The organism is Nioella nitratireducens, from assembly GCF_001879715.1.
Taxonomy (GTDB): domain Bacteria; phylum Pseudomonadota; class Alphaproteobacteria; order Rhodobacterales; family Rhodobacteraceae; genus Nioella; species Nioella nitratireducens.
Window position 1 is genome coordinate 56,948 of record NZ_MNBW01000013.1, and the last position, 54,110, is coordinate 111,057.

A 54,110-nucleotide genomic window follows, 5' to 3' on the forward strand; every position below is an offset into this window, starting at 1 on the left:
GTCCCCGGAATGAAAGGACAGACCATGGCACGCCAACGCATTTCCTCCGGCTCCGAGTTCGAGGCCAAGATCGGCTACTCCCGCGCGGTGCGCGACGGCGACTGGGTCTTCGTCGCGGGCACGACCGGGTTCGACTACGCCACGATGACCATCAGCGACGACCCCGCCGCGCAGGCCGACCAGTGCCTTGCCAATATCGACGCGGCCCTGCGGCAGGCGGGGGCCAGCATGGCCGACGTGGTGCGCATCCGCTATATCCTGCCCGACGGCGGTGATTTCGAACCCTGCTGGCCGGTGCTGGCGAAATGGCTGGGGGACGTGCGCCCCGCCGCCACCATGATCATCGCCGGGCTTATGGACCCGCGCATGAAGATCGAGATCGAGGTGACGGCGCGCATCGTCACCGCCTGACGCCGAAAATCCGGGCAGTGCACATGTGACGGGCGCATTGTGCGCGTGCGTTGCTTTCCACGCGCGTCTTGGCGCGTTATATCCTTGGCAACAGGCGCGAAACTGAGGTTCCCATGCAACGACCCGTGATCGGTATCATCGGCAATCATCACCTGATCAACGATCAGTATTCGACCCATGCGGGCGGCACGATGAATTCCGAAGCCATTGCCGAGGTGTCTGATTGCGTGCCGCTACTGATCCCGGCAGACCCGCGCTACGTTTCGACCGATGAGTTGATGGAGATTTTCGACGGCTTCCTGTTCACCGGCGGTCGCCCCAATGTCCACCCCGAAGAATACGGCGAATCCCCGACCGAGGCGCATGGTGCCTTTGACCGGTGCCGCGATGCCGTCAGCCTGCCGCTGATCCGGGCCTGCGTGGACCGGGGGCAGCCGTTTCTGGGCATTTGCCGCGGGTTCCAAGAGGTCAACGTCGCCATGGGCGGCTCGCTTTACCCGGAAATCCGCGACCTGCCGGGGCGGATGAATCACCGGATGCCGCCGGATGGCACGATCGACGAAAAATTCGCCTTGCGCCATTGCGTGACCTTCTCGGAAGGCGGGCCGTTCCATCGCCTGATGGCTGCGCGCGAGGTGATGACCAACACGCTGCACGGCCAAGGCATCAAGCAGCCGGGGCAACGGGTGGTGATCGACGGCACCGCGCCCGATGGCACGCCCGAGGCGCTTTTTATCAAGGACGCGCCGGGCTTTACCCTGTCCGTCCAGTGGCACCCGGAATACCGCGCTGCGGCCGATCCGGTCTCGCGCCCGTTGTTCGAGGCTTTCGGGCGCGCCGCCCGCGCTTGGGCCGAGGGCAGACGCGCCGTATCCGTGGATTGCGTGGCCTGAGTCACGCCAGTCGGGGCAGGGCACCCGGCCACAGCCGCCCGCGCGTCAGCAGCCACAGGCAAAAGCTCAGCTCGGCCGCCAGTGCGACGACATAGGCGGGTTGAAAGGCAATGGTCCAGTCCGGCGCGACCAGCCGCAACACGGCCCCGGTGATATAGACCGGTGCCGCCGCCGCCATCAGCCAACCCAGCCATGACGGCACGCCGTCGGCGCGCAGAACCACCAAGGCCAACAGCAGGCAGGACACGCCGAAAAAGGCGAGGCCAAGGTCATAGCCGACGGCCTGCATCGACATCTGGACAAGGGCCATGTCCTGTTGCCCCGGCCAGCCGCTGCCCGTGGTCAGGATGTGCAGCGCACTGGCCTGACCGATCAGGTTCGCGCCCAGGATGGCCGATTGCACCAGCCGAAACGCCGCCATCAACAGTGCAAGGCTGCGGCTGATCGGCAGGAACAGCAGATACAGCAACCCTGCCAGCGCGACATCGGACAGGATCATGATCAGGTCCAGCAGCATCGACCCCCGGAATGCGCCGAGGTGGTCGAGGATGGTCTCGGCCGTCGCGGCGGCATTCCCCGCAGAGATCAACGGCGCGCGCAGCACCAGGTCAGAGGTGATGCCACAGACGATGATGACAAGATAGAGCAGTCCGGCACTGCGGGCCTGCACAAGGAAAGTGGATCGGGGCATGGGGCAACTCCTTGGGTCACAGGAAGGATGCCGACGATTTACCCCGATCCGCCTTATGCGTTAATTGGCGAAGTCCGTTCACCTGTCATGCAAATATGCATGATTTGCTGGCTACTTGGCGTTCGGTCCGCGCAACTCTCGGATATGGCCGCGAATGGCGCGCCATTTCTCCGCCTCGTCCTTGTCACCGGCGCCTTCTGCGGCCAGCACTTTCTGCGCTGCCTCGGCCTCGGCGTCGTCGCCATGGGCACGATACAGCGCGTGGGCGTACTGGATTCGGTCGCTCATTCCCATCTTGGTCCTCCTCTGGTCAGATGAAAACGGGCTGCCATGATGGGGGACAGGCCCCGGTCGGGTCAAGGGCAGTGGTCAATGGCGGGCTGGGTGGCGTATCGGCGCCGGTCACTCCTCCGGCTCGATCAGGCGGATGTCGCCCGCGTCTGCAAGGTCGCGGATCGCGGTCACCACCTCGGCCATCGCCGCCTCGCCCTCGGGGCCACGAACAGTCCCGCGCGCCTCGGCATCGTCGCGCAATTGCTCGGCCATGCGTTTCGACATGTTTTCCAGCAGGAATTCCACGGCCACGGGGGCCGTTTCCATTCCGGCGGCCAGCGCGGTGGTCAGCGTGTCGGCCTCGACGGCGCGCAGTACCCGTGGCACATCGCGCGCCTCCAGCCGCTTGGGAATGTGGTCGAAGGTAAAAATCGCCTTGCGCACATCCCCCGCAAACCCGGCATCCGCCCCGTCCAGCCCCGCCAGCACCTTGTCGCGCGTCGCGGCGGCGGCGGCATTCAGGATGGCGCCCACGCGGTCGGCCGGGGCCACGGCAAAGGCCGGGGCGGGCTGCGCCTGCAACTGCTCCAGCAGCGAATGACCCACCCGCTCGATCGTCTCGGGGCCGATGCCCGAAGTCAGCGCCACCGCATGGGCCACCACATGCGCCCGATCCTCGGGCAGATCGGCCAGCAGGGCTGCGGCCTTGGCAACCGGCAGCTTCGACAGCAGGATCGCGCAGACCTCTGCACTTTCGCGGGCGAGCAGGGGTTTCAGGCGGTCCGGGTCGCTGGCCGCCACCCGGCGCCAGGGATCGGGCGGCCCCTCGGCCTCGGCCAGATCGGACAGCCGCCCGTGCGCCTCGTCCGACAGCCGGTCGCCCAGCATTTCCAGCGCGTCGGCCACCGTGCCGGGGAAGGTCAGCCCCAGTGTATCCAGCCGCTCCGCGAAATCGCGCGCCACCGTCGCCAGCGTGTCCCGGTCGATAGGCCCGAGCGAGGCCATGCGGCGCACCAGCGCCTCCTGCTGGCGCAGGCTGAGGCCGGTCAGCCGGGGCATGGCCCCTTCCGACAGCAGCAGCCGCACGATCACCGCCGCCTTTTCCGCGTTGGACAGCCGCGCCGCCCGCGCCACCGCCTGCCTTGGCTGGTCAATCAATTCCATCCGCGCGCCCCTTGCACCATTACTCACCCGGCGGGCAGGATCAGGGCACAGGGGTTAACGGGGCGTTGCACGGGCGGCGCGAAATGCCTTGGCTTTGGTGAAAATTGCAAAGGGGCGGAGGCCGACACGGCCCCCGCCATCCATCACAGGCCGGTATCTTCCGCCGCGCCGATCATCAGGTTGAGGTTCTGCACCGCCGCCCCCGACGCGCCCTTGCCAAGGTTGTCGAGCGTCGCGGTCACCGTGAAAATTCCCGCCTTTTCCATGCCATGCACCGAAATTTCCATCCGGTTCGTGCCGTTCAGCGCGCGCGGGTCCAACCGGTCCGGCGCGGCCACCACGTCGATGAAGCCGGCCTCGGCATAGAAGGCGCGGAACACCTCCTCCAGCGCGGCAATATCCGGCGCACCATGCAGCATCTCGCGGCGCAGATGCAGTTGCACGATCATGCCCTGGGCGTAATTGCCGACCGACGGCTGAAAGGCCGGCTGCCGGGACAGGCGTCCATAGTGCATGATCTCGGGCACATGCTTGTGGCCCTGGCCAAGCGCGTAGAGGAAGAAATCAGGCGCGGTGCCCGCGTCGAACTCGGCGATCAACGCCTTGCCGCCACCGGTATAGCCCGACACGCCGGTCAGCGTCAGCGCGGCGTCCCCGGCCACAACGCCCGCATCGCGCAGCGGCCGGATCAGTGCAATCGACCCGGTGGCGTAGCAGCCCACATTGGCCACATGCCGCGCGCTGGCGATGGCCGCGCGCTGGCCGGGCAGTTCCGGCATCCCGTAAACCCAGCCCGTCGCAACCCGATGCGCGGTCGAGGCGTCGATTATCCGGCAATCGCCCGCCAGCGTCACCGCCTCGATCGCCGCCGCGTCCGGCAGGCACAGGATCGCCACATCCGCCTCGGCAAAGGCGTCGGCCCGCGCGGCAGGATCTTTTCGGCGCTCATGATCCACCGACACAAGGGTAATATCCTCGCGGCCTTGCAGCCGGTCGAGAATTTGCAGACCGGTCGTGCCGGCTTCCCCGTCGATGAAGACCTTTGCGGTCATGAGCGTGTCCTCTGTGTTCTGGTTGGTGTCGCAACGCCGTGTACCCGGTTCCGGGCGCGGTCTCAACGTGAAAGGCCGGCTCAACGCGGGCGGAAAAACCGCACTGGCCCCCGGGGCGGCCCATGGCTAGTCTCTCGGCAGACAGGACAAGGGCCCCGGCATGGCGATCTACAACCTCGGCTCGATCAATATCGACCACACCTACCGCATGGCACATCTGCCCCGTCCGGGCGAAACGCTGGCCGCGCGCAGCCTTGTGACGGGGTTGGGCGGCAAGGGCGCGAACCAGTCCATCGCCATCGCGCGGGCGGGGGGGCTTGTGCATCACATCGGCGCGGTCGGCCCCGAGGGCGACTGGACCGCCGCGGCCCTGTCAAAGGCCGGGGTGCGCACCGATCACATCGCCCGCGGCGCCACCCCCACTGGTCACGCGATCATTGCCGTCGACGACGGGGCGGAAAATGCCATCATTCTCTTTCCCGGCGCCAATCGGCACATCGGCATGGCGGCGGTCGGCGCGGCCCTTGCCGGGGCAGTGCCGGGCGATTGGCTGCTTTTGCAAAACGAGACCAGTGCCGGGGTCGAGGCCGCCCGGCAAGCCAAGGCGCAAGGGCTGAAGGTCGCCTATTGCGCTGCCCCCTTCGACAGCGCGGCGGTGCGCGAGATCCTGCCCTTCACCGACCTCCTGTCGGTGAACGAGGTCGAAGAGGCCCAATTGCTGGCCGATCTGCCGACTGAGGCCCTCGCCGGCACCGCGCGCCTTGTCACCTACGGCGCAAAAGGCGCAGCGTGGCGGGCGGATGGGCAGGATGTTGCGGTGCCCGCGCTGCCGGTCACGCCGGTGGACACCACCGGGGCAGGCGACACCTTCCTTGGCTACGCGCTGGCCGGGCTGGACCAGGGCCACGACATCGCCCAAAGCCTCGCCCGCGCCGCCGCCGCCGCCGCCCTGCAAGTGACCCGCCCTGGCGCGGCCGAGGCGATCCCCGACGGGGCCGAGGTCGACGCCTTCCTCGCGGCCCGTGCCAACCGCTGACGCCCCCCGTTCAAGGTCAGGGCACGGGCGTGTCTGGCGTCAACGGTTGCCCCGCGCGGCCCGCCCTCAATGGGTGCGTTGGCCGCGAATCTCGCCCGGCGTCATCCCGGTCCAGCCGCGAAACGCGCGGTAAAAGCTGTTGGGATCACGAAACGCCAACAGGTACGAGATTTCTTCGATGCTGATATCCTGTTGCCGCAGGTAGTGCAGCGACAGCTCGGTTCGGGTGGCATTCAGGACCGATTGGAAACTCTCGCCCTCTTGCTTCAGCCGCCGATGCAGGCTGCGGGTGCTCATGCCCAGATGGCTGGCCAGCGCCCCCGATGTCGCACGGCCCGCCGGCAGCATCTCGACCAGCGCCGCCCGCACCCGCTTCGCGGTGGACCGCGTCGGACCGCTTTCAACCATCGCGCTTTGCAGATGCGGCTCGAACATCGCCCAAAGGTCGTCGTCATGGCTGATCAACGGCAAGCGCGCGACCTCGTCCGACCACAGCAAGCCGCCCTCGTTCCCATAGGTCACTTCCGTGCCCAGAAACCGCGCCAACCGGGCCGGATCGCCGGGATAGGCGGGCAGGGTAAAGCGGCGGGGAACGACCTCTTCGCCGGTCTGGTTGCGGATCAGGTTGACCAGGAAGATCAGCTCGAAGGCCAGCAGGCTGTCGGGCAGGGGCTCTGCCGGATCGACCGACCCGAACCCCAGAAGCAGCCCCGCCTCTTGCCGCGCGACCATCAGCCGGAACGGCCCTGCCAGCGGCTTGAACAGCGACAGCCGTTCCAGCCCGACCTGCACTGTCGGGCTACAGGCAAAGGCAAAGACGGCGGGCACGAATTGGCCCCGCGCGGTCGCCATGGCCAGATCGAAGGCCATTTCCGGCCTGCGCAACTCGGCCTCCGCCGCGCGCCACAGGTCAAAGACCTGCCGCGCCGTTGCTCCGCGCTGCTCGTGTTCCAGCATGTCGGGCGGCATCCCGGCCCGGCGCAGCACCCGCTGCGGGTCGATCCGCAGCGCCCGGCACAAAAGCATCATGGATTTGGCGAAAGGGTATCTGTCGGTCGGGGCCATCACCTGCGTCCTTGCCAGTTTCAAGGCGCAGCCTATCCCCGACGGCAGGGGTGGGTCACTGGCAAATCCCGCCAACTCGCTTGCAAAACCGGCCCCGAGGCCCTGGTTCGTCGTCGCGAAAAATCGCCAAAACGGTGCACAGGGGGTGTACAGGGGGTGTACGCGGGGCGACGACGGCCTGTTTCGGCCTCGAAACGCCCTAATCGGACAGCGCGCGCCAGCCAATATCGGTGCGGTTGAACCCCTCTGGCCAGTCCACCTGCTCCACCATCGCATAAGCCCGGTCGCGCGCCTCTTGCAGGCTGTCCCCGCGCGCCGTCAGGGCCAGAACCCGCCCCCCCGTGGCCAGCAATTTGCCGTCCCTCCGGGTGGTGCCCGCGTGAAAACACATCTCGTGGCTTGTCTCAGCAATAGCGCTCAACCCATTGATCTCTGTGCCTTTTTCATAGGGTCCGGGATAGCCTTTGGCCGCCATGACCACGGTCATCGCATGGTCATCGGCCCAGTTGACGGCCATCTCGGCCAGACGCCCCTCGGCGGTGGCCAGCATCAGGTCCAGCGCCTGCGCGCCTAGGCGCAGCATCAGGCATTGGCACTCGGGATCGCCAAAGCGCACGTTGTATTCAATTAGCTTCGGCTGCCCGTCCTTGATCATCAGCCCGGCAAACAGAACCCCCTGGAAAGGCGCCCCCCGTTTCGCCATTTCCGCCATCGACGGCTCGATGATTTCTTCCATTGTTTTCCGAATGATAGCATCCGTCATCACCGGCGCGGGAGAGTAGGCGCCCATGCCCCCGGTGTTGGGCCCTTCGTCGCCATCATAGGCGCGCTTGTGGTCCTGCGCGGTGCCGATGGGCAGCACGGATGTGCCGTCCGACAGCACGAAAAAGCTGGCCTCTTCACCGTCGAGGAATTCCTCGATCACCACATCCGCGCCCGCCCCGCCAAAGGCCCCGCCGAACATGTCGTCGATGGCGGCAAGCGCGGTTTCCTGGTCCATCGCCACGATCACGCCCTTGCCCGCGGCCAGCCCGTCGGCCTTGACCACGATCGGCGCGCCTCGGGCACGGATATAGTCCTTGGCCGGGCCTGCCTCGGTGAACCGGGCATAGGCCGCCGTGGGGGCGTTCGAGGCGTCGCAGATCGCCTTGGTAAAGCTTTTGGAGGCCTCCAGTTCCGCTGCCGCTTTCGACGGGCCGAAGGTCAGGATACCGGCGTCACGCAGGGCGTCAGCGACGCCTGCTGCCAGCGGCGCTTCCGGGCCGATGATAACGAAATCAATGGCTTCCTCGGCGCAGAGGTCCAGCACCGCGCCCGTGTCCTCGGCATTGATCGCCGCGCATTGCGCGATGGTTTCGATGCCGCCATTCCCCGGGGCCACGATCAGCTTGTCGCATTTGGGGTTTTGCAACACCGCCCATGCCAGCGCATGTTCGCGCCCGCCGCTGCCAAGGATCAGAATATTCACGGCCCGTGTCCCTCGTCTGGAAATCCTGAGGTCTCCTAGCGAATGCAGGCGGGGCATACAAGCAAGGCGCTTTGGGCTGGCCCCCGGAAAGGCCGGGCGCTAGGGTCTCGCGCATGAGTGATTTGCTGGACGACGACGAACCGGGCAACGCCCCGGAATTCACGGTTTCCGAACTTTCGGGGGCGGTCAAACGCTCGATCGAGGGGGCGTTTTCCCATGTCCGTGTGCGCGGTGAGATCGGGCGGTTGTCGCGGCCCCGGTCGGGGCATGTTTACCTTGACCTGAAGGATGACCGCTCGGTTCTGGCCAGTGTCATCTGGAAGGGTGTTTCGGCGCGTCTGGCGACCCAGCCCGAAGAGGGAATGGAAGTGATCGCCACAGGGCGAATGACGACCTTTCCCGGTCAGTCGAAATACCAGTTGGTGATCGAGGACATCCGCCCCGCTGGCATGGGCGCGCTGATGGCGATGCTGGAAAAGCGCAAGCAGGCCCTGACGGCAGAGGGACTGTTTTCTGAAGAGCGCAAGCAGGCGCTGCCCTTCCTGCCCGAGGTGATCGGGGTCGTGACCTCGCCTTCGGGCGCGGTGATCCGCGATATCCTGCACCGCTTGCGGGACCGGTTCCCGCGCAAGGTGCTGATCTGGCCGGTGGCGGTGCAGGGGCAGAACTGCGCACCGGAAGTGGCCCGCGCGATCCGCGGCTTCAACGCGTTGCCCGCGGGGCGGTTGCCCCGGCCCGATCTGCTGATCGTGGCGCGCGGGGGCGGATCGTTGGAAGACCTATGGGGCTTCAACGAGGAAATCGTCGTGCGGGCGGCGGCGGAAAGCGCCATCCCGCTGATTTCCGCCGTGGGGCACGAGACGGACACGACGCTGATCGACTACGCCGCAGACCGGCGCGCGCCGACCCCCACGGCTGCGGCCGAGATGGCGGTGCCGGTGCGGCTGGACCTGCTGAACTGGGTGGGCGATCAGGGCGCGCGGCTGACCTATGCGACAACGCAGGCGGTGCGGCTGCGGCGACAACGCTTGGGCGATCTGGCGCGCGGGTTGCCCCGGCCAGAAGCCTTGGTGGAAGCGGCGCGGCAGCGACTGGATTGGCTGGGGTCCGGCCTTGATCCGGCCTTGCGGGCGCTGACGCAGAAACGGCGGATGCAATACGAAACGCAGGCCGCGCGGCTGGCCCCGGCGTTGGAACGGGGGGTGTCCAAACGGCGAGTGGAGCTTGGCCGGGCCGAGGCGGGCCTGTCCCCTGCGCGGCTGTCCTACGGGTTGTGGCAACGGCGGGACGGGTTGGGAAAACTGGCCGCCAGGATGAGCCCGCAGCGGCTGGCCGATCGCACCGCCCGCGACCGGCAGCGCTTCGATGACCTGTCGGCGCGGTTTGTCCGAACCGCCGAACAGGGCGTTGCGGCGCGCAAGGACCGGTTGGAGTCGCTGGACCGGTTGCGCCAGACGCTTGGCTACACCGAAACGCTGAAACGCGGCTATGCCGTTGTGCGCACGGGCGATGGCGTTGTGACCCGCAAGGCGGATGCCGAGGGCCATGCGCGGTTGGACATCGAGTTTTCCGATGGCAAACTGGGCGTATTGGCAGAGACCGGCCCTGCGAAGGCCAAGACCCGCAGCGCAAAGGAAGCCCCCGATCAAGGCAGCCTGTTCTAGCCGCGCGGTCCTTCGGCCATCACCTTGTCGGCCCGCTTGTCCATGATCCGCCGCCATTGGCGCGGCATCAAGGCCAGCATTGCCATGATCGGCAGCGACCACGGCAGGCGCGGCGCGTCGGCGGGCATTTCCAGCGCGTCATAAGGCGTTGCCGGGTGCATGTGGTGGTCGGAATGCGAGGGTGCGTTGACCATCAGGAAGGACGTGAACCCGCGCGGCGCGTTCCAGCTATGGCGCGGACCAACGGGTTCCAACCGGCCATCGGGCAAAGGCTGGCGATACAGGCCATAGTGCTGGATGTAGTCCGACAGCAGAACTTGACCGCCCGCCAAGAGGCCAAGGCCAAGCTGGCCGGTCAGGCCACCCGCGCCGCCAAGGGTGTAGGCCAGGGCAAGGGTCAGCACGCCGCCCCCGACATACCAGAGATAGGGGTTCGGGCCTTGCAAGCGTCGCGCGCCGCGGCGGCGTTCCGCGGCCAGTCCGGCGGCAAAAGAGTGCAGCCACGCGCGTGGCAGGAAGGCCCAGAAGGACTCGGCCGGGCGCGGTGTGTTGGGGTCGCTCGGTGTGCCGACATGGACGTGATGCACCAGCCGATGGGCCGAGACATGGTGGCCGAACAGCATCGTGACATAGACCGCCGCGCCAAGGCGGCGCAGGACGCGGGGGCTGCGGTGGATCAATTCATGCGCGTTCGGGTGGCTGATCTGCCCCAGAAAGCTGGCCGTGCCGAACAAGAGCGTGACGGTTTCCCCGATGCTGCGGGTTGCATCGCCAAAGGCGCGGACAGTGAGGATCAACAGGGCCAGATGCCCGAGTGCCAGCGCAGCAGAAAGGGTATCCGCCGCAGGCTCGTGCGGGTCGCCGCCCGGCGGTGGTGCCAGCAGATGATCCAGCCCGGCGGCCAGCAAGGTCAGCCAGACCAAGGCTGCCGCCGCCCACCAACCGCCGAAGAGTGCGGCCAGCAACAGCAGGGCCAGCGGTGGCAGAGTGGCAAGGGCATAGCGCCATGTGTGCATCGGCGGGTCTCCGGCAGGATTATTGACGCGCAGAGTGCCAGAGCCATGGGGTAACGCAAGGGCGCACTTGTTCGCAGGGGCGTGTCGCGGGCAGGGTGGGGCAAAGAGGGAGACATCATGACAGCGGCGATGATAGCGGCAGGTCTCGGGGCCTGCGTGGCGGTGGTTTACCAAGGCTTTGTCCCGGCCCCGGTCGGGGCGCTTCGCTCGGGGCTGAAGACTGTGCCGGTGGCGCTCTTTGCCCTAGCCGCGTTGCTGACGGGCGCCCCTTGGCTGGCGCTTGGCCTTGCCCTCGGGGCGCTTGGGGATTTCGCCCTGTCGCGCGCGGGCGAGCGGGCCTTCCTGATTGGGCTGGTCAGCTTTGCCGCCGCGCATCTGGTCTATGCGTGGCTGTTCGCGGCCGTGCCCGATGCGTTGTCCCCGACCGCCTTGAATGCGCCGCGCTGGCTAGGGGTTGGGGCGCTGGTCGCCATGGCACTGTCCACGCCGATCTGGCTGTTGCCCTTCACCGGAGCGCTGTCGCGGGCTGTGGCGGCCTATGTGGTGATCATCACCGCCATGGGCATCGCCGCGCTCCACCTGCCGGCGGCGCAGGGGGTGGCGATCTTCGGGGCCGGGCTGTTCGTGGCTTCTGACCTTGTGCTGGCCGTCGGCCTCTTCCGGCTGGCAGACGGCAGCCGACAGGCCCGCATCGCCGCGCATCTGGTGTGGCCGCTCTACTGGCTGGGGCAGGCGGGCATTCTGATGGGGATGGTCTGGGTGGGCGGCTAGGCCCTTTTCCTTTGGTGCGGGCCGTATTAGGTGGAACCAACCACCAGTGGGAGTTGCCGCGATGTCGTTCTTCAAGAAACTCAAGGACCGCATGTTCAAGTCCTCGTCGAAGCTCGACGAAGGGTTGGATGCGATCATCGAGGACGGCGCGGTCGACTCGCCGCAAGACCCTGACCGCGGGCCAGAGGCAGACGACCGGCGACCGTCGCCCGCCCCACAGGATGCGGCCAAGCCCGACCCGATCGCGGTGCCCGAGCCACAGGCCACACCAGATGCGAAACCCGGTCTTGTCGGGCGGCTCATGGGGCGCAGCGCGGCCCCGCGCCGGGCGCTCGACGATGACATGCTGGAAGAGCTGGAAGAGCTGCTGATTACCGCCGACATGGGGGTTGAAACCGCGATGCGGGTGACGGCGAACATGGCCGAGGGGCGCTTTGGCCGGATGATGACGGCGGCTGACATCAAGGGGCTGCTCAGCCACGAAATAGCCCGGATCATGGAGCCGGTGGCCCGCCCGCTGCCGATCTATCCCAAGACACCACAGGTGGTTTTGGTCGTGGGTGTCAACGGCTCGGGCAAGACCACGACCATTGGCAAGCTCGCCAGCCAATTCAAGGCCGCTGGCAAATCGGTGGTGATCGCGGCAGGCGACACCTTCCGCGCGGCAGCGGTCGAGCAGTTGCAGATCTGGGGCGACCGGGCCGGGGTTCCGGTTCTGACCGCGCCGGAAGGGTCAGACCCCGCCGCGCTGGCCTTTGACGCAATGACCAAGGCCGAGAACGAGGGCGCCGATCTTTTGATGATCGACACGGCGGGCCGGTTGCAGAACCGCGCCGACCTTATGGAGGAACTGGCCAAGATCGTCCGCGTGATCCGCAAGAAAGACCCCGACGCGCCGCATAACACGCTGCTGGTGCTGGACGCGACCACGGGTCAGAACGCACTGTCTCAGGTCGAGACTTTCCAGAAGATGGCCGATGTCTCGGGTCTTGTGATGACGAAACTCGACGGCACCGCCAAGGGCGGCGTTCTGGTGGCTCTGGCCGACAAGTTCGGTCTACCGATCCATGCCATCGGCGTGGGCGAACAGATCGACGACCTCGCGCCCTTCGATCCAACCGATTTCGCCAATGCCCTGACAGGGGCCGAAGGGTGAGCGCTAATTTCCGTTGCCGCGCAGGTGTTCCGTTTTTCGGAGCAGCCAGAGAACGATGAGCACCATCACCGTGGCAAGGATCGCAAGCGGAAGGCGGCCCGCGCCGCAGACCATGCCGATGGCCCCGGACAACCACATGCTCGCCCCGGTGGTCAGCCCGTGCACGGTGCCGCTGCCATGGATGATCACGCCCGCCGCCAGGAACCCCAGGCCCGCCGTGACCGCGTTGATGATGCGTAAGGGATCGGCGCGCAGGCCATCGGCGGCGGCTTGCTGGGTGGCGCCTGCAATGATGTCGAAGCCCAGAAGCGTGACCAGACAAGCCGCCAGAGCCATCAGCAGGTGGGTGCGGAACCCGGCGGATTTCTGGTGCATCTCGCGTTCCCAGCCAATCGCGCCACCAAGCACCATCGCGGCGATCAGTCGAAGCGACAGCACCGAGAAGGGCAGCGCGTCAAATGGGTGCAGGAAGTCGTTGAACAGGTCGGTCGCCATGGGGGCCTCGTGCCGCTGGTCGGACCCTATCGGTAGCGCCGGGCATCTGACCTGTCGAGGGGGCAGGGCATGAGCGCGTGGCTGGTGTCCATTGCTGGAACGCCCCTTGGGGCGACACTGGCAACCGGGCTGGCGCTGCTGGCGGCGCTCTTGCACGCGATTTTCGGGGCGTTGCAGAAGGGGCGGCACGATCCGCTGCTGTCGCGCGGGATCATCGACGCAAGCTATGGTCTGTTGGCCGCACCTGTCGCCCTGTTCGTGGTGCCGTGGCCCGAGCCGCACATGTGGCCGATCTTCGGGCTGATGATGCTGATCCATATCGGCTACAAGGCGGCGCAGGTCTCCAGCTACAAGCGGGGGGCCTATACCGTGGTGTATCCGGTCATGCGCGGCACCGGGCCGCTTTTCGCGGTGGTCGGGGCCACAATCTTCTTTGGCGAGCATTTCAGCCTGCAACAGTGGATCGGGGTGGTGACGCTGCTCTCGGGGATCTACGGGCTGGCGCTGTATAACCTGCGCACCATCACCGTGGCGCGGGAAACGTTGGTGCCCGCCCTATGGCTGGCGGTGCTGACCGGGCTCTTCGTGGCGGCCTATACCACCTATGATGCCTATGGCATTCGTGCGACGGCCGATCCCTTTACCTTCCTTGCATGGTTCTTTTTCCTCGACGGAATCACCATGCCGGTCGTGGCCTATTACGCCTTTCGCCGAATGCCCGCGCCGCCCGCCTTCTGGCCGCTTGCCCTGCGCGGTATGATCGGCGCGGTTGTCGCGGTGGTCAGCTTCGGGTCTATCATGCTGGCGACCCGGCTGGACCAGGTGGGGCAGGCGGCGGTCCTGCGCGAAACCTCGACCGTGTTTTCCGCCCTTATCGGCTGGCTGATGCTGGGCGAACGGGTCGGCCCGCGCCGATTGGCCCTTATGGGGTTGATCGCGGCGGGGGCGGTGATAGTTGAGATGGGCGGTTAGGAAAGGCCCCGATTATGGACGAAGTGAAGGTCAACCCGTATCTGAAAAGCGCATTGGAACTGGGGCCACCGGTCCTGTTCTTCGTCGCCTATCTGTGGCTGAAGGACGAAACCTTTACCATTGGCGGGCATGACTATAGTGGCTTCATCGTGGTGACGGCGGGGTTCGTGCCGCTCTTGCTGGCCTCTATCGCGGCGCTGTGGAAACTGACCGGGCGGCTCAGCCGGATGCAGATATTCACCGCCGTCCTTGTCGTGGTCTTCGGCGGGCTGACCGTCTGGTTTGACGACGAACGTTTTTTCAAGATGAAGACGACGCTGGTCTATTCCTTTTTCGTGATCTTGCTGGGGATCGGCTTGTTGCGTCGGGAAAGCTGGCTTGAATTCGTGATGGGCGAGATGCTGCCCATGAAGCGCGAGGGCTGGATGATCCTGACCCGGCGGCTGGCAGCAGCCTTTGCCGTCATGGCCGCCGCGAACGAGATCGTCTGGCGCACCCAAACCACCGAGGTCTGGGTGCCGTTCGAAACCTTTGTCCTTCCCGGGTTCCTCTTCGTGGTCTTCATGGCCCAGGCCAAGCTGTTCGAGCGCTACATGATCGACCCCGGCAAGGACGAGGGCGAGACCCGCCCTTAACCCCCGAAGCCCAAGATCGGGAACCAGTCAACCGGGCGGGCCTGGCCCGAAGAATCCTGCAATCGTGGACTGTTGTGCTGTGGCTGGTCCAAGCGGGCAGGCCAGGAGGCACCCTGGTCAGTAACCGGAAATGCTAAACAAGCGGTGCCTTTGCTGCTATACTGGTTAGGTTCGAAGGATATTTGAGCGATTTCTGACGGAGAGCGGTGTCGCTCCAATGTCGCGGCTGGTCACCGTCTCCTGTATTGCTGGGGAGGAAAATCCATGAGTGCCGACGACATTGATACCCAGCCCGATCGGGCCACCTTGACCGATGATGACATTGTTTCACGAAAGATTGGGCGACGGCGGTTGCTACGCGGTCTGTCGCTGCTTGGCGCAAGTGCCCTGATCGGACGTCCTGCTTCGCTGCGGGCGCAGGTCTTTATCCCACAGACCGAATGCTATGGCGTGGAATGCGATCCCAATTACAACTCGCAAGGCACCTATGGGCCGCCTGCCGGGCATGGTGGAAATCAGGGCCTTCCGGGCCATGACACCTATGGCGGCGGCAGTCAGGCCGGGCGCTGTCTGTCCCGAACCGGGTTTTCGGATTCCGACTGGGGGCAATTCGCCGACGCCCAAGGCTGCGGGCGCTTTGGCCCGACCCAGACGGGTTACACCGATTGCGACAATGGCCCGAGTGCCGATCCCGGTGGATACGGCAATGGACAGACCCGGATGACAGGACTGACCGATTCAGACGGCGGGGCCTTCGCCGACTATGCGCAATGTGGGCGGCGCGGGTATTAGGGTTATGTGACCACTCCCCACGGTCAGCTGGATCACCGGCCGCGTTTGGGGCCCCTTGGGGCCTTTCCGGGGGCTTTCACGACCTTCCGGGCAGGGGGGCGCGTGGGTTTTTTCTTCGCCTCGGCATGGCCTTCCGGCAGGTCGATTCCCAGTTGATCGCGCAAGACCTTGGGCTTGATTTCCTCGACTGCGCCGGGTTTCAGCTCATTCAGCCGGAAGGGGCCGTAGCTGACCCGGATCAGCCGGTTCACATCCAGCCCCACTTCGCCCATGGCGCGGCGAATTTCGCGGTTCTTGCCTTCGCGCAGGCCGACGGTCAGCCACGCATTCGCACCCTGTTGGCGGTCAAGCGTCACGTCCATGGGCTGAAAACGCTCGCCTTCGATGGTGACCCCTTTGCGCAGCGGCGCCAGATCTTCGTCCTTGGGGGTGCCCTTGACCCGGACGCGGTATTTGCGCAGCCAGCCGGTCGAGGGCAATTCCAGCTTGCGCTTGACCCCGCCATCATTGGTCAGCAGCAAAAGCCCCTCGGAATTGAGGTCGAGGCGCCCGACGCTCATCACCCTCGGCATCCCCTCGGGCAGCTTGTCGAAGACCGTTTCGCGGCCCTTCTCGTCGCTGGTGGTGGTCACAAGACCGGTCGGCTTGTGGTACAGCCACAGTCGCGGGCGGTCGGGGGTGCCGACCTCCTTGCCGTCAACGGTGATGGTGTCGCTCTCGGTCACGTTCAGCGCCGGGCTGTCGATTTTCTTGCCGTTCACGGTCACGCGCCCGGCCTCGATCATGCGCTCGGCCTCGCGGCGGCTGGCGATACCCGCGCGGGACAGAACCTTGGCGATGCGGTCGCCGTCTGGGGTGTTGGTGCTCATGGGCTGGACCTAGCGGTTTGACAGCGGCTTGGAAAGCGGCAAAGGAAGGGTATGAGCGGTTTCACAAGCCATATGGCGCGTGCCATGGACCAAGCGCGGGCCGCGGCGGAGGCTGGCGAAGTGCCTGTCGGCGCGGTGGTGGTCGGCCCAGATGGAACAGTGCTGGCGAAAACCCGCAACCGGATGCGTGAACTGCGCGACCCGACGGCCCATGCCGAGATGCTGGCCATTCGCGCGGCGTGCGCGACGCTCGGCTCGGAACGGCTGACCGGCTGCGATCTTTACGTCACGCTCGAGCCGTGCCCGGCCTGCGCCGGTGCAATCAGCGCGGCGCGCATTGCCCGGCTCTACTACGGGGCGGCGGACCCCAAGTCTGGCGGCGTGGCTCAGGGGCCGCGGGTGTTCGACCACCCGCAAGCCCATCACAAGCCCGACGTCTACTGCGGCATCGGTGAACGCGAGGCGTCGGAGTTGCTGCGCGACTTTTTCGCAAAGCGCCGGGGCGAAGGGGCGCCCGATCGACCGGCCTGATCCGGCGCTGCCTTGACGCCACGCCGCCCTGACCATGTCAGATCGTGATCGCCTCCAGCACTTGTGGCTCGACCACATCGACGTCCGGCAGGGCCGCTGCCAATGTTTCCGCCGATTGTTCGAGGATCGGGAAGGTGCGGTAGTGGCAGGGGATCAGGGTCTTGAAGTTGAAGAAGGTCTTGGCCGCGTAGGCCGCGCGTTTCATGTCCATTGTGAAATGCCCCCCCGCCGACAGAATGCCGATATCGGGCGCATGCAGATCGTTGAAGATCTTCATGTCCGACATCACGTCCGTGTCGCCCGAGAAATAGATCGTGCGGCCTTCGCCCGCGATCATGAACCCGCATTCGGTGCCCCCCCATTTCGGCCCGTCCGGCATGCCGAAGCTGGACGAATGCAGCGCGTTCACCATGGTTACGGCGACATCGCCCAACTGCACCGTGCCGCCCTTGTTGAAGCCGACGGTCTCGATATGCTCGTGCTCTTGCCAGAACGACATCAGGTCGAACTGGCCCACCACCGGGATCTTCTTTTCGCGCGCAAGGTCGAGCGTGTCGGCAACATGATCGAAATGGGCGTGGGTCAACAGTATATGCGTGGCCCCGTCGATGGCCTCGGCCTTCCTGGCCTCGGGGAAGAGGGGGTTGCCGGTGAACCACGGATCGACCAGCAAGACCTGCCCTGCGATCTCGATGCGGAAACTGCCGTGGCCTAGCCAGATGATATTCATGAAACCCTCCTGTCGCTGTCTTTCGTAACAGGGTAGCGGTGGCGCGGCGCTCGTCAAACCGGATTCCGCAACGGGGCGGCGTTCCGGCGCTTGCGGCCACGCGCGTGGGGCTTTAAACCCGAGCGCGATCAAGACAGCCCAAGCCCGAAGGGACCCGGCCCCATGTCCATCGACATCGACACCGCCGCCCGCGTCGCGAAACTCGCGCGGATCAAGGTGGAAGACCAGGATCTGCCCGCGCTGGCAGGAGAATTCAACGCCATCCTCGGTTTCATCGAACAGCTTCAAGAGCTGAACGTGGATGATGTCGAGCCGATGACCTCGGTCACGCCGATGCGCCTGACACGGCGCGAGGACGCGGTCACCGATGGCAACCAACAGGGCAAGGTTCTGGCAAACGCGCCCGATGCGCGCGAGGGTTTTTTCGCGGTTCCGAAGGTGGTTGAATAATGTCTGACCTGAACAAACTGACCATTGCCGAGGCGCGCGACGCGCTGCGCAAGGGCGAGACCACCTCGGTTGCGTTGACCGAAAGCTGCCTGTCGGCGATCGACGGGGCGGATGCGCTTGGCGCCTTCGTGCACAAGACGCCCGAGATCGCGCTGGAGCGCGCCAAGGCCGCCGACGCCCGCATCAAGGCAGGCGACGCGCCTGACATGTGCGGCATCCCGGTGGGCATAAAGGATTTGTTCTGCACCGAGGGCGTGCCGTCGCAGGCCGCATCCAAAATCCTCGAAGGCTTCCTGCCGCAGTATGAATCGACTGTTTCGGGCAAGCTGAAGGATGCCGGGTCGGTCATGCTCGGCAAGCTCAACATGGACGAGTTCGCCATGGGCAGCTCGAACGAGACCAGCGTTTACGGCAACGCGGTGAACCCGTGGAAGACCGGTGACGACCTGCTGACGCCCGGCGGTTCGTCTGGCGGGTCGGCGTCTGCCGTGGCTGCCGACCTCTGCCTCGCCGCGACCGGAACCGACACCGGTGGCTCGATCCGCCAGCCTGCGGCCTTCACCGGCACCGTGGGTTTGAAACCCACCTACGGGCGCTGCTCGCGTTGGGGCATCGTGGCGTTTGCAAGCTCGCTCGATCAGGCTGGCCCGATGACCAAGACCGTGCGCGACGCGGCGATCATGGGCGCGGCGATGATGGGCCACGATCCCAAGGACAGCACTTCCGCCGACATGGCGGTGCCGGATTTCGAAGCGATGCTGACCGGTGATATCCGCGGCAAGGTGATCGGAATTCCCAAGGAATACCGGATGGAGGGTATGCCCGCCGAGATCGAAAAGCTTTGGCACGACGGCGCCGAAATGCTGCGCGATGCGGGTGCCGAGATCCGCGATATCAGTCTGCCGCACACCAAATACGCGCTGCCCGCCTATTACGTGGTGGCCCCGGCAGAGGCGTCCTCGAATCTCGCACGCTATGACGGGGTGCGTTTTGGCCATCGCGCCAAGCTGGCGCAAGGCGACGGCATTACCGAGATGTATGAAAAGACCCGCGCCGAGGGCTTCGGAGCCGAGGTGCAGCGCCGCGTGATGATCGGCACCTACGTCCTGTCGGCGGGCTTTTACGATGCCTATTACAACCGGGCCCGCAAGGTGCGTGCGTTGATCAAGAAGGATTTCGAGGATGTTTTTGCCGCTGGCGTGGACAGCATCCTGACCCCCGCCACGCCGTCGGCGGCCTTTGAACTGGGCAAGGACGTGTCGGACCCGGTCGAGATGTATCTCAACGACGTCTTTACCGTGACCGTGAACCTTGCCGGTCTGCCGGGCATTGCCGTGCCCGCCGGGCTCGATGCACAGGGCCTGCCGCTTGGGCTGCAACTGATCGGCCGTCCGTGGGAAGAGGGTGATCTGCTGAACACCGCCTACGCCATGGAACAGGCCGCCGGCTTTGTGGCGAAGCCCGCGAAATGGTGGTAGACACCGCCGAAACGCGAGAGTGAGGTTGGGCGAATGCGGACGATTGCGATGACGGGCCTTGCTGTCCTGATGCTTGGGGCCTGTGCGTCCCAGCCCGATGATTCACGCGGCGTGGGCTTTTCCGACTATTCCCAGGACCGGGCTGCGCGCGAAGCTGCCCTGCGCGGAACCGGCCAACCCCAGACGGTGCTGCCCCCGGCAGAGCGGTCGGAGGCTGAAATCTCCGCGTTGGCCGAAGGCGCGATTGCCGCGGCTGAATCAGGTCAGGCCACTGCCGCCGCCCCCCCGGTCGGCACCGCGCATGTGGCCATTTCGGATGAGCAGGATTTCGGCGCCGTATCGGAACGCGAAAGCATCGAGAGCGACGCCGAACGCCTGCGCCGGATGCAGGAACAGCGGGTCGAGGTGGCGCCGACCGCCGTGCCCGAGCGGCCCGACTCGACCGGACCGAATATCATCCAGTATGCCCTGTCCACCAGCCATCCCGTTGGCCAGCAAATGTATCGACGCATGAATTTGGCGGCGGGTGCCCGGCACGAGCGCAACTGCCTGTCCTACCGGTCGGATGACCTTGCGCAGGAGGCATTCTTGCGAATGGGCGGCCCCGGACGTGACCGGCAGGCGCTGGACCCCGATGGCGACGGTTATGCCTGCGGATGGGATCCCACCGTCTATCGTAACGCCGCAACGGCTGCTGCGCAGGGACAGTGAGCCGCTCTCCCAATTTCGGTGCGCGACGGGCCGGGCTGCGGCCCGAACTGGTGGTCTTGCACTACACCGCGATGGACAGTTGCGACGCCGCGGCCCGGGCGCTTTGCGATCCGGCGCGTGAGGTTTCGGCCCATTACCTGATTTCCGAGACGGGCGAGGTTCTGGAACTCGTCCCCGAGCCGATGCGGGCATGGCACGCGGGGGCGGGGGAGTGGGGCGGACGCGGCGACGTCAATTCCCGCTCTATCGGGATCGAACTGGCCAATACCGGGGCCACCCCGTTCGCGGCGCGCCAGATCGCGGCGCTGGAGGTCTTGCTGTCCGGCATCCTGTCCCGCTGGAAGGTTCCGGCCAAGGGCGTCATCGCGCATTCCGACATGGCTCCGGGGCGCAAGATCGACCCCGGCCCCCGCTTTGACTGGCGGCGTCTGGCACGGCAGGGGCTGGCGGTCTGGCCAGGCCCGACCGGGGGGATTGCGCCAGATGAAAGGGCCTTTCGGGCCGCCGCAGAACGCTTTGGCTACCCTCGCGAGGTGCCCTTTGAGTTGTTGCTGGCCACGGTGCGCCTGCGCTTCCGACCCCGTCACGCGGGACCACTGGATATCCGCGATATGGGGCTGATCTGCGATCTCGCCGACAGGTTCCCCGCGAACGGGGCTTGACCTTACCGATGGCCCGCCCCTACATGCCGCTCGCGCGGAGGGCCGGATGGCCGCGGGCAGGGCAACCTGTCCGAGGAAAGTCCGGACTCCCTGAAGCAACGGTGCCGGGTAACGCCCGGGCGGAGCAATCCGACGGAAAGCGCCACAGAAAACAGACCGCCCATGGACGGGTCGGGCAACCGATACCCCCCATGGGTAAGGGTGAAACGGTGGAGTAAGAGACCACCGCGCCGCTGGCAACAGGGGCGGCACGGCAAGCCCCACCGGGAGCAACGCCAAATAGGGACCTCGCGTGCGTGCCACAGGGACGCTTCAGCCCGAGAGGTCCGGGTTGGCAGCTGGAGCCAGCGGGCAACCGCTGGCCTAGAGGAATGGTCATCGAACCGGGGGAACCCGGGGAACAAAATCCGGCTTACAGGCCCTCCGCGCATATTTTCCTGACGTTTTCGGCCCCCCGGACGGTGGGCGATCTGTCATTCCCCCGTCATGGATCATCCGTTAGACAGGCGCGATGACACACGACCCGTCCTCCCATCCGCTGGCCCAGTTGATCCGCGTTTTCGGGCGCATCGGGCTGTTGTCCTTCGGTGGCCCGGCCGCGCAGATCGCGTTGATGCATCGGGAACTGGTCGAGGTGCGGCCATGGTTGAGCGAACGGCAATTCCTTGGCGCGCTGTCTTTCTCGATGCTGCTGCCCGGGCCCGAGGCGATGCAACTGGCCACCTATGCGGGCTGGCGACTGCGCGGCACGCAGGGTGGGCTGATCGCGGGCGGGTTGTTCATCCTGCCCGGTGCGGTGGTGGTGATGGCGCTTGCCGCGCTCTACGTTCGTTTCGGGCAGGTGCCGCTGGTCTCGTCGCTTTTCCTCGGAATCAAGGCCACGGTGATGGTGGTGGTCGTCGAGGCCCTGTTGCGTGTCAGTCGCAAGGCATTGAAGGGCCGGTTGCCCTATGGTCTGGCTGGGCTGGCCTTCCTCGGGTTGTTTGCCTTCAACCTGCCGTTTCCCGTGATCATCGCGGCTGCGGCTGGGGTGGGGGCACTCGCCATGGGGCGGGCGACCGAAGAAACCCCCGCAGCCCCGGTCGCTTGGCGCGGAACGCTGAGCACCGTGCTGGTCTGGGGCGGGCTGTGGTTGCTGCCCGTGCTGGCGTTATGGGTGATTGCCCCCACGGCGGTGTTGACCGAAGTGGGGTTGTTCTTTGCCAAGCTCGCGGTGGTGACCTTTGGCGGGGCCTATGCCGTGCTGGCCTACATGGTGCAGCAAGTGGTCGGCGATTTCGGCTGGCTGACCACGGGGCAGATGATGGACGCGCTCGGATTGGCCGAGACGACGCCAGGACCGCTGATCCTGGTGACAGAGTTCGTGGGCTTTCTGGCCGGGGCCGGGCAGGGGGGGCTTGGCTTTGGGGTGCTGGCGGCACTGGTCACGCTGTGGGTCACTTTCGTGCCCTGTTTCCTTTGGATTTTTGCCTTCGCGCCCTATGTCGAATGGATTACCGCGCAGCCGCGCCTGAACGGCGCGCTGTCCGGCATCACTGCCGCCGTGGTGGGGGTGATTCTGAATCTTTCGCTCTGGTTTGGGCTGCATGTCTTGTTCGGCGAGGTGGCGCAGGTCGGTGTCGGCCCCGCCGCCGTGTGGCTGCCGCAGCTTTCCAGCGTCGATCCGGGGGCGATTTTGCTGGCTTTTCTGGCTGGCGTTTTGCTGTTGGTCCGCAAATGGGACTTGCTGGCGGTGCTGCCCGTATTGGCGGCTTGTGGCGTGCTCTGGCAGCTTGGGATTGTGCCGCTTTTCGGTTGACACCCCGCCGCACCACGGTAAAAGGCACGCTCAACCAGAGACATGAGCGCAAGGGCCGACGCGGCGCGCGCGCCCCGCTTTGCAGGAGTTTAACATGGCGAAGCCGACCACCATCAAGATCCGCCTGAATTCCACGGCGGGCACCGGCCACTTCTACGTGACCAAGAAAAACGCGCGTACGATGACGGAAAAGATGACCGTGCGCAAATATGATCCCGTCGTGCGCAAGCATGTCGAGTACAAGGAAGGCAAGATCAAGTGATTTGATCGCCTTCAGGTGTCTGCCGAAAAGGGTCGCGCTGGTTTCAGACGCGGCCTTTTTCTTTGGCGGGTCGGACGATGAACTGCGCATGGAAAAAGGGCCGGGGATGACCCCGGCCCTTGACGTTTCGAAGCGGCTCAGCCCGGTCAGTTGCGATTGCCGAGGAACTGCAGCAGGAACATGAACAGGTTGATGAAGTCGAGGTAGAGGCGCAACGCGCCCATGATTGCCGACTTGCCAAGCCATTCCTCGTCCATGTGGCGGGCGTGTTCGACATACTCGTTCTTGATCGACTGGGTGTCGTAGGCGGTCAGGCCCGCGAAGATCAGGACGCCCAGAACCGAGATGACGAAGTGCAACGCCGAACTGGCAAGAAAGATGTTCACGATCGACGCGACAATGATACCGATCAGGCCCATCATCAGGAAAGTGCCGAGGCCCGAGAGGTTCTTCTTCGTGGTGTAGCCATACAGGCTGAGCCCCGCGAAGGCGATCGCGGTGATCAGGAAGGTCTGCACGATGGAGATGCCGGTGAAGACCGAGAAGATCCAGCTGATCGAGATGCCCATCACCGCCGAGAAGGCGTAGAAGAACAGTTGAGCACCGGCCGCAGAGATGCGGTTGATCATGGCGCCGAAGGCAAACACCATGAGGAGGGGCGCGAACATGACGGCCCACCCAAGGATATTGGGTTGCAGCGTCGCCGGGTCGCGGAAAATTGCCAGCATGGCGGGCGATGTGCCGATACCCCATGCAGCGCCAGCGGTTACCAGCAGGCCAACGGACATCGTCCCGTAGACCTTGTTCATGTGGGCGCGCAGGCCCTCGTCAATCTGTGCGGCACTGATGCCGCCCGCGCGTGCGCGCATCGTGTCGAATTCAGCCATCTATTCCTCCAGAAAGGCATATGTTGAGTGGTGAAACGAAAAACGCCCCACCTTCTCCCTAATATCGGGAAGGCGGGGCGCTATTTCAAGATTCGCCAGACAGGGAGAGAGCGTCTTTTTAGAGCGAAATCTTTTGCGTGATCACATCAGCCAGCGCTGCGGCACGTCCCAGACGGGACGAGAGGTCTCGCGCGCGACATCCGCCTCGGTCAGGCCAAGGTCACGGCGGGCATTGTCGTCCAGCCGGACAAGCGCGCGGCGCTGACGCCATGCTGCAAGGCCTGCCTGGATGCGGACGAGGGCGAGAGTGCCGAAGGGGGCGGAAAAGCGGGGGGAGGTGAGAACGTGGGCCATGGTGGAAGCTTTCAATTTCGTGAAGATCGGCGTGAGTTTGATTTCGATGCTTGATATATAGAGCGGGTATTTGCATTATGAAAATGAATGTTTATGAACACACACATGACAGAACGTGATGTAAGATTGGAAAGGGCCACCCCATGAGAAACCTCGACATGACTGCGCTGCGTGCCTTTGTCACCGTCTCGGATGCGGGCGGGGTCACCAAGGCCAGCGGGTTGCTGAACCTGACCCAATCCGCAGTCTCCATGCAATTGAAAAGACTGGAAGAAAGCATCGGGGTCGGGCTGTTCGACCGGACCGCCCGCAAGCTGGCCCTGACAAATGCGGGCGAGCAGATGCTCAGCTATGCCCGCAAGATGCTGACCCTCAATGACGAGGTGCTGGCCCGGCTGACGGCCACCGAATACGAGGGCGAACTGATGCTCGGTGTGCCGCATGACATCGTTTACCCGGCGATTCCGCAGGTTTTACACCGGTTCAACGCGGCCTACCCCCGGATGAAGGTGCAACTTGTCAGCTCCTACACCTCGCGCTTGCGGCGAATGCTGGAACGCGGCGAGGTGCATCTTGCCTTGACCACCGAGTCGGCACTGGACAGCGGCGGCGAGACCTTGATGGAGCGCCCCCTTGTCTGGGTCGGCGCGATCAACGGGCATGAATGGCGACAGCGGCCCCTGCGGCTGGCCTTTGAGCAATTGTGCATCTTTCGCAAGCCGGTGCAGGAAGCGTTGGATCGGGCCGGGATCACGTGGGAAATGGCGGTCGAGAGTGATTCAAGCCGCACGGTCGAGGCCTCGATCAGCGCCGATCTGGCGGTTCACGCCTGTATCGAAGGGGCAGAACCGCCCTATGTCGAGGAAATCCACCATAACGGCGCCCTGCCTACGCTGCCGACGATCAAGATCAACATGTATGGGGCGGAAACGGCCAAGAGCGAGCCGGTTCAGGCACTGGCCGAAATGGTGCGCCGGGCCTATCAGGCGATGTAAGGGGGCGGCCTGTCAGCCGCCCGCCAGTTTTTGTAGCAGAAAGATCTCGCTGTCCGGGTCGACGGGGTGGTTGCGGCTGTTGGGCACGATCTGTCCATCCACCGCGACCGAAACCCCGCGCTGGAGCGCAGGCTCCAGCCCCGGGTGCGCCGCCACCAGACTGTCAAGGACCTGGCCCACGGTCGCGCCCGGCACTTCCACCATCTCCTTGCCATCTGCCAGCGACCGAAGCCCGGACCAGAGATGCACTTCTGCCATCAGCCCTTGCCCTGGATCGCCGCCAATACGCGAGAGGGGCGCAACGGCAGGTTGCAGATCCGCTTGCCGGTCGCTTCGCGGACTGCGTTGGCGACGGCCGGAAGCGGCGGTGTGATGCCGGTTTCCCCGACGCCGCGCACGCCGTAGGGGTGGCCGGGGTTCGGAACCTCGACGATCACCGTGTCGATCATCGGCAGATCCGAGGCCACCGGCACGCGGTAATCGAGGAAGACCGGGTTTTGCAGGCGGCCATCTTCGCCGTAGATATATTCCTCGTTCAAGGCCCACCCGATGCCCTGAGCGGCACCGCCCTGGAACTGGCCCTCGACATAGGCGGGGTGGATGGCCTTGCCCGCGTCTTGCACCACGAGATAGCGCAAGATGGTCGTGCGGCCGGTTTCGGGATCGACCTCGACATCGACGACATGGGTGCCGAAGCTGCCCGAGAAGCCAGCGGGGGAATCCTCGAAATGGCCCGAGATCGGCCCGCCGGTCGAGCCCATCTCGCCCGCGATTTCAGCCAGGGACATCGGCGGAAATTCCCCGGCATTGGGGCCAGAGGGTTTGGCGCAGCCGTCTTCCCAGATCACCGCCTCGGGGTCGATGCCCCATTTGTCGGCCGCGCGTTTGCACAGCTTGCCGATACAGTCCTCGGCCGAGCGGATTGTGGCAAGCCCGCTGGCATAGGTCGCGCGGCTGCCATGGGTCGGTTCGTTCACGCCGAGCGCTCCGGTGTCCGAAATGTTGACGCGAACGTCCTCGTAAGGAATGCCGAAGGCTTCCGCCGCCATCAGCGCCATCGAGGCCCGGCTGCCGCCGATATCGGGCGTGCCGATGGAAACAGTGACCGTACCGTCCTCGGAAATCGCAACGGAGGCAGAGGTTTCACCGCCCCAGTTCATCCAATAGCCCGAGGCCACGCCCCGCCCCTGATTGGGGCCGAGCGGCGCGGAATAGTTGGGGTGGGTCTTGGCGGCCTCCAGTGTTTCCACCAGACCGATGGGCCCGAATTTCGGGCCGAAGGTGGCACGGGTGCCTTCACGCGCGGCATTTTTCAGGCGGGTGTCGATCGGGTCGAGGCCAAGCTCTCGGCACAGTTCGTCAATGGTGCTTTCAGTGGCGAAGGCCGCCATCGGAGCACCAGGCGCGCGGTAGGCGGCCTGTTTCGGACGGTTGGTGATCACGTCGTAGCCGATGTGATGCACGTTCTCGATGTCGTAATTGGCAAAGGCGAGCATGGTTGTCACATCGACCGGTGCGCCGGGGAAGGCGCCGCCCTGCATGCGGAACGTGCCGTGGGCGGCAGTGATCTTGCCATCCTTCGTCATGCCCATCTTGATGTCCATCGAGGCCGAAGCGGTCGGCCCCGTCGCCCGCAGCACTTCGTTCCGGCTCATCACCATCTTGACCGGCTTGCCGCCCGTCTTTCGGCTGAGGGCCAGCGAGAGCGGTTCTATGAACACGGTCGTCTTGCCGCCGAACCCGCCGCCTATTTCAGAGGGCGTCACGCGGATATTGGTGGTCTCGATGCCCAGAACGGCGGTGGACATGCGGCGCACGAACCAGTGGCCCTGGGTGCAGACCCACAGCTCGCCCCGGCCATCCTCGCCCATTTGGCCAAGGCAGGCATGGGGTTCGATATAGCCTTGGTGCGCGGCTTCGGTGGTGTAGCTGCGTTCGATGATCAGATCGGCTTCGGCAAAGCCCTTGTCGAGATCGCCCCGACCGGAGTCGAAATAGCGCACCACGTTGGGATGCAGGCCCTCGGGCACCGAGAAATCGGCCGCGCCTTCGCGGATGACGGGCGCGTCGTCCTTCATCGCCGCATCCACATCGGTGACGTGAGGCAGAACCTCGTAATCCACCTCGATCAGCTTGACCGCGTCGCGCGCGATCAGCGGCGAGGTGGCGGCAACAGCGGCGACGGCATGCCCATCGTAGAGCGCCTTTTCCCCGGCCATGCAGTTTTCCTGCAGGTTCCAGTCCTCGCCGTCCAATCCGTCGGGGAAGTCGGCGCGGGTCACCACGGCCTTGACACCTTTCAGGGCCAACGCCTTGGAGGCGTCGATCTTGACGATCCTCGCGTGGGCGTGCGGGCTGCGCAGCACCGCGCCATGCAGCATCCCCGGCATCGAGATATCCGCGCCGTAGCGCGCCCGGCCCGTCACCTTGTCGAGCCCATCGGGGCGGTCCGGTGTTGTGCCGATGTATTTGTAGGCGGTCTTTTGTCCGTCCAGAGCCATTACGATGCCTCCCGCATTTCGGCAGCCGCATCCATCACGGCGCGCACGATCTTGTCATAGCCGGTGCAGCGGCACAGGTTGCCGGCCAGCCAGTACCGGATTTCGGTCTCGGTTGGGTCGGGGTTCTTTTCCAACAGGTTCTTGGCCGCGACCAGAATGCCCGGTGTGCAGATCCCGCATTGCAGGGCCGCGTGTTCGATGAACTTGCGTTGCAGGGGGTGCAGCTTTTCACCCTCCGCGATGCCCTCGACAGTGCCGATCTCGGCTCCGTCCGCCTCGACCCCGAGCACGAGGCAGGAACAAACCAGCCTGCCGTCCAGAGTTACCGAACAGGCACCGCAATCGCCGGTGCCGCAGCCTTCCTTGACGCCCATGATGCCGGCGTGGTCGCGCAGACAATCAAGCAGGGTTTCACGGGTGTCGCAGAGAAATTCGACCTCGTCGCCATTCACGGTGGCGGTGATGTGTTGCTTGCTCATGCGCTTGCTCCTTTTGCCCGGTCATAGGCGATCTTGGCCGCCCGTTTTGCCAGCACACCTGCCACATGGGTACGGAATTCGATGGTGCCACGTTTGTCGTCGATGGGGCTACAGGCGGCCGAGGCCGCGTGCGCCAACCCGTCGAGCGTCGCGTCATCCAGCGTGGTGCCGATGATCGCGTCGGCGCATTCGGCAACCAGCCGGGCCGTCGGGGCGACCGCGCCAAGGGCCACGCGCGCCTGCGCGATGGTGTCGCCGTCGAGACGCAGGTTCACCGCGCAGCCGACCACCGCGATGTCCATTTCGGTGCGCGGGATGAAGCGCAGATAGGCGTCGCCTCCGTTTGCGCCGCGCGCCGGGATGGTGATGGCGGAAATCAATTCGCCCTTGGCCAGTACCGTTTTGCCAGGGCCGGTCGGAATCTCCTCGACGGGCACCTCCCGGCTGCCGTTCGGGCCTGTCACGGTGGCGGTGCAGCCCGCCGCGATCATGCCGGGCACGGAATCCGCCGCCGGAGAGCCGTTGCACAGGTTGCCTGCCAGCGTCGCGCGGCCTTGCACCTGCGTGGACCCGATCAGGTCCATGCCTTCGACCAGTCCGGGCCACTCTGCCGACAATTCGGCATGTTCTGTCATTTCGGCCCCCGAGACCGCCACGCCAAGGCGCCAGCCGCCATCGTCGGTGCGGGAAATGTCCTTCACGCCGGGGATATGCTTGATGTCGATCAGGTCGTCCGGCGTCAGGATGTCGGCCCGCAATTGCACCAGCACATCGGTGCCCCCGGCAAGGAAACGGATGGTGCCGTCAGAGGCACCTGCGATGGTCGAGGCTTGCTCGAAACTCGTGGGTCTGTGGTAGTTCATGTGATCTCCCCGAAAGGCGACGCGCCCCGATCACGGCGGGGCCACGCGTGGTTCTTCGCCGACACCCTAGCGCAGCATTCGGGAATGTCGATCCACTTTGATCAAATTTCCGAAGCGCCCCTCAGGCGCAGGCTTCGGCCTCTGCCTGGGCCATGGCTTCGACAGTGGCTTCAAACGCCAGCATGATCGACGCGTGGCGATTCTTGTAGTCCCGCGCAGGCTCCAGAACGTCATAGCCGGTGAAAGGCGCCTCGGGCGGTTCCGCGCCATCTTTCAGCATCGCGCGCAGTTGGTCCCGACCATTTTCCACCTCGGTCCGGGTGCGGCCGATGATGTTCGACGCCATGATCGCCGCCGATGCCTGCCCAAGCGCGCAGGCCTTCACATCCTGGCCGAACCGGGCAATGCGCCCGTCTTCGATGTCGACATCCACGGTGACGGTCGAGCCGCAGAGCGGCGCGCGCTTGCGCACGGTGGCCTGCGGCGCGTCGAGCCGGTCGGTCAGGGGAATATCCGCCGCCAGTGCCAGAATACGTTGTGAATAGAGCTTGATCAGGTCGCTTTCGGTGCTCATGGGCTTCCCCCTGTCGCGTGTTCCCTATAGGTAGCGGTCCGATGCCGGAATGCAAAGGGGGCCACCATGTCGTTTGACCCGAAATCCCTGACCTATAATGCCGATGGCCTGTTGCCCTGCATTGCGCAGGACGAAGCGACCGGCGAGGTTTTGATGCTGGCATGGATGACTGCCGATGCGGTGGCAAAGACGCTTGAAACCGGGCGCGTGACCTATTGGTCGCGCTCACGGTCGTGTTTTTGGGTGAAGGGCGAAAGCTCGGGGCACGTGCAGGACCTGGTGGAACTGCGTGTTGATTGCGACCGCGATTGCCTGCTGGCGCTGGTCCGGCAGACGGGCCCTGCCTGCCATACCAACCGGCGGAGTTGTTTCTATTCCGCGATCCGTGAAGGGAACGAGGTGGAGATCATGGCGCCCATGGTTTGAGACCAGTTCTTTTGGCCCGCGTTGGATGCCTCCGGCGGGAGTATTTTGGCCAAGAAGAAGGGGCAGGGCGCGCGTTAAGGTTAACGGCAGCGAGGGTGGTTTTCGTTAACCTTCGGGCAGGCCCACCATCCTGCGGATATCGGCAGGCGTGAATCCTTCGTCGCGATAGGTGCGGATCGCGCAGGCGTCGTTCCGTTTGGCCAGCCGTTTGCCGGTCTCGTCCCGGATCAGCCGGTGGTGGTGATAGACCGGCGTGGGCAGGCCCAGAAGGCGTTGCAACAGGACGTGGATCGGGGTCGCCTCGAACAGGTCTTCGCCGCGCACCACGTGGGTGATGTCTTGGGCGGCGTCGTCGATCACCACAGACAAGTGGTAGGAGGTGGCGAAATCGCGCCGGGAGAGGACGATATCGCCAATCTCGCGCTGAAAACGGCCCAGCGATGTGAAAATCTGCCCGCGATGGGTGGGGCCGGTTTCCAGGAACATCAGGCCCCAATGATCGTCTTCGTCCTCCAGAACGTGATGCTCGCAGACCATGCCCGCGTGCCCCATGTCGAGCCGCAGATGCTGGCCGGTTGGGCGCGACAGCAGGTCCGGCCCCTTCGGGGCATGCGCGCGGCATGTCCCGGGATAGACCGGTCCGTCAGGGCCTATCGCCGGGGGCGTCCCTTCTTGCGGGGCGTTCATCGCCTCGGCGATATCGCGGCGGGTGCAGGTGCAGGGGTAAAGCAGGTGACGCGCCCAGAGGGCGTCGAGCGCGGCAGCATAGACCGGCATTCGGTCGCTCTGGCGCATCACCGGGCCGTCCCAGGTGAGGCCGAGCCAGGTCAGGTCTTCGTAGATCAGGTCTTCCCATTCAGGGCGGGCGCGGGTCTGGTCGATATCCTCGATCCGCAACAGGAAGTTGCCACCCTCGGCCCGCGCCATGTCATGCGCCAGCAGCGCCGAATAGGCATGGCCCAGATGCAGCGGGCCGGTTGGGGAGGGGGCGAAGCGGGTGCGGACGATCACGGGCCTGTCAGGCAGGCGCGGGCTGCGCGTCATGGGACGACAACCAGCCCTGCCACGCCACTTTCGCGCGGTCGGTATAGCCTTTGTAGCGGGCCTTGCGGTTCTTGCGCCCGCCCTTGAGGTCGACGGGGGGGAACAGCCCGAAATTCACGTTCATCGGCTGAAAGGTCTTGGCCTCGGCCCCGCCGGTGATGTGATGGATGAGCGCGCCCATGGCGGTGTCCTGCGGAACGGGGGGCAGGGTTTGACCCATCACCTCGGCCGCGGCCAATCGGCCCGCTAATAGGCCCATGGCCGAGGACTCTACATACCCCTCGACCCCGGTGATCTGGCCGGCGAAGCGAATATGGGGCTTGGAGCGCAGGCGCATCTCGTGGTCCAGCAGCGTGGGCGAGTTGATGAAGGTGTTGCGATGGATGCCACCAAGCCGCGCGAAACGGGCATTTTCCAGCCCCGGGATCATGCGCAAGACCTCTGTCTGCGCCCCGTATTTCATCTTGGTCTGGAAGCCCACGATATTGAACAGCGTGCCAAGCTTGTTGTCGCGGCGCAGCTGCACGATGGCGTGCGCCTTGATGTCGGGCTGGTGCGGGTTGGTCAGGCCCACGGGCTTCATGGGGCCGTGGCGCAGGGTCTCGCGACCGCGTTCGGCCATGACCTCGATGGGCAGGCAGCCGTCGAAATATTTCGCGGTTTCGCCCTCGTGGAACTCGGTCTTGTCGGCGGCCAACAGCGCGTCGATGAAGGCCTCGTATGTGTCACGGTCCATCGGGCAGTTGAGATAGGCGGTGCGCTCTTCCTCTGTCTCGCCCTTGTCATAGCGCGACTGCATCCAGGCCTTGGACATGTCGATGCTGTCGGCATGGATGATGGGGGCGATGGCGTCGAAGAAGGCGAGGCTGTCCTGGCCGGCTTCCTTGGCGATCGCCTCGGCCAGCGCGCCGGAAGTCAGGGGACCGGTGGCGATGATCACCGGGCCATCATCGGGCAGGGCGGTGACCTCTTCCTCGGACACGGTCACAAGGGGGTGGTCGCGCAGCCGGTCGGTCACGGATTGGGCAAAGGGCTCTCGATCTACGGCCAATGCGCCGCCCGCAGGCAGGCGGTGGCGGTCGGCCATTTCCATGATCAGGCCACCAGCGGCGCGCATTTCCCAGTGCAGCAGGCCAACGGCGTTCTGTTCGTCGTCATCCGAGCGGAAGGAGTTGGAACAGACCATCTCGGCAAGGTTGCCGGTCTGGTGGGCGAAGGTGCCGACGGTGGGGCGCATTTCGTGGATCACCACGGGCACGCCCATGGTGATGGCTTGCCACGCCGCCTCGGACCCGGCCATGCCGCCGCCGATGATATGGATCGTTTTTGTCATGCGCGCGATGTAGGCCAGCCAAGCCGCAAAGCCAAGAGCGCGCGGTCCAACTCAGACGATATCGGCCCAACCCCGGCGGTACAGCGCAAACCGCCCGCCGCCGAGGAAGAAGAGCGGCAAAGCCAGGACCGCGCTGGCGACGACTTGCAGGCTGCCATAGGAGGTCTGCACACCGAGCGCTTCGAACCACAACAGCAAGCCGATCATCAGGACCAGCCCGAGCAAGGCCACAACGCGGCTGCGCAGACCGAACATCAGCCAGACCGCCGCGAACTGAATCAGTGCGCATAGAACGGTGACCCCCATCCACTCCACATCATGCAGACCACGTATGCCAATGCTGCGGTAGCCGTTGATCAGCCCAAGACAGTCAAGGGAGAAGACCAGAAAGGAAAGAGCCAGCAACAGCCGACAGAGGGTCTGAGAGAAGGTGCGAACCGACATGGACTTGCCTCGCTGAGTATACGTCAACCTGTCTATTTAGGTAAGTATAGCGAGGAGCGCGGCGGTTAACAGATGTAAATTCGCAAAGCCTGTTTTGCGTAAAATGGAGCATGAAAATTCATCAGGGATGCTGCCAGGACAAGAAATTTCAGCCTGCTGAAATTTTAAAACACTCCGCGATCCATTTCAGGGTCTCGTGGATATTGCAATCTGACTTTCTGGAAGAATGGTACGCGGCCCAATAGTCGATCCGAACCGGCTCCATATCCGGTTCGATGGCGCGCAAATGCGGGTTGGAGTCACCCAAGGCCACGGGAAGGGGGGCCGACATACGGGTCGCCAAGGCAAATGTCAGCAACTGGTTGAATTGGCTCGCACGCATGACGGGTGGGCGTTGGAACCTGCCTTGCGCCAGTTTCATCGGCGGGGATGAATCATATTCGGTGGTCAGCCCGACCCAATCGGTCCCGCCATCGTTCTCGATATGCCGGTAGAGTCGATAGTGAATGTGACCGACCCGGCGAGTGATCAGGCGTCCTTGCTCCGGAGGTCCGCCGCGGATCAAAATATCCAATTCATTCAAGCTTGTACCGGTTGGCCGATCATACAGGTCAATGGCAATGTTGGGATTGTTCCGGTGCGATGCGCCAAGGCAGGGGGCGAGGATTCCGGCACCGACAAAAGGCGGTGCGCCAAGTTTCAGCCGACTGGGGGACGCCGCGCTCGCTTGGCCATCCAATTTGGCCTGTTCGTAAGCAAGGCGACCTTCAAAATTTTCCGCCAATGCGACCAGCGGCTCCATAACCGGGTTGAGCTGCCAAGCCCCTGAAACCTTTATGAATAATGGAAGGCCAATTTCCTGTCCAAGTCTCTCCACCCGGCGCGACACGGTCGCGACATTCGTTCCAAGCACTTTGGCCGCAGCAACCATCGTTCCACATTTTCGGACGGCGAGAAAAAATCGGAAGTCATCCCAGTTCGGCACGATGAAAGGCTCTTTTATGTGATCTTCACCTACATGTTAACAGAGTTTAAAGGTTGCTCAAGGATATATATTCAAAATGGACAATGGATTGGGCGTACGTCGCGTAACACCGCCCAATCCGTCAATTCCGGGCTGATTCGGGCCACTGTTTCAGGCTTCTTCGGCCTTGGGTGAGCGCAGGTTCATGACCTCGTGCACTTCGTAGAGGCTGTATCGCCCCCCGCCGTAGAGGATCAGCGGGACCGCGAAGACCGACACCAGCGTGATTTTGACGGCAAGGGCGGGGTCACCATCCGGGTTCGTCATGATCGCGGGAATCACCAGTAATGCCATGGCCATCGCCGCGACCACCGAGGTGCGGATGCCGAGGATTAGCCAGAAGCTCAGAACGAAATAGAGGGCGGCCAGCGCGGCGGAATGGTATTGCAGATCCTGCATGCCGCCGACAACGCTTGGCAGGTTGCAGCCGCGCAGTTGCGGGACCAGGCCAATTGCAGCTTCGATCATCAGAGTTGCCGACAAGCAGACCCGGAAGTTCAGGCGAAGCCATTCGGTAAGGTTGTTCATCACATTGCCCCGTTAGCAAAGGTTGCTCGATGGTTATCAATCTGACCGGGAATTAAGGCAGGAGATGGCCAGCGGCGCGGAAGGTTCAGGGAGTCTTGGCGATACGTGAGACGCAATGGCGTTGGAAATGCAGCACTGTTCCCGAAATCGCAACAAACACTGTCTTTTTCGATAGGGCATGGTTTTCATAGGTTGCTCAGTCATTACCCGTAAACGACATTGTTCACGTTTCCGCCTGCCGCTCAGCTGCGCGCCGGGTTGGGGGCGGGCAGGTCGGAAAAGACGTTGTCGAGCGTGGGGACCGAAGGCGTGCGCCGGGGCCGGGAGGAGGAGAAAACCACCTGCACGTCCTCAGGGGCCGCGTCTTGCGCCTTGGCTTGGGCCGGGCGCGGGCGCTCGGGCTTGTGGTCCACCCGCACGCGGCGCGGCGTGATCTTTTGGCCAATGGTCTTGCGCATGCGGCGGTCGCGCGGGGCGTTCTCGGCATAGGTCAGCATCAGTGCGGCGATCAGGCCAAGATCCCGCCAAAAGCCCCCCAGTTCCTGCTCGACCCCCAGCTCGATCATTCGCAGGTAACTGGCGAAAAAGGTCAGCAGCCCCAGCACCAACGCCGCCGGGCGCATGTAAAGGCCGATCATCACGAGGAAGGCGAGGGCAAAGACCACCATGGCTGACAGCGGCTCGGCAACGTGGGGCGGCACCACCTGCGCCGCGAGCGGGGCAAGACTGGTTCCGGGGATCAGGTTCAACCCGACCGCAAGGAAGTAGGAAGCGATTACGATGCGCAGCAGGTTCTGCGCGGTGCTGTTCAAGGTCGCGTTACTCATGGTGTCATCAGACATGCCAAACATCCCCATCTCGGCGAACACGTGCCGATCCCAAAAAGAGCGCGCGGGGGCGTGTGCCGCCCGAGCAAGGAAATTATGGGACCGGATTGGGTCAAATTTGGTTTGGATTTGAGGTAAAAGCGGCACCAAGGCACGGCGGGGCTTGGGCAGAACTAAGGCGAAACCTTGGCGTTCGCACTCAGCGCGGCTCGATCAGATCCCATCGGTTGCCGTAGAGGTCGCGGAAGACGGCGACCGTGCCGTAAGGCTCTGACCTCGGCGCCTCCTCGAATATAACGCCCGCAGCAGCCATCCGTGCGGCGGTGGCGGCGAAGTCATCCGTGTGCAGAAAATACCCCACGCGCCCGCCCGCGTGCTGGCCAACATGCGCGGTCTGGTCCCCTTCGGCGCGGGCAATCAGGAACTGCGTCGGGCTGGCGGCGTCGGGGGCCATGCGGACCCATCGTTTGCCGCCGCCTTGGTCGGTGTCTTCCAGCAATTGCCAGCCGAGCGCATCGCGGAACCAGGCAATCGCCTCGTCATAGTCGCGCGCCAGAAAGGCGACGCGGGCGAGATCAGCCCTCGCCATTGTCCTCGTCGTCGTCCTCGCCCTGCTCGGCGATCCACGCAACCGAGACCACCTCTTCGCCCTTGGCGGTGTTGAACACCTTGACACCACCGGCCGAGCGCGAGCGGAACGAGATGCCCTCGACGGGGCAGCGGATCGACTGGCCGCGAGACGTGGCCAGCATGATCTGGTCGCTCATTTCGACCGGGAAGCACGCAACCAGATGGCCACCGCGCATGGCCCTGTCGATGGCCGCCACACCTTGGCCCCCGCGCCCGCGCACAGGGTAGTCATGGCTCGACGACAGCTTGCCAGAGCCCTTGGCGGTGATCGTCAGGATCAGGTCTTCCGCCGCCGACATCTCGGCGTAGCGGTCGGGCGACAACTGGCCTTCGGCCACGTCTTCCTCGTCCTCGACCTCTTCGTCCTCGGTCGCCCCGGCCATCAGGCGGCGCTGTTTGAGGTAAGCGGCGCGTTCTTCTGCGCTGGCCTCGAAATGGCGGATCACGGCCATCGAAACCACCGCGTCGTCACCGTTCAGGCGGATGCCCCGCACGCCGGTGGAATCGCGGCCCTTGAAGACCCGCACATCGGTGCTGCGGAAGCGGATCGCGCGGCCCGAGTCGGTGACCAGCATGACGTCGTCGTCATCGGCGCAGATGCGTGCGTTGACCAGGCTGACAGATCCGTCTTCGGGCAGTTTCATCGCGATCTTGCCGTTGCGCATCACATTGGTGAAGTCCGACAGCGCATTGCGGCGCACATCGCCCGCCGAGGTGGCGAAGACCACCTGCAATTCGTCCCAATGGTCCTCGTCCCGGTCGATGGGCATGATCGCCGCGATCGACACGCCGGTCGGGATCGGCAGGATGTTGACGATGGCCTTGCCCTTGGACGTGCGCCCGCCCTGCGGCAAACGCCAGGTCTTCAGCTTGTAGACCATCCCGTCGGTGGTGAAGAACAGCAGCGGCGTGTGGGTGTTGGCGACGAAGAGGTTGGTGACCACGTCGTCTTCCTTCAGTTCGCCCCCCGACAGCCCCTTGCCGCCACGCTTCTGGGCGCGGAAATCGGCCAGTGGCGTGCGCTTGATGTAGCCGCCCGACGTCACGGTCACGACCATGTCCTCGCGCTCGATCAGGTCTTCGTCTTCCATGTCGCCGGACCAGTCGAGAATCTGGGTGCGGCGAGGCACGGCAAACTGCTCGCGCACCTCGGCCAGTTCGGCGCTGATGATCGACAGGATGCGGTCGCGGCTGGCAAGGATGGCGAGGTAGTCCTTGATCTTCTCGGCCAGTTCCGCCAGCTCGTCGGTGACTTCCTTGACCCCGATCTGGGTCAGGCGTTGCAGGCGCAACTCAAGGATCGCGCGGGCCTGTGTTTCCGACAGGTTGTAGGTACCGTCGTCGTTGATCTTGTGGGTCGGGTCGTCGATCAGCTTGATGTAATCGGCGATCTCGGCCGCTGGCCAACGGCGGGTCATCAGGGCCTCACGCGCTTCGGCGGCATCGGCAGAACGGCGGATCGTGGCGACTACCTCGTCCACGTTCGACACGGCAACGGCCAGACCGCACAGGATATGCGACCGTTCGCGGGCCTTGCGCAGTTCGTAGGCCGTGCGCCGCGCCACCACCTCTTCGCGGAAGTCGAGGAAGGCGGTCAGGAAGCCGCGCAGCGTCAACTGTTCGGGCCGTCCGCCATTCAGCGCCAGCATGTTGCAGCCAAAACTTGTCTGCATCTGGGTAAAGCGGAAAAGCTGGTTCAGCACCACTTCCGGGGTCGCATCCCGCTTGAGTTCGATCACCACACGAACGCCGATCCGGTCAGATTCGTCCTGCACGGCGGAAATGCCTTCGAGCTTTTTCTCGCGGACCAGCTCCGCGATCTTCTCGATCATCGTGGCCTTGTTCACCTGATAGGGGATCTCGTCCAGAACGATGGCGTAGCGGTCCTTGCGAATCTCTTCGATCCGGGTCTTGGCCCGGATGACGACGCTGCCGCGCCCTTCAAGATAGGCCTTCCGCGCGCCGGAGCGGCCAAGGATGATGCCGCCGGTCGGGAAATCCGGGGCAGGGATATAGTCCATCAGCTGTTCGCTGCTGAGATCTGCATTCTCGATCAGCGCCTGGCAGGCGTCGATCACTTCGCCAAGGTTGTGGGGCGGAATATTGGTGGCCATGCCGACGGCAATCCCGCCCGCACCGTTGACCAGCATGTTGGGAAAGCGCGCCGGCAAGACCGTCGGTTCGCGGTCCTTGCCGTCGTAGTTGTCTTGAAAATCGACGGTGTCCTTGTCGATATCGGCCAGCATCGCGCTGGCAGACTTGGCCATCCGCACCTCGGTGTAGCGGAAGGCGGCGGCCTTGTCCCCGTCCATCGAGCCAAAATTGCCCTGACCGTCGAGCAGCGGCAGGGACATCGAAAAATCCTGCGCCATCCGCACCAGCGCGTCATAGATCGCGCTGTCGCCATGCGGGTGATACTTGCCCATGGCGTCGGCCACGGGACGCGAGGATTTGCGATACGGCTTGTCATGCGTGTTGCCGACCTCGTGCATCGCGTAGAGGATGCGCCGGTGTACAGGCTTCAACCCGTCGCGCAGGTCGGGGATGGCCCGCGAAATGATCACGCTCATCGCATAGTCGATGAACGAGGCTTTCATCTCGTCGGCAATCGAAATCTGCGGCCCCAGGGGACCCGGAGGGGTCGCCCCGGATTCATCCATGTTTTCAGGGGGTTCTGGAGTGTCGGTCACGCCTGATGCTCGCTTCTTGTCGCGCGTCTATATATTGTTGTAGGGCACTATAAAGGGCCGGGATATGGGGTGCAATGGCCCGTGATCAAGACCACTGGCACTCATGGGGGCAGGTTGATAACAGTTTGTTTTAATTGATTTTTAGAGAAAGCCGGGCATCATTCTTGTTGCAGCAGACAAGAAAGAGGCACGAAATGTCCGACACCCCCACCGAATTGATGCTCAAGGGCTATGGGCTGACCACGGCCGAGATGTTCTACCACATGCCCGACTATCCGCATGTGCTGAACAGCTTTATCTGGCAGGATTACGACCTCGCCCCCGATCATCCGAGGCTGTTTTCCTTTATCGAGTTCTGGCGCGATGAGATCGAAGGCCCCTTGCATTCCGTCCGCTTCACTCATCGCAAGATGATTTCACCCGGTGAATGGCGCAATGTCGTGGGAGAGTTTCCGATTCACTAGCGTCTAGGCTGCCAGGTCAATCCAGACCGGCACATGGTCCGAGGGCTTTTCACGTCCGCGAATCTCCTTGTCGATCTGGCAGTCTTGCAGCAGGTCGGCGGCCTGCGCGCTCAGCAACAGGTGGTCGATGCGGATGCCGTCATTGCGTTGCCATGCGCCGGCCTGGTAGTCCCAGAACGAATACTGCTCGGGTGTCTGCACCCGCGCGCGGAACGCTTCGGTAAAGCCGAGGTTCAGGATCCGGCGAAAGGCGGCGCGGCTTTCGGGCCGCGCCAGCGCATCGTCTTGCCACGCCTCGGGGCGGGCGGCGTCTTCATCCTGTGGGATGATGTTGTAATCGCCCGCCATGACGACCGGCATCTCGCTGGCCAAAAGCTCTTTGGCCCGCGCCTCCATCCGGGCCATCCACGCCAGCTTGTAGTCGTATTTCGGGCCTGGGCAGGGGTTGCCGTTGGGCAGGTACAGTCCGCACAGCCGCACGGCATCGTGATCGCCCACCACGGTGGCCTCGATCCAGCGGGCTTGGACATCCTCGTCATCGCCGGGCAGGCCGCGCGTCACGTCCTCCAGCGGCAGCTTGGACAGGATCGCCACTCCATTGAAGCCTTTTTGACCATGGGTTTCAACGTTGTATCCCCGGTCCTCGAACAACTCACGCGGGAAGGTCTCGTCCACCGACTTGATTTCCTGCAACAGCGCCACATCCGGCTCGGCCTCGTCCAGCCAGTCGCAAAGGGCCGCGTGGCGGGCCTTGATCCCGTTGATGTTGAAGGTGGCGATTTTCATGAGAGATCCGTTTCTGGCGCTATGGGCTGTCGGCTGAGTTTCGCCGGTTGGCTGCCGGATTCCAAGAGGGGTTGCAATTAAAGTGTTTATGAGACACTAAAAGAAGACCCAATCCTAATGCCCCGAGTCCCTTCTTGCCCCAGATACACAACAGACAAAGTGCTTTGCCCAGTCAATTCCGCCCCGCTCGCGGCGGGGGCATCCTCGCGCGTCCTCTGCGAGGCGCGCTTTGCCTTGTCCTGCCAGTGCTCATCGTGTTGTCCGGCCCTGTTGCGGCCCAAACCCCGGAAACCGAACCGGCCGCCGTCGCCGCCGTCCGCGCCGAGCTGGCGGGCCTTTCCGAGCGGATTTCGCCAAGTTTGGCCCCGGCCCGGATCAGGGTCCGCCTGTCGCATTCCTTCAGCGTTCACGACATCGCATTTTCGGAGCGCTACCTCGATAATTGGAGCACGCTGCTGCAAGACCGTTGGAGCCAGTATGACCTGTTCTATGCCACCCAGGCCGAGGTTCTGAATGACTGGTCGCTTGCTGTTGCGACCGGCGCCGTTACCCAAACCGAGGCCGAGACCGTTCTGTCACAGGCGCTGGAGCGCGTGCAGACCGTGGCGGCGGCAATGCCGGGTTGGCAGGATGACGACGTTTCCCGCCTGACCGACCGCGCCGCTTGGACGGATATGGCGCAAGAGGTCGGCTGTTGTGATGCGCTTTATTATCACGCACTCGACGAGGCCGACAGCGTTTGGGCCGCATCCGACAGCCCCGACCCCTCGGCCATCGCTGCCTTGCAGTTGGTGCCGACCCCCAACATTCCGGGTCTGCCCGACAGCCATCCGGCGGCGAGCGCCTATTCGTGGCTGGCGGCACGGGCGCAAGGGCTTGAACAGCAGGGCGACGGTGCCGCTGCAGACCGGCGCGCGCTGGTCGTCGAGGCCGAGCTGCTGGTGCGCTTGTTCGGATTGCCGGACGGGGTGACCCTGCCCGTGGGGCTTGACCGGATCGCGTCCGAGGAATGCCTGTCCGCGCAACCCGTGGCGCCGCTGCTTCGCCTGGCCGCCCTTACCGAGCAGGGGCCGCTGCGGGACCAGTTGATGACCCGTGCGCAAAACCGGCTTGAGGCGCAGGCCGCTTTTCTGGAAACGCAGTCCCACGCCAGCGTGGCAGCGGTCGCGCCGATGATTTTGGCTGAGGATATGGTTGGGCCGGGCGCGGCGGAAGGGGGCGAGAACGCGCCACCCACAGCGCCCGACATGGCGATCACGGCAGATGTGCCGCCCGCATCCCAACCGTCGGCTGTTGCGGCCGCGAATACGCCAGAGGCCCTGATCGGCCACCTCTCGTCCGGTAACCTGGACAGTGGCGCCTTGATGCGCCTTGCCGACGCCGCCGAAGCGTTCGAGGCGGGCTTTGCCCCCGGCGATACGCTTGGTCTCCTGCGCAGTCTCGGCACCTTGCCAGAGGCCCCGGCCACGAACTTTCGCACCATGCAGGCCACCGGCAACTAGGGCCGGGGGGGGCTGCGCGGCCTGTCAGTCGGCCAGTCCCTCGGCCAACCAAGCCCGCGCGCCCGCCTCGTCGTCCAGGCCGAAAGAACGGATTTCCAGATTGGGAACCAGAAAGCTCTCGACCGCGGCGAGGTTGCGCATCCAGCCGTCGCCGGTCAGCACCGCCACCCGGTCGACCTTGCGGATCATCGCCATCAACTGCACCCAGTGGCGCAGTTCGACCCCGATCGCCCCGAGCGAGGGCCATTCGACACCCTCGGCGCGCAACAACATGCCGCCATGGTTCATGTCCTTGACCACGGGCACCAGCATGTCCAGCGCCACCTCCATCGAGACGGAATCCATGGCGCCGGTGGCCTCCATCACCACAAGGTTGGGCGACTCGAGCTCGGCGGTAAAGGTGGGTTGGGTCATGGCTGCTTTCCTGTTGTTGCTATTGGCGACCCTGCGCCGGTCGCGGCGGCCTTGCCTTGATCCGGGTCAAACGCACGGTCCTTGCCGCTACATCGAAAAGGACGTGCCGCAGCCACAAGACGAGGTCGCATTGGGGTTGTCGATGGTGAACCGCGCGCCGATCAGTTCCTCGGAAAAGTCGATCACGGCCTCGGACAGGAAGGGAAGCGACACGGAATCGACGACGACCTTTTGCCCATCACGTTCCAAGACAAGGTCATCTTCGGCCGGGTCATCCAGAGTGATATCGTATTGAAACCCGGAACACCCGCCGCCCTCTACAGCGACGCGCAGCGCCTTGCCCCCGCCCGAGGCCGCGTTGATTTCGGCGATCCGGGCAAAGGCGCGGTCGGTGACTTTGGGTGGCAGGGTCAACATGGGTCGGCAGGTCCTGAAAGTGGTCTCGCGTCTTGGGCAAGATAGGCGCGTGGGGCAGGGGCCTCAAGGGGGCAGAGCATGGTCCATCCATCACAGGCGGGCGTCCCCCCTCGCCAGTGGGCGCGGCCACTGTTATAGCCTGCGGATAATTCCGGCCGTCAGAGCCGAGCGGACATCACAGCAGGAGACCGGGGCACATGATGGCAGAATATGCCTGCACAGCAGAGGGCAGCCGGGGGCGGCTGTGGCCGGAAGAAGAGAGCGCCTTTCGCGCGCCGTTTCAACGCGACCGCGATCGGATCATTCACGCCGGCGCCTTTCGCCGTCTCAAACACAAGACACAGGTGTTTGTCGAACATGAGGGCGACTATTTCCGCACCCGCTTGACCCATTCCATCGAGGTGGCACAGGTGGCGCGCACCATTGCCCGCGCCCTTGGCCTGAACGAAGACCTGACCGAAGCCGTGGCGTTGGCCCATGACCTTGGCCACACGCCTTTTGGCCACACCGGCGAGGACGCGCTGGATGCGCTGATGGCACCCTTCGGCGGGTTCGACCACAACGCACAGGCATTGCGGATCGTGACGTCGCTTGAACGCAGCTATGCCTGTTTCGACGGGCTGAACCTGACATGGGAAACGCTGGAAGGCATCGCCAAACATAACGGTCCGGTGGTGGGGGATCTGCCCTATGCCTTGGCCGATTACAACGCGCGGCACGACCTTGAATTGCACAGCCATGCCAGCGGCGAGGCGCAGGTGGCCGCGGTGTCGGACGACATCGCCTATAACAACCACGATCTGGCCGATGGCTTGCGGGCTGGGCTGTTCACCGATGCCGAGGCGGCGGAGCTGCCGATCGTGGGGGACGCCTATCGCGAGGTGGATCGGCTCTATCCCGGGCTGGACCGCAAACGCCGCCGCGCCGAGGCGCTGAGGCGGGTTTTCGGCGTGATGGTGTCGGACGTGATCGACGTCTCGCGCGCCCGACTGGCCGAGGCCGCACCCGAAAATGTCGAGGTTTTAAGGCATCTTGGCGTGCCGATGGTGCGCTTTTCCGACACCCTCTTTGGCCAGTTGAAGGAGATCCGGGCCTTCCTGTTTTCCCGCATGTATCGCGCGCCTTCGGTGGTCGAAATGCGCCGGCGGGTGACGATGGTGGTGGAGCAACTTTTCCCGCTGTTCATGGCGCGGCCGGAGTTGTTGCCGGAGGAATGGAAAGCGGATGTAGAGGTTGCGCGGGACGAGACCGCGCGGGCGCGGCTGGTGTCGGACTATATCGCGGGAATGACGGACCGGTTTGCGTTGGAGCAGCACAAACTGCTCAGCAAAAACGCGTGACAGGCCGAGGCGCGCGTGCTTGTCTTTTCCAGGCTTTGCTTGAAGGAGATTGACCGGTGATACGCATCTTGACGAGGGCCGCGCTGCTGGCCCTGATCCCCCTGACCGCCGCCGCGCAAGAGGTGCCGCAGGGACGCTTCGAGCTGGAAACATGCAGCGGAAACCCTTATAGCGATGGGGTTTTAGAGATCACGGGCCGTGAGATCCTGTTTTATGAAAGCGCCTGTTCCCTGTCCAACCCCGAGCCTGTGCGCGGGATGGAGGCAGCCTATTTGTGGGATGGGCAATGTGCGGGGGAAGGCGAGAGCTGGACGGCGCGCTACCTGATCATGCCGGATTGGGAAAACGGCCTGGTCTTCGTGCAGGAGCATTGGGCGGCGACCTATGCCTATTGCGGTCCGACGACTGCCCCGGCCCCATCCACCCCCTCATCCCCCGCGCCGGGGGGCGGCAGCAAGTAACGGGCGCAAAAGCCGCCAAAACAGAGGGGTGCCGCCGGTACACCGGGCGTACACCCCCTGTACACCCCCCGTGCATATGATTTGCCGATTTCGCCGCGCCTTTGGGCGCGCCGACCAGGGGGGGCGCTGCGCGTCTTGACCCGAGGACGACCTGCGGCTTGGCGCGGGGTGATTGACCTCTGGCGCTTGCGTGGTAAACCGCGCCCAACCAATCAGGACACCAGACATGACCCTTTTTGCCGATATCCGCGCGCTCGTGATCGAAAGCCTCGAAACGCTCTGTGCCGAGGGCGCGCTGCCCACCGGGCTGGACATGACCAATGTGGCCGTCGAACCGCCCCGCGATGCAGCGCATGGCGACATGGCGACCAATGCCGCGATGGTGCTGGCCAAGCCCGCCAAGATGAAGCCGCGCGACATTGCCGAGGCGCTGGCAGGCAAGCTGGCCGCCGACGCACGGGTCGAGACGGTGGACGTGGCGGGGCCCGGCTTTCTGAACTTGCGGCTGTCGGACGAAACGTGGCGTGGCGTGATCACGGCGGTCTTGTCGGCGGGCGACGCCTATGGCCGGTCCGAGATGGGGCAGGGGCAGAAGGTGAATGTCGAATTTGTCTCGGCCAACCCCACCGGGCCGCTGCATGTGGGCCATACGCGTGGGGCGGTGTTTGGCGATGCACTGGCGAGTCTGCTGGATTTCGCGGGCCACGCGGTGACGCGGGAATACTATATCAACGACGGCGGCGCGCAGGTCGATGTGCTGGCGCGGTCGGTCTACCTGCGCTACCTGGAGGCGCATGGGCAGGAGGTCGCGTTCGAGGATGGCACCTATCCGGGCGATTACCTGATCGAGGTCGGGGAAAACCTGAAAGCCAAGGTGGGCGAGGCTTATATCGGCAAGCCGGAATCCGACTGGCTGGTCGCGGTGCGCGACTTTGCCACCGACGCGATGATGGAGTTGATCCGCGCGGACCTGTTGGCGCTTGGCGTGAAGATGGATGTCTTTTATTCCGAGAAGTCGCTTTATGGCACCGGTCGGATCGAAGCGGCCATCGAGGATCTGGAGGGCAAGGGCCTGATCTACAAGGGTGTGCTGGAACCGCCCAAGGGCAAGACGCCCGAGGATTGGGAACCGCGCGAACAGACCCTGTTCAAATCGACCGACTACGGCGACGACGTGGACCGGCCGATCATGAAATCGGACGGGGCCTGGACCTATTTCGCGCCGGATATCGCCTATCACTACGACAAGGTGCAGCGCGGCTTCGATCAGCTCATCGACATTTTCGGGGCCGACCATGGCGGCTATGTCAAGCGAATGAAGGCGGCCGTCTCGGCGCTGTCCGAAGGGCGTGTGCCGCTGGACATCAAGCTGACGCAACTGGTCAAGCTCTACAAGAACGGCGCACCGTTCAAGATGTCGAAGCGCGCAGGCACCTTCGTGACACTGCGCGACGTGGTCGAGATGGTGGGCCCGGACGTGACCCGCTTTGTCATGCTGACGCGCAAGAACGACGCCCCGCTGGATTTCGATTTCGACAAGGTGCGCGAGCAGTCCAAGGAAAACCCGGTTTTCTACGTGCAATACGCCCATGCCCGGATCCGTTCGGTGCAGCGCAAGGCGGCTGAGGCGGGGATCGCGGCGGATGCGTCGGACCTGTCCAGCATCGCCCATCCGGCAGAGTTCGCGCTGGCCGCGAAACTGGCGGAATGGCCGCGGATCGTGGAAACCGCCGCCGCCGCGCATGAGCCGCATCGCGTGGCCTTTTACCTCTATGACCTTGCCAGCGACTTCCACGGGCTGTGGAACAAGGGCAACGCCGAGCCTGCGCTGCGGTTCCTGCAAGAGGACGATCCTGTTGCCTCGAAAGCAAAACTCGCCCTCATCGGTGCCGTTCAGGTTGTTATTTCCAACGGGCTTGGTATTCTTGGTGTGACGCCGGTCGAAGAAATGCGCTGAGGCGAGCCCCGGACAAACCGGGGCGGCCAGAATATCAAGCGTAGACGGGCGAACGAGCAGGCTAAGAAAAGACCGGTGCGCCGCATTGGGCGGGCTGCCCGCGCCGGGGCAATGAGGGCAGGCATGGCAGATATAGACTATTACGAGGAGTCCGCCCCGCGGTCAGAGGCCGAGGGGCATATTGGTGCGTCCGGTCTGGCGGTTGTCGTCAACTGGATCGGAGCGCTCTTGTCGGTGGCGCTGGTCGTGGGCCTGTCGGTCTGGGCCTGGCAACTGACGGTGCGCGACGTGTCCGGGGTGCCGGTGATCCGCGCGCTGCAAGGGTCGATGCGGGAACGCCCCGCCGATCCCGGCGGCACCATCGCCGACCATCAGGGGCTGGCCGTGAACCGCATCAGCGAAGGGGCCGAAGCCGCGCCCGCGGCGGACCGGATCGTGCTGGCGCCTGCGCCGCTGGACCTTGAGGAAATCGACCTGACCTCGGCCAGCCTGCCGGAAGATGCGACGCCCCCCACCGAGGGGACCAGCGAAGAAACGCTGGCCCTGATCGACCGACTGCTGGAGGAAGCCGTGCCGCTTGATCCGGTGATGGCAGCCGATGGGGGCAGCGCGCCTGCGGCCGTCGAGGCCGAGGTGGCGGCGCGCCCGGTGATCGACGTGATCCCCACCACGGTGCCCGGTGTGGCCCGCTCGCCGCGCCCGCCGCTGCGGCCCGAGGATGTGGTGCAACTGGCCTCGGTCGGGGCGCCGGTGGCGAGCCTGACAGTGACCTCGACCGCCTCGGCCGCGACGGATGACGTGACCGACCTCGACCCCGAGGCGCTGGCCAATGGCACCCGTCTGGTCCAGCTTGGGGCGTTTGACGATGCCGAGACGGCGCGCGCGGAATGGATGCGGTTGGCAGGGCTTTATCCCGATTTCTTCCGCGACAAGGACCGGGTGGTTCAGGCGGCGATGTCGGGCGGACGCGAGTTTTTCAGGCTGCGGGCGCATGGGTTTGACGACCTGTCCGATGCCCGCCGGTTCTGCACCGCGCTGAACGCGCAGGGCGCGCCCTGTATTCCCGTCACGGTCCGGTAAGCGGCCCATGTCCGATGCCCGGTCGGCGTGCATTCTTGGCTGTGCGGGCCTGTCCCTGTCCGATGGCGAGGCGCGCTTTTTCGCCGAGGTCGCGCCGGTCGGGTTCATCCTGTTTGCCCGCAATATCGAGACGCCCGACCAGATCCGCCGGTTGACCGACGCGTTGCGGGCGGCGGTTGGCTGGGATGCGCCGGTGTTCATTGATCAGGAAGGCGGTCGCGTGCAGCGGCTGCGCGGGCCGGTCTGGCGCGAGTGGTTGCCACCGCTGGAGCAGGTGGCCCGTGTCGGCGCCGGGTCGGCGGCGCGATCGATGTATCTGCGCAGTTACCTGATCGCGCGCGAGCATCTGGCGCTTGGAATCAATGGCAATTGCGCGCCGTGTGCCGATATCGCCCGGCCTGAAACCCACCCGTTCCTGCGCAACCGCTGTTATGGCGAGGACGCCGGGACGGTGGTGCGGATCGCGCGGGCCGTGGCCGAGGGGCTGGCGGATGCGGGCGTGGTCCCGGTGCTGAAGCATATTCCCGGCCATGGGCGCGGGACGCTCGACAGCCATCATGAGTTGCCCCATGTTTCGGCCCCGCGCGCGGTGCTGGAGGCCGAGGATTTTGCGGCCTTCAAGGCGCTGAACGATCTGGCGTGGGGAATGAGCGCGCACTTGGTCTTTGAGGCGATCGACCCGAGCGCGCCCGCGACCCTCAGCCCCGCGATGATGGGCGTGATCCGCGATGAGATCGGCTTTGACGGGCTGCTCATGACCGACGATATCTCGATGAACGCGTTGCCGGGGGATGTGGCCAGCCGGGCGGCGCGGGCGCGGGCGGCGGGCTGTGATGTGGTGCTGCACTGCAACGGCGATTTGCCGGAGATGCAGTCGGTGGCCCGCGCAGCGGGGGCGCTGGACGATGCGGCCTTGCGGCGGCTGGACCGCGCCCTTGCCAGCCGCCCCGCGCCGGTCGATGTGGATGAGGCGGCGGCGCTGGCCGAGCTGTCGGCGCTGTTGCGCCAAGGGACGCGCCCGGCTTGACATTGCGCGCCATGCGCCGGACTTTAGGCGCCTTGGCTAGGATGGATGATGTCGGACACAGCGGATCGACAAGACGACGATATGTGGGAAACCGTCGCCGAACGGCGCGCGGCGGAAGCGTTGATTGTCGATGTGGACGGGTTCGAGGGGCCGCTTGACCTGTTGCTGACGCTGTCGCGAACCCAGAAGGTGGACCTGCGCAAGATCTCGGTGCTGAAGCTGGCCGAGCAATATCTTGCCTTCGTTGAAAAGGCCCGCACCCTGCGCATCGAACTGGCCGCCGATTACCTTGTCATGGCGGCTTGGCTGGCCTTTCTGAAATCGCGGCTGCTGTTGCCGCCGGACCCGTTTGAAGACGGCCCCACGGGCGAGGAACTGGCTGCGCATCTGGCCTACCAGTTGGAGCGGTTGCAGGCGATGCGGGAAAAGGCGGCGCAATTGATGGCCCGCGACCGGTTGGGCCGCGACCGTTTTCAGCGCGGTATTCCCGAACAGATCGACACCGCGCGCACCGTGACCTACACCGCGTCGCTTTTTGACCTGATGCAGGCCTATGCGCGCCTGCGCACCCGCGATGATTTTCGGCCCTTCGTGCTGGATCGGGACTCGATTTACACCATGGAAGAGGCGCTGGACCGGATGCGTGGCATGATCGGCTATGGCGGCGACTGGGTCGATATCGCGTCTTTCATTCCCGATGGCTGGCGCCGTGACCCCAAGAAACGCCGTTCGGCCACCGCCGCCACGTTCGCCGCCTCGCTGGAACTGGTGAAGGCGGGCCGCGCCACCCTGCGCCAGAGCGACACCTTTGCCCCCATTCAGCTAAGACCGAGACTCCGAGATGAGCAGTGATCCCGCCCCCGAAGAGCGGCCGAACGAGCGGTCCGAGCAGGAAAGCAGCCTGTTTCAGGCGCCGCCGCTGGCCGAGCAGGAACGAATGGTCGAGGCCATGCTGTTCGCCTCGGCAGAGCCGCTATCGACCGGCGAGATGCAGGACCGGATGCCGCATGGCTGCGATGCCGCCGAGGCGGTGCAGCTTTTGCGCAAACGCTATCAGGGCCGGGGGGTGAACGTGGTGCGCGTCGGCGATACATGGGCCATTCGCACCGCCGCCGACCTGGGCTTTCTGATGAGCCGTGAAACCTCCGAGACCCGCAAGCTCAGCCGCGCGGCGATCGAGACGTTGGCCATCATCGCCTATCATCAGCCATGCACCCGGGCCGAGATCGAAGAAATCCGCGGCGTGTCGGTCAGCCGGGGCACGATTGATCTGTTGATCGAACTGGAGTGGATTCGCTTCGGTCGCCGCAAGATGACGCCGGGGCGGCCCGTGACCTATGTGGTGACGCCGGGGTTCCTTGACCATTTCGGGCTGGAAACCCCGCGCGATCTGCCGGGGCTGAAGGAGTTGCGCGAAGCGGGGCTGTTGGACAATCGCCCGCCGCCGGGTATGATTCCCGGACCGGAGGATGATGGTGAAGACGACAGCTTTGATCCCGCCCCCGATCAAGAGGATATGTTCGGTCCCTGACCGGCGCGCCTCGGACGAATGCCGCAATTCTGCCGCAGAGTCGTGAGACACTTTCGCCGCGAGGCAGACCAGACAAAAAAGGCAGACAGATGGACCGCATTTTCAGTATGATCGTCAACCGGGTGATCATGCGCCTTGTTCATCGGGGCGTTGACGCCGGGATAAACGCTGCCAGCCGGGGCAACAGTGGCCCGCCGCAGACCGACGACCCGCAAGCCCGCGCGGCGCAGCGCCGCACGACGCAGCAGGCCCGTCAGACCATGCGCATCGCGCGCCGGTTTACCCGCTTCTGACAGGCAGTCTCTCGTTTCGGTGATCCATTCGCACTGGCCTGCGCAGCTTTCGCGTGTCATTGTCCGGCCGCATCTGATCTTTGGAGATTTCCGCCATGCTCCGGCCCCGTTTCGGTATCTGCCTTGCCCTGTCCGTGCTGTGCGCGGTTCCTGCCCACGCCCAAGACGGGCCGACGCCAGAGGAGCTGGCCGTTCGGCAAGCGTCGCCCGGCGTTGTGCGCACTGCGGAAACCGGGGATTATACCGCCATCGAACTTGAACTTCAGGGCTGTCGGCTGGTGCAGACGCTGATGACCAATCAGGGCTATCAGCAGGGCGGCCCGGTCGGGGTTCAGGTCTTGCGCATGGACCTGCGTGACCTTGATCCGGTGACCGGTATCCTGCCTGCCGAGGATACGCTGAATGGCGACCGTCGCGTGGTTCTAATGCCGTCGCAAACCGCGTGGGAAGAAATCCAGGCGGCTGGCGCGGTCTTCTCGCAGCGGCGGATGGCGGCGACCGAGCGCGGCGATCAGGACAATCCCGACGCGGTCAACGGGGCGCGGACCTTGCGCACGCAGGCGCAGCGCCGGTTCTCGGCTGATGCGATCATGGGCAATTTCGGGGCCGTCATGGCGCGCACCAACGTGTTGCAGATTCGCGGCGACCGGGGCGAGCTGATTTATCCGCTGGTGGCGCCGATGCAGGTGACCTTCTCGGCGGAAGGGGCCGAAGCGGCGCTGGCCGCAATCAACACCCTGCGCGCCGGGCCCTGCGCCTCGGAAGACGGGATCGCGGTTGCGCCCGAGGCCGAGGGCGCTGCTACCGACACCGATGCCGCTGCGGACGAGTAATCCCATCAGCCGCCGGGCGTGACGCGGTCGGTCCCGGTCGGGACCGATGCCGCCGCTGTGTGCAGGACCGGTTCTGCGGGCCGCGATGTCAGCCGCCGAACCGTTGGTGGAAGGCTGCCGCCAGGGCACCCCAATCCTGAAAGGTCTGGGCCGGATCGGCGGGCAATTGCGCTTGCAGGGTCAGCACCATCCAGCCATCCGGGCCTTGGGTGACCGTGCCCTCGTGTGCCTCGGCCTGCCATGCCGCCAACGCCTCGGCCCCGGCGGGCGGGGCCAGTGCCTGAAATTCGATCGTCGTGCAGGCGGTGCCGGTGCTGGTGCAGGCGGGACCGCTGGCCGTGGCCATGTAGCTTTGGGTGCCCGCCTCTCCGAACAGGGTCAATTGCGTGCCGGCGTCCTCTATGCGGGCCGGGCCGAGAAGCATCGCCTGATTGAGAAGTGTCTCGGGCGCGGTTTGGGCAAGGACAGGCCCAGCCGTCAGCCCCATGAGGGTCGCAAGGATCAGTCGGTTCATGTCAGCACTCCCATGCTCTGGCCCCGGAGGCCGGGGCCTCAAGGGTAGATGTGGTTTGTGAATTCGCCAAGGGTGAGCCGCCGGATGTCGAGGCGGTCCGCGAAATTCTGCCGGGTAACGCCAAAATCGACCGTCACGGTCCAAAGCAGGCCGATCTGCACGTCATCGGCCACATAGCCTGCGCCGACGCGTTGATGCCGGGTCCACTGGTTCATCAGCGTCAGCTCGTTGTGGCGGCATGTGCCCAAGCGTAGGCGCACCGGGTGCGGCCTGTCAAAACCGCTGTCGCTGCGAGTGGTCGGCCCATGCAAAAAGGGCGCCCTCAAGGGCGCCCTTTCCGATCCGCGATCCGGTTGGGATCAGCAGCTGTAATACATCTTGTATTCCACCGGGTGCGGGGTGTGTTCGAAGGCGTAGACCTCTTCCCACTTCAGCTCCAGGTAGCCTTCGATCTGGCTCTTGGTGAACACGTCGCCCTTGAGCAGGAAGTCGTGGTCGCCTTCCAGCGACTCGAGGGCTTCGCGCAGGCTGGCGCAGACGGTCGGGATACCGGCCAGTTCCTCGGGTGGCAGATCGTACAGATCCTTGTCCGACGGATCACCGGGGTGGATCTTGTTCTCGATGCCGTCGAGGCCCGCCATCAGCAGGGCTGCAAACGCCAGGTAGGGGTTCGCCGCCGGATCGGGGAAACGGGCTTCCACGCGCTTGGCCTTGGGCGATTCTGCCCACGGGATACGGACGCAGCCAGACCGGTTACGGGCCGAGTAGGCGCGCAGCACGGGGGCCTCGAAACCGGGGATCAGTCGCTTGTAGGAGTTGGTCGACGGGTTGGTGAAGGCATTGAGCGTTTTCGCGTGCTTCAGGATACCGCCAATGAACCACAGGGCCTCGTCCGACAGGTCGGCATACTTGTCGCCTGCAAACAGCGGCTTGCCGTCCTTCCAGATCGACATGTTCACGTGCATCCCGGTGCCGTTGTCGCCCGAGATCGGCTTGGGCATGAAGGTGGCTGATTTGCCGTAGGCGTGGGCCACGTTGTGGATCACGTATTTGTATTTCTGAAGCTCGTCCGCCTGTTTGGTCAACGAGTCGAAGATCAGGCCAAGTTCGTGCTGACAGGACGCCACTTCGTGGTGGTGCTTGTCGACCTTCATGCCGATGCGCTTCATGGTGGACAGCATTTCGGAGCGCAGGTCTTGGGCCGCGTCGGTCGGGTTCACGGGGAAATAGCCGCCCTTGATGCCAGGACGGTGGCCCATGTTGCCCATCTCGTACTCGGTGTCCGAGTTCCACGAGGCGTCCTGTGCGTCGACTTCGAAGGAGACCTTGTTCATCTCGACCGAGAAACGGACATCGTCGAACAGGAAGAATTCAGCTTCCGGGCCCATGAATGCGGTGTCGCCGATGCCCGAGGACTTGAGGTAGGCCTCGGCTTTTTCAGCGGTGCCGCGCGGGTCGCGATCATAGGCCTCGCCGGTGTCGGGTTCGACCACAGAGCAGTGGATGCAGAGGGTTTTTTCCGCGTAGAACGGGTCGATATAGGCGCTTTCGGTGTCGGGCATCAGTTTCATGTCGGACTGGTCGATGGACTTCCAGCCGGCGATCGAGGAGCCGTCGAACATGAAGCCCTCTTCCAGAAAGTCCTCGTCGACCTGATCGGCGATCACGGTGACGTGCTGCAGTTTGCCGCGCGGATCGGTGAAGCGGATATCGACATATTCGATTTCCTCGTCCCGGATCAGGTTCAGAACAGATTCGTTGCTCATGTCCAGCTTTCCTTAGAAGGTAGTGAATTGGGTGTTTGATGCGAAATGGTGGCGCGCCTAAAGCGCGTCGTCGCCGCTTTCGCCGGTGCGGATACGAATGGCCTGTTCGATCGGCGAGACGAAGATCTTGCCATCGCCGATCTTGTCGGTCTTGGCCGCGTCGATGATCGCCTCGACGGCGCCATCGACCATGTCATCGGCCAGAACGACCTCGATCTTCACCTTGGGAAGGAAATCGACAACGTATTCCGCCCCCCGGTAAAGCTCGGTGTGCCCTTTTTGACGACCGAAGCCTTTGACCTCGGTTACGCTGAGACCTTGGATTCCGATCTCTTGCAGCGCCTCTTTCACCTCGTCCAGTTTGAACGGCTTGATGATGGCTTCTATTTTTTTCATGTCTGCCGACTCCTCCTGCCGAGTTATGCTGCCTCGTGACACCACTTTCGCGGGAGGGGGGCAATCAGGTAGCGTTCACACACAGGGGGCAGGTGCCGGGATTCCCCAATGTGCGCAAAAAACATGTGCGTTGCGCACAATAAATGGGCACCTTGAAAACTTGAGCAGAGGAAAGGGCGGACAGCCGTGACAGAATTGCTGACAGCCGCCCAGATGCGGGCATTCGAGCAGGCGGTGATCGCCAGCGGAGTGGTGAGCGGGCGGGAGCTGATGGACCGCGCCGGTCGCGGGGTGGTCGACGCCATCTTTTCCCGCTGGCCGACGCTGGCTGCCACACAAGGGCGGGCAGTGATCTATTGCGGGCCGGGCAACAATGGCGGCGACGGCTATGTCATCGCGCGGCTTTTGCACGATTGGGGCTGGCAGGTGGCGGTTCACACCCTTGGCATGCCCGAGCGGCTGCCGCCCGATGCGCTGGAAAACTGCCGACTATGGCGCGCGCGGGGGCAGGTATCGGATCTGTTTGCCGAGCCTTCGGACGGGCGATCGGAAATCTGGCAGGAGACCCCCGACCTGTTCGTCGATGCCCTGTTCGGCACTGGTCTGGCCAGACCGCTTGACGCGGCGACCGAGCAGGCGCTGGCCACTGTGACATCCATCGAGGGCTTGCGCCGCGTTGCAGTCG

General features: G+C 64.5%; 62 protein-coding genes and 1 other RNA gene (1 of these 63 cut by a window edge). 31 read left to right on the top strand and 32 right to left on the bottom strand.

Annotated elements, in window-relative coordinates:
- The first annotated feature begins 24 nt into the window (after positions 1-24).
- Together BKY27_RS13900 and BKY27_RS13905 are read left to right on the top strand one after the other, a co-directional pair.
- Entirely contained in the window at positions 25-411 is a 387-nt protein-coding gene (locus BKY27_RS13900; protein WP_071675102.1) for a RidA family protein, read from the top strand.
- 113 nt (positions 412-524) lie between these two features.
- Complete coding sequence (locus BKY27_RS13905; RefSeq protein WP_071675103.1) at positions 525-1,304, top strand: gamma-glutamyl-gamma-aminobutyrate hydrolase family protein; 780 nt, start codon at positions 525-527, stop codon at positions 1,302-1,304.
- 1 nt (position 1,305) lies between these two features.
- On the opposite strand, the gene BKY27_RS13910 is transcribed toward BKY27_RS13905, so the two are convergent.
- The 4 genes from BKY27_RS13910 to argC all read right to left on the bottom strand — a co-directional run bounded on the left by BKY27_RS13910 (position 1,306) and on the right by argC (position 4,484).
- Complete coding sequence (locus tag BKY27_RS13910) at positions 1,306-1,995, bottom strand: DUF4386 domain-containing protein (protein WP_071675104.1); 690 nt, start codon at positions 1,993-1,995, stop codon at positions 1,306-1,308.
- A 111-nt stretch (positions 1,996-2,106) separates the two neighbouring features.
- Positions 2,107-2,283, bottom strand: coding sequence for a hypothetical protein (locus tag BKY27_RS13915; RefSeq protein WP_233491845.1), 177 nt, complete (start codon positions 2,281-2,283; stop codon positions 2,107-2,109).
- Between the two features lie 114 nt (positions 2,284-2,397).
- Positions 2,398-3,432: a FliG C-terminal domain-containing protein gene (locus tag BKY27_RS13920; RefSeq protein WP_071675106.1), complete on the bottom strand. Its 1,035-nt coding sequence runs from the start codon at positions 3,430-3,432 to the stop codon at positions 2,398-2,400.
- 143 nt (positions 3,433-3,575) lie between these two features.
- Positions 3,576-4,484 (bottom strand): N-acetyl-gamma-glutamyl-phosphate reductase, encoded by a 909-nt coding sequence (gene argC / locus BKY27_RS13925; RefSeq protein WP_071675107.1) that lies wholly within the window; start codon positions 4,482-4,484, stop codon positions 3,576-3,578.
- A gap of 160 nt (positions 4,485-4,644) precedes the next feature.
- Here argC and BKY27_RS13930 point away from each other — a divergent pair, with 160 nt between their 5' ends.
- Positions 4,645-5,520, top strand: coding sequence for a ribokinase (locus tag BKY27_RS13930; protein ID WP_071675108.1), 876 nt, complete (start codon positions 4,645-4,647; stop codon positions 5,518-5,520).
- 66 nt (positions 5,521-5,586) lie between these two features.
- Here BKY27_RS13930 and BKY27_RS13935 read toward each other — a convergent pair whose 3' ends face one another.
- Together BKY27_RS13935 and purD are read right to left on the bottom strand one after the other, a co-directional pair.
- Positions 5,587-6,585, bottom strand: coding sequence for an AraC family transcriptional regulator (locus tag BKY27_RS13935; protein ID WP_071675109.1), 999 nt, complete (start codon positions 6,583-6,585; stop codon positions 5,587-5,589).
- Positions 6,586-6,784: 199 nt separating this feature from the next.
- Positions 6,785-8,053 (bottom strand): phosphoribosylamine--glycine ligase, encoded by a 1,269-nt coding sequence (gene purD, locus BKY27_RS13940; protein WP_071675110.1) that lies wholly within the window; start codon positions 8,051-8,053, stop codon positions 6,785-6,787.
- A gap of 113 nt (positions 8,054-8,166) precedes the next feature.
- On the opposite strand from purD, the gene xseA reads away from it, so the two are divergent.
- On the top strand, positions 8,167-9,717 hold the full coding sequence (gene xseA, locus BKY27_RS13945) for an exodeoxyribonuclease VII large subunit (protein WP_071675111.1): 1,551 nt from the start codon (positions 8,167-8,169) through the stop codon (positions 9,715-9,717).
- On the opposite strand, the gene BKY27_RS13950 is transcribed toward xseA, so the two are convergent.
- Positions 9,714-10,733: an alkane 1-monooxygenase gene (locus BKY27_RS13950; protein ID WP_071675112.1), complete on the bottom strand. Its 1,020-nt coding sequence runs from the start codon at positions 10,731-10,733 to the stop codon at positions 9,714-9,716. The two genes, xseA and BKY27_RS13950, sit on opposite strands and share 4 nt — an antisense overlap.
- Positions 10,734-10,850: 117 nt before the next feature.
- Between BKY27_RS13950 and BKY27_RS13955 the strand changes: the two genes are divergently transcribed.
- Positions 10,851-11,504: a lysoplasmalogenase family protein gene (locus BKY27_RS13955; RefSeq protein WP_071675113.1), complete on the top strand. Its 654-nt coding sequence runs from the start codon at positions 10,851-10,853 to the stop codon at positions 11,502-11,504.
- Between the two features lie 61 nt (positions 11,505-11,565).
- Complete coding sequence (ftsY, locus tag BKY27_RS13960; protein WP_071675114.1) at positions 11,566-12,660, top strand: signal recognition particle-docking protein FtsY; 1,095 nt, start codon at positions 11,566-11,568, stop codon at positions 12,658-12,660.
- Positions 12,661-12,663: 3 nt separating this feature from the next.
- Here the strand turns inward: ftsY and BKY27_RS13965 are convergent, their stop codons facing one another.
- Positions 12,664-13,155, bottom strand: a complete 492-nt coding sequence (locus tag BKY27_RS13965) for an MgtC/SapB family protein (RefSeq protein ID WP_071675115.1) — start codon at positions 13,153-13,155, stop codon at positions 12,664-12,666.
- Positions 13,156-13,224: 69 nt separating this feature from the next.
- On the opposite strand from BKY27_RS13965, the gene BKY27_RS13970 reads away from it, so the two are divergent.
- The 3 genes from BKY27_RS13970 to BKY27_RS13980 all read left to right on the top strand — a co-directional run bounded on the left by BKY27_RS13970 (position 13,225) and on the right by BKY27_RS13980 (position 15,554).
- A complete protein-coding gene (locus tag BKY27_RS13970; RefSeq protein ID WP_071675116.1) occupies positions 13,225-14,127 on the top strand; it encodes an EamA family transporter in 903 nt (300 codons plus the stop codon).
- 14 nt (positions 14,128-14,141) lie between these two features.
- Positions 14,142-14,762, top strand: coding sequence for an inner membrane-spanning protein YciB (locus tag BKY27_RS13975; protein ID WP_071675117.1), 621 nt, complete (start codon positions 14,142-14,144; stop codon positions 14,760-14,762).
- A 264-nt stretch (positions 14,763-15,026) separates the two neighbouring features.
- Entirely contained in the window at positions 15,027-15,554 is a 528-nt protein-coding gene (locus tag BKY27_RS13980) for a hypothetical protein (protein WP_071675118.1), read from the top strand.
- Positions 15,555-15,586: 32 nt separating this feature from the next.
- On the opposite strand, the gene BKY27_RS13985 is transcribed toward BKY27_RS13980, so the two are convergent.
- Entirely contained in the window at positions 15,587-16,423 is an 837-nt protein-coding gene (locus BKY27_RS13985) for a pseudouridine synthase (RefSeq protein WP_084667978.1), read from the bottom strand.
- 51 nt (positions 16,424-16,474) lie between these two features.
- Here BKY27_RS13985 and BKY27_RS13990 point away from each other — a divergent pair, with 51 nt between their 5' ends.
- Entirely contained in the window at positions 16,475-16,954 is a 480-nt protein-coding gene (locus BKY27_RS13990) for a nucleoside deaminase (RefSeq protein ID WP_071675176.1), read from the top strand.
- A 37-nt stretch (positions 16,955-16,991) separates the two neighbouring features.
- Here BKY27_RS13990 and BKY27_RS13995 read toward each other — a convergent pair whose 3' ends face one another.
- Positions 16,992-17,684: a metal-dependent hydrolase gene (locus BKY27_RS13995; protein WP_071675119.1), complete on the bottom strand. Its 693-nt coding sequence runs from the start codon at positions 17,682-17,684 to the stop codon at positions 16,992-16,994.
- A gap of 162 nt (positions 17,685-17,846) precedes the next feature.
- Between BKY27_RS13995 and gatC the strand changes: the two genes are divergently transcribed.
- The 7 genes from gatC to rpmG all read left to right on the top strand — a co-directional run bounded on the left by gatC (position 17,847) and on the right by rpmG (position 23,045).
- The gene (gene gatC / locus BKY27_RS14000) at positions 17,847-18,134 is read left to right on the top strand and encodes an Asp-tRNA(Asn)/Glu-tRNA(Gln) amidotransferase subunit GatC (protein WP_071675120.1); all 288 of its coding nucleotides are present in this window, start codon (positions 17,847-17,849) and stop codon (positions 18,132-18,134) included.
- Positions 18,134-19,612, top strand: a complete 1,479-nt coding sequence (gene gatA / locus BKY27_RS14005) for an Asp-tRNA(Asn)/Glu-tRNA(Gln) amidotransferase subunit GatA (RefSeq protein WP_071675121.1) — start codon at positions 18,134-18,136, stop codon at positions 19,610-19,612. Before gatC ends, gatA begins: the two co-directional genes overlap by 1 nt.
- A gap of 48 nt (positions 19,613-19,660) precedes the next feature.
- Positions 19,661-20,323, top strand: a complete 663-nt coding sequence (locus BKY27_RS14010) for a hypothetical protein (RefSeq protein ID WP_233491846.1) — start codon at positions 19,661-19,663, stop codon at positions 20,321-20,323.
- Positions 20,320-20,985 (top strand): N-acetylmuramoyl-L-alanine amidase, encoded by a 666-nt coding sequence (locus tag BKY27_RS14015; RefSeq protein ID WP_071675123.1) that lies wholly within the window; start codon positions 20,320-20,322, stop codon positions 20,983-20,985. The genes BKY27_RS14010 and BKY27_RS14015 overlap by 4 nt, the downstream gene beginning before the upstream one ends.
- Positions 20,986-21,019: 34 nt before the next feature.
- Positions 21,020-21,416, top strand: an RNA gene (gene rnpB, locus BKY27_RS14020) — RNase P RNA component class A.
- An 80-nt stretch (positions 21,417-21,496) separates the two neighbouring features.
- A complete protein-coding gene (gene chrA, locus BKY27_RS14025) occupies positions 21,497-22,783 on the top strand; it encodes a chromate efflux transporter (RefSeq protein WP_071675124.1) in 1,287 nt (428 codons plus the stop codon).
- Between the two features lie 94 nt (positions 22,784-22,877).
- A complete protein-coding gene (gene rpmG, locus BKY27_RS14030; RefSeq protein WP_007799108.1) occupies positions 22,878-23,045 on the top strand; it encodes a 50S ribosomal protein L33 in 168 nt (55 codons plus the stop codon).
- 146 nt (positions 23,046-23,191) lie between these two features.
- On the opposite strand, the gene BKY27_RS14035 is transcribed toward rpmG, so the two are convergent.
- Together BKY27_RS14035 and BKY27_RS14040 are read right to left on the bottom strand one after the other, a co-directional pair.
- Entirely contained in the window at positions 23,192-23,932 is a 741-nt protein-coding gene (locus BKY27_RS14035; RefSeq protein ID WP_071675125.1) for a Bax inhibitor-1/YccA family protein, read from the bottom strand.
- 141 nt (positions 23,933-24,073) lie between these two features.
- Complete coding sequence (locus tag BKY27_RS14040) at positions 24,074-24,286, bottom strand: DUF1127 domain-containing protein (RefSeq protein WP_071675126.1); 213 nt, start codon at positions 24,284-24,286, stop codon at positions 24,074-24,076.
- A 143-nt stretch (positions 24,287-24,429) separates the two neighbouring features.
- Here BKY27_RS14040 and BKY27_RS14045 point away from each other — a divergent pair, with 143 nt between their 5' ends.
- Positions 24,430-25,281 (top strand): LysR substrate-binding domain-containing protein, encoded by an 852-nt coding sequence (locus BKY27_RS14045; RefSeq protein ID WP_071675127.1) that lies wholly within the window; start codon positions 24,430-24,432, stop codon positions 25,279-25,281.
- 12 nt (positions 25,282-25,293) lie between these two features.
- Here the strand turns inward: BKY27_RS14045 and BKY27_RS14050 are convergent, their stop codons facing one another.
- From BKY27_RS14050 to BKY27_RS14070, 5 genes are all read right to left on the bottom strand, one after another.
- Positions 25,294-25,539 carry a MoaD/ThiS family protein gene (locus BKY27_RS14050; protein WP_071675128.1) on the bottom strand — a complete coding sequence of 82 codons (246 nt, stop codon included), beginning with the start codon at positions 25,537-25,539 and terminating at the stop codon, positions 25,294-25,296.
- Positions 25,539-27,782 carry a xanthine dehydrogenase family protein molybdopterin-binding subunit gene (locus BKY27_RS14055; protein WP_071675129.1) on the bottom strand — a complete coding sequence of 748 codons (2,244 nt, stop codon included), beginning with the start codon at positions 27,780-27,782 and terminating at the stop codon, positions 25,539-25,541. Before BKY27_RS14055 ends, BKY27_RS14050 begins: the two co-directional genes overlap by 1 nt.
- Positions 27,782-28,261 carry a (2Fe-2S)-binding protein gene (locus BKY27_RS14060; RefSeq protein ID WP_071675130.1) on the bottom strand — a complete coding sequence of 160 codons (480 nt, stop codon included), beginning with the start codon at positions 28,259-28,261 and terminating at the stop codon, positions 27,782-27,784. The genes BKY27_RS14055 and BKY27_RS14060 overlap by 1 nt, the downstream gene beginning before the upstream one ends.
- Positions 28,258-29,124, bottom strand: a complete 867-nt coding sequence (locus BKY27_RS14065; RefSeq protein WP_071675131.1) for an FAD binding domain-containing protein — start codon at positions 29,122-29,124, stop codon at positions 28,258-28,260. The genes BKY27_RS14060 and BKY27_RS14065 overlap by 4 nt, the downstream gene beginning before the upstream one ends.
- Positions 29,125-29,245: 121 nt before the next feature.
- Positions 29,246-29,698, bottom strand: coding sequence for an iron-sulfur cluster assembly scaffold protein (locus BKY27_RS14070; protein ID WP_071675132.1), 453 nt, complete (start codon positions 29,696-29,698; stop codon positions 29,246-29,248).
- Between the two features lie 66 nt (positions 29,699-29,764).
- Here BKY27_RS14070 and hisI point away from each other — a divergent pair, with 66 nt between their 5' ends.
- The gene (gene hisI, locus BKY27_RS14075; RefSeq protein ID WP_071675133.1) at positions 29,765-30,124 is read left to right on the top strand and encodes a phosphoribosyl-AMP cyclohydrolase; all 360 of its coding nucleotides are present in this window, start codon (positions 29,765-29,767) and stop codon (positions 30,122-30,124) included.
- A 105-nt stretch (positions 30,125-30,229) separates the two neighbouring features.
- On the opposite strand, the gene gluQRS is transcribed toward hisI, so the two are convergent.
- The 8 genes from gluQRS to gyrA form a co-directional block, all read right to left on the bottom strand.
- The gene (gene gluQRS, locus BKY27_RS14080; protein WP_071675134.1) at positions 30,230-31,168 is read right to left on the bottom strand and encodes a tRNA glutamyl-Q(34) synthetase GluQRS; all 939 of its coding nucleotides are present in this window, start codon (positions 31,166-31,168) and stop codon (positions 30,230-30,232) included.
- A complete protein-coding gene (gene trmFO / locus BKY27_RS14085; RefSeq protein WP_071675135.1) occupies positions 31,143-32,501 on the bottom strand; it encodes a methylenetetrahydrofolate--tRNA-(uracil(54)-C(5))-methyltransferase (FADH(2)-oxidizing) TrmFO in 1,359 nt (452 codons plus the stop codon). The genes gluQRS and trmFO overlap by 26 nt, the downstream gene beginning before the upstream one ends.
- 51 nt (positions 32,502-32,552) lie before the next feature.
- On the bottom strand, positions 32,553-32,945 hold the full coding sequence (locus BKY27_RS14090; protein ID WP_071675136.1) for a hypothetical protein: 393 nt from the start codon (positions 32,943-32,945) through the stop codon (positions 32,553-32,555).
- A gap of 148 nt (positions 32,946-33,093) precedes the next feature.
- Positions 33,094-33,930 (bottom strand): LysR family transcriptional regulator, encoded by an 837-nt coding sequence (locus BKY27_RS14095; protein ID WP_071675137.1) that lies wholly within the window; start codon positions 33,928-33,930, stop codon positions 33,094-33,096.
- Between the two features lie 150 nt (positions 33,931-34,080).
- A complete protein-coding gene (locus BKY27_RS14100) occupies positions 34,081-34,497 on the bottom strand; it encodes a hypothetical protein (RefSeq protein WP_071675138.1) in 417 nt (138 codons plus the stop codon).
- 242 nt (positions 34,498-34,739) lie between these two features.
- Positions 34,740-35,339: a DoxX family protein gene (locus BKY27_RS14105; protein WP_146636253.1), complete on the bottom strand. Its 600-nt coding sequence runs from the start codon at positions 35,337-35,339 to the stop codon at positions 34,740-34,742.
- Between the two features lie 184 nt (positions 35,340-35,523).
- Positions 35,524-35,913, bottom strand: a complete 390-nt coding sequence (locus BKY27_RS14110; protein ID WP_071675140.1) for a VOC family protein — start codon at positions 35,911-35,913, stop codon at positions 35,524-35,526.
- Positions 35,900-38,644, bottom strand: coding sequence for a DNA gyrase subunit A (gyrA, locus tag BKY27_RS14115; protein WP_071675141.1), 2,745 nt, complete (start codon positions 38,642-38,644; stop codon positions 35,900-35,902). Before gyrA ends, BKY27_RS14110 begins: the two co-directional genes overlap by 14 nt.
- A 194-nt stretch (positions 38,645-38,838) precedes the next feature.
- Here gyrA and BKY27_RS14120 point away from each other — a divergent pair, with 194 nt between their 5' ends.
- Complete coding sequence (locus BKY27_RS14120; RefSeq protein ID WP_071675142.1) at positions 38,839-39,108, top strand: usg protein; 270 nt, start codon at positions 38,839-38,841, stop codon at positions 39,106-39,108.
- 3 nt (positions 39,109-39,111) lie between these two features.
- On the opposite strand, the gene xth is transcribed toward BKY27_RS14120, so the two are convergent.
- A complete protein-coding gene (gene xth, locus BKY27_RS14125; protein ID WP_071675143.1) occupies positions 39,112-39,894 on the bottom strand; it encodes an exodeoxyribonuclease III in 783 nt (260 codons plus the stop codon).
- Positions 39,895-40,139: 245 nt separating this feature from the next.
- Between xth and BKY27_RS14130 the strand changes: the two genes are divergently transcribed.
- Entirely contained in the window at positions 40,140-41,396 is a 1,257-nt protein-coding gene (locus tag BKY27_RS14130) for a hypothetical protein (protein WP_071675144.1), read from the top strand.
- A 24-nt stretch (positions 41,397-41,420) separates the two neighbouring features.
- Here BKY27_RS14130 and BKY27_RS14135 read toward each other — a convergent pair whose 3' ends face one another.
- Together BKY27_RS14135 and BKY27_RS14140 are read right to left on the bottom strand one after the other, a co-directional pair.
- Entirely contained in the window at positions 41,421-41,810 is a 390-nt protein-coding gene (locus BKY27_RS14135; RefSeq protein WP_071675145.1) for a SpoIIAA family protein, read from the bottom strand.
- A gap of 87 nt (positions 41,811-41,897) precedes the next feature.
- On the bottom strand, positions 41,898-42,227 hold the full coding sequence (locus BKY27_RS14140) for a HesB/IscA family protein (RefSeq protein ID WP_071675146.1): 330 nt from the start codon (positions 42,225-42,227) through the stop codon (positions 41,898-41,900).
- 197 nt (positions 42,228-42,424) lie between these two features.
- On the opposite strand from BKY27_RS14140, the gene BKY27_RS14145 reads away from it, so the two are divergent.
- The 9 genes from BKY27_RS14145 to BKY27_RS14185 all read left to right on the top strand — a co-directional run bounded on the left by BKY27_RS14145 (position 42,425) and on the right by BKY27_RS14185 (position 50,749).
- A complete protein-coding gene (locus BKY27_RS14145; RefSeq protein WP_071675147.1) occupies positions 42,425-43,567 on the top strand; it encodes a deoxyguanosinetriphosphate triphosphohydrolase in 1,143 nt (380 codons plus the stop codon).
- 56 nt (positions 43,568-43,623) lie between these two features.
- Positions 43,624-44,028, top strand: coding sequence for a hypothetical protein (locus BKY27_RS14150; protein WP_071675148.1), 405 nt, complete (start codon positions 43,624-43,626; stop codon positions 44,026-44,028).
- A gap of 226 nt (positions 44,029-44,254) precedes the next feature.
- The gene (argS, locus tag BKY27_RS14155; RefSeq protein ID WP_071675149.1) at positions 44,255-45,985 is read left to right on the top strand and encodes an arginine--tRNA ligase; all 1,731 of its coding nucleotides are present in this window, start codon (positions 44,255-44,257) and stop codon (positions 45,983-45,985) included.
- A 123-nt stretch (positions 45,986-46,108) separates the two neighbouring features.
- Positions 46,109-47,065: an SPOR domain-containing protein gene (locus BKY27_RS14160; RefSeq protein ID WP_071675150.1), complete on the top strand. Its 957-nt coding sequence runs from the start codon at positions 46,109-46,111 to the stop codon at positions 47,063-47,065.
- A gap of 7 nt (positions 47,066-47,072) precedes the next feature.
- Positions 47,073-48,092, top strand: coding sequence for a glycoside hydrolase family 3 N-terminal domain-containing protein (locus BKY27_RS14165; RefSeq protein ID WP_071675151.1), 1,020 nt, complete (start codon positions 47,073-47,075; stop codon positions 48,090-48,092).
- A 45-nt stretch (positions 48,093-48,137) separates the two neighbouring features.
- Positions 48,138-48,944 (top strand): segregation and condensation protein A, encoded by an 807-nt coding sequence (locus BKY27_RS14170; protein ID WP_233491847.1) that lies wholly within the window; start codon positions 48,138-48,140, stop codon positions 48,942-48,944.
- Entirely contained in the window at positions 48,934-49,623 is a 690-nt protein-coding gene (gene scpB, locus BKY27_RS14175) for an SMC-Scp complex subunit ScpB (RefSeq protein ID WP_071675152.1), read from the top strand. The genes BKY27_RS14170 and scpB overlap by 11 nt, the downstream gene beginning before the upstream one ends.
- A gap of 89 nt (positions 49,624-49,712) precedes the next feature.
- Positions 49,713-49,916, top strand: a complete 204-nt coding sequence (locus BKY27_RS14180; RefSeq protein ID WP_071675153.1) for a hypothetical protein — start codon at positions 49,713-49,715, stop codon at positions 49,914-49,916.
- A gap of 95 nt (positions 49,917-50,011) precedes the next feature.
- Complete coding sequence (locus tag BKY27_RS14185; RefSeq protein WP_071675154.1) at positions 50,012-50,749, top strand: hypothetical protein; 738 nt, start codon at positions 50,012-50,014, stop codon at positions 50,747-50,749.
- Between the two features lie 88 nt (positions 50,750-50,837).
- On the opposite strand, the gene BKY27_RS14190 is transcribed toward BKY27_RS14185, so the two are convergent.
- The 4 genes from BKY27_RS14190 to BKY27_RS14205 form a co-directional block, all read right to left on the bottom strand.
- Positions 50,838-51,263: a hypothetical protein gene (locus BKY27_RS14190; RefSeq protein ID WP_071675155.1), complete on the bottom strand. Its 426-nt coding sequence runs from the start codon at positions 51,261-51,263 to the stop codon at positions 50,838-50,840.
- 38 nt (positions 51,264-51,301) lie between these two features.
- Complete coding sequence (locus tag BKY27_RS14195; protein WP_146636254.1) at positions 51,302-51,523, bottom strand: YbjN domain-containing protein; 222 nt, start codon at positions 51,521-51,523, stop codon at positions 51,302-51,304.
- 99 nt (positions 51,524-51,622) lie between these two features.
- Positions 51,623-53,029, bottom strand: a complete 1,407-nt coding sequence (gene glnA, locus BKY27_RS14200) for a type I glutamate--ammonia ligase (protein WP_071675157.1) — start codon at positions 53,027-53,029, stop codon at positions 51,623-51,625.
- A 57-nt stretch (positions 53,030-53,086) separates the two neighbouring features.
- On the bottom strand, positions 53,087-53,425 hold the full coding sequence (locus BKY27_RS14205; RefSeq protein WP_071675158.1) for a P-II family nitrogen regulator: 339 nt from the start codon (positions 53,423-53,425) through the stop codon (positions 53,087-53,089).
- Between the two features lie 186 nt (positions 53,426-53,611).
- On the opposite strand from BKY27_RS14205, the gene BKY27_RS14210 reads away from it, so the two are divergent.
- A protein-coding gene (locus BKY27_RS14210; RefSeq protein ID WP_071675159.1) for a bifunctional ADP-dependent NAD(P)H-hydrate dehydratase/NAD(P)H-hydrate epimerase crosses the window boundary here: on the top strand, positions 53,612-54,110 show its start. Its footprint extends 1,070 nt past the window's final position; 499 of the gene's 1,569 nt are visible here — the first part of the coding sequence; the start codon lies at positions 53,612-53,614; its stop codon lies beyond the right edge, outside the window.

Bases quoted from the DNA above. Each gene is read 5' to 3' on its own strand.
- BKY27_RS13900 (WP_071675102.1), top strand. From the start codon at position 25: ATGGCACGCCAACGCATTTCCTCCGGCTCCGAGTTCGAGGCCAAGATC.
- BKY27_RS13905 (WP_071675103.1), top strand. From the start codon at position 525: ATGCAACGACCCGTGATCGGTATCATCGGCAATCATCACCTGATCAAC.
- BKY27_RS13910 (WP_071675104.1), bottom strand. From the start codon at position 1,995: ATGCCCCGATCCACTTTCCTTGTGCAGGCCCGCAGTGCCGGACTGCTC.
- BKY27_RS13915 (WP_233491845.1), bottom strand. From the start codon at position 2,283: ATGAGCGACCGAATCCAGTACGCCCACGCGCTGTATCGTGCCCATGGC.
- BKY27_RS13920 (WP_071675106.1), bottom strand. From the start codon at position 3,432: ATGGAATTGATTGACCAGCCAAGGCAGGCGGTGGCGCGGGCGGCGCGG.
- argC (WP_071675107.1), bottom strand. From the start codon at position 4,484: ATGACCGCAAAGGTCTTCATCGACGGGGAAGCCGGCACGACCGGTCTG.
- BKY27_RS13930 (WP_071675108.1), top strand. From the start codon at position 4,645: ATGGCGATCTACAACCTCGGCTCGATCAATATCGACCACACCTACCGC.
- BKY27_RS13935 (WP_071675109.1), bottom strand. From the start codon at position 6,585: ATGGCCCCGACCGACAGATACCCTTTCGCCAAATCCATGATGCTTTTG.
- xseA (WP_071675111.1), top strand. From the start codon at position 8,167: ATGAGTGATTTGCTGGACGACGACGAACCGGGCAACGCCCCGGAATTC.
- BKY27_RS13950 (WP_071675112.1), bottom strand. From the start codon at position 10,733: ATGCACACATGGCGCTATGCCCTTGCCACTCTGCCACCGCTGGCCCTG.
- BKY27_RS13955 (WP_071675113.1), top strand. From the start codon at position 10,851: ATGACAGCGGCGATGATAGCGGCAGGTCTCGGGGCCTGCGTGGCGGTG.
- ftsY (WP_071675114.1), top strand. From the start codon at position 11,566: ATGTCGTTCTTCAAGAAACTCAAGGACCGCATGTTCAAGTCCTCGTCG.
- BKY27_RS13965 (WP_071675115.1), bottom strand. From the start codon at position 13,155: ATGGCGACCGACCTGTTCAACGACTTCCTGCACCCATTTGACGCGCTG.
- BKY27_RS13970 (WP_071675116.1), top strand. From the start codon at position 13,225: ATGAGCGCGTGGCTGGTGTCCATTGCTGGAACGCCCCTTGGGGCGACA.
- BKY27_RS13975 (WP_071675117.1), top strand. From the start codon at position 14,142: ATGGACGAAGTGAAGGTCAACCCGTATCTGAAAAGCGCATTGGAACTG.
- BKY27_RS13980 (WP_071675118.1), top strand. From the start codon at position 15,027: ATGAGTGCCGACGACATTGATACCCAGCCCGATCGGGCCACCTTGACC.
- BKY27_RS13985 (WP_084667978.1), bottom strand. From the start codon at position 16,423: ATGAGCACCAACACCCCAGACGGCGACCGCATCGCCAAGGTTCTGTCC.
- BKY27_RS13990 (WP_071675176.1), top strand. From the start codon at position 16,475: ATGAGCGGTTTCACAAGCCATATGGCGCGTGCCATGGACCAAGCGCGG.
- BKY27_RS13995 (WP_071675119.1), bottom strand. From the start codon at position 17,684: ATGAATATCATCTGGCTAGGCCACGGCAGTTTCCGCATCGAGATCGCA.
- gatC (WP_071675120.1), top strand. From the start codon at position 17,847: ATGTCCATCGACATCGACACCGCCGCCCGCGTCGCGAAACTCGCGCGG.
- gatA (WP_071675121.1), top strand. From the start codon at position 18,134: ATGTCTGACCTGAACAAACTGACCATTGCCGAGGCGCGCGACGCGCTG.
- BKY27_RS14010 (WP_233491846.1), top strand. From the start codon at position 19,661: ATGACGGGCCTTGCTGTCCTGATGCTTGGGGCCTGTGCGTCCCAGCCC.
- chrA (WP_071675124.1), top strand. From the start codon at position 21,497: ATGACACACGACCCGTCCTCCCATCCGCTGGCCCAGTTGATCCGCGTT.
- rpmG (WP_007799108.1), top strand. From the start codon at position 22,878: ATGGCGAAGCCGACCACCATCAAGATCCGCCTGAATTCCACGGCGGGC.
- BKY27_RS14035 (WP_071675125.1), bottom strand. From the start codon at position 23,932: ATGGCTGAATTCGACACGATGCGCGCACGCGCGGGCGGCATCAGTGCC.
- BKY27_RS14040 (WP_071675126.1), bottom strand. From the start codon at position 24,286: ATGGCCCACGTTCTCACCTCCCCCCGCTTTTCCGCCCCCTTCGGCACT.
- BKY27_RS14045 (WP_071675127.1), top strand. From the start codon at position 24,430: ATGAGAAACCTCGACATGACTGCGCTGCGTGCCTTTGTCACCGTCTCG.
- BKY27_RS14050 (WP_071675128.1), bottom strand. From the start codon at position 25,539: ATGGCAGAAGTGCATCTCTGGTCCGGGCTTCGGTCGCTGGCAGATGGC.
- BKY27_RS14055 (WP_071675129.1), bottom strand. From the start codon at position 27,782: ATGGCTCTGGACGGACAAAAGACCGCCTACAAATACATCGGCACAACA.
- BKY27_RS14060 (WP_071675130.1), bottom strand. From the start codon at position 28,261: ATGAGCAAGCAACACATCACCGCCACCGTGAATGGCGACGAGGTCGAA.
- BKY27_RS14065 (WP_071675131.1), bottom strand. From the start codon at position 29,124: ATGAACTACCACAGACCCACGAGTTTCGAGCAAGCCTCGACCATCGCA.
- BKY27_RS14070 (WP_071675132.1), bottom strand. From the start codon at position 29,698: ATGAGCACCGAAAGCGACCTGATCAAGCTCTATTCACAACGTATTCTG.
- hisI (WP_071675133.1), top strand. From the start codon at position 29,765: ATGTCGTTTGACCCGAAATCCCTGACCTATAATGCCGATGGCCTGTTG.
- gluQRS (WP_071675134.1), bottom strand. From the start codon at position 31,168: ATGACGCGCAGCCCGCGCCTGCCTGACAGGCCCGTGATCGTCCGCACC.
- trmFO (WP_071675135.1), bottom strand. From the start codon at position 32,501: ATGACAAAAACGATCCATATCATCGGCGGCGGCATGGCCGGGTCCGAG.
- BKY27_RS14090 (WP_071675136.1), bottom strand. From the start codon at position 32,945: ATGTCGGTTCGCACCTTCTCTCAGACCCTCTGTCGGCTGTTGCTGGCT.
- BKY27_RS14100 (WP_071675138.1), bottom strand. From the start codon at position 34,497: ATGAACAACCTTACCGAATGGCTTCGCCTGAACTTCCGGGTCTGCTTG.
- BKY27_RS14105 (WP_146636253.1), bottom strand. From the start codon at position 35,339: ATGTCTGATGACACCATGAGTAACGCGACCTTGAACAGCACCGCGCAG.
- BKY27_RS14110 (WP_071675140.1), bottom strand. From the start codon at position 35,913: ATGGCGAGGGCTGATCTCGCCCGCGTCGCCTTTCTGGCGCGCGACTAT.
- BKY27_RS14120 (WP_071675142.1), top strand. From the start codon at position 38,839: ATGTCCGACACCCCCACCGAATTGATGCTCAAGGGCTATGGGCTGACC.
- xth (WP_071675143.1), bottom strand. From the start codon at position 39,894: ATGAAAATCGCCACCTTCAACATCAACGGGATCAAGGCCCGCCACGCG.
- BKY27_RS14135 (WP_071675145.1), bottom strand. From the start codon at position 41,810: ATGACCCAACCCACCTTTACCGCCGAGCTCGAGTCGCCCAACCTTGTG.
- BKY27_RS14140 (WP_071675146.1), bottom strand. From the start codon at position 42,227: ATGTTGACCCTGCCACCCAAAGTCACCGACCGCGCCTTTGCCCGGATC.
- BKY27_RS14145 (WP_071675147.1), top strand. From the start codon at position 42,425: ATGATGGCAGAATATGCCTGCACAGCAGAGGGCAGCCGGGGGCGGCTG.
- argS (WP_071675149.1), top strand. From the start codon at position 44,255: ATGACCCTTTTTGCCGATATCCGCGCGCTCGTGATCGAAAGCCTCGAA.
- BKY27_RS14160 (WP_071675150.1), top strand. From the start codon at position 46,109: ATGGCAGATATAGACTATTACGAGGAGTCCGCCCCGCGGTCAGAGGCC.
- BKY27_RS14165 (WP_071675151.1), top strand. From the start codon at position 47,073: ATGTCCGATGCCCGGTCGGCGTGCATTCTTGGCTGTGCGGGCCTGTCC.
- BKY27_RS14170 (WP_233491847.1), top strand. From the start codon at position 48,138: ATGATGTCGGACACAGCGGATCGACAAGACGACGATATGTGGGAAACC.
- scpB (WP_071675152.1), top strand. From the start codon at position 48,934: ATGAGCAGTGATCCCGCCCCCGAAGAGCGGCCGAACGAGCGGTCCGAG.
- BKY27_RS14180 (WP_071675153.1), top strand. From the start codon at position 49,713: ATGGACCGCATTTTCAGTATGATCGTCAACCGGGTGATCATGCGCCTT.
- BKY27_RS14185 (WP_071675154.1), top strand. From the start codon at position 50,012: ATGCTCCGGCCCCGTTTCGGTATCTGCCTTGCCCTGTCCGTGCTGTGC.
- BKY27_RS14190 (WP_071675155.1), bottom strand. From the start codon at position 51,263: ATGAACCGACTGATCCTTGCGACCCTCATGGGGCTGACGGCTGGGCCT.
- glnA (WP_071675157.1), bottom strand. From the start codon at position 53,029: ATGAGCAACGAATCTGTTCTGAACCTGATCCGGGACGAGGAAATCGAA.
- BKY27_RS14205 (WP_071675158.1), bottom strand. From the start codon at position 53,425: ATGAAAAAAATAGAAGCCATCATCAAGCCGTTCAAACTGGACGAGGTG.